This is a genomic window from Brenneria izbisi, assembly GCF_025840185.1.
Taxonomy (GTDB): Bacteria; Pseudomonadota; Gammaproteobacteria; order Enterobacterales; family Enterobacteriaceae; genus Brenneria; species Brenneria izbisi.
Window position 1 is genome coordinate 461,371 of record NZ_JAMPJU010000002.1, and the last position, 57,671, is coordinate 519,041.

The 57,671-nt window shown below is 52.0% G+C and carries 51 protein-coding genes, 1 other RNA gene and 1 other annotated feature (2 of these 53 only partly in view); of the genes, 27 read left to right on the forward strand and 25 right to left on the reverse strand.

Features of this window, described 5'->3' with window-relative positions; genetic code table 11:
• Both rcsC and gyrA read right to left on the reverse strand, forming a co-directional pair.
• Positions 1-1,382: the start of a two-component system sensor histidine kinase RcsC gene (gene rcsC / locus NC856_RS04845; protein WP_264089292.1), read on the reverse strand. Its footprint begins 1,480 nt before the window's first position; 1,382 of the gene's 2,862 nt are visible here — the first part of the coding sequence; it begins with the start codon at positions 1,380-1,382; the stop codon falls past the left edge of the window.
• Positions 1,383-1,508: 126 nt separating this feature from the next.
• The gene (gyrA, locus tag NC856_RS04850; RefSeq protein WP_264089293.1) at positions 1,509-4,148 is read right to left on the reverse strand and encodes a DNA topoisomerase (ATP-hydrolyzing) subunit A; all 2,640 of its coding nucleotides are present in this window, start codon (positions 4,146-4,148) and stop codon (positions 1,509-1,511) included.
• Positions 4,149-4,369: 221 nt separating this feature from the next.
• Here gyrA and ubiG point away from each other — a divergent pair, with 221 nt between their 5' ends.
• From ubiG to NC856_RS04885, 7 genes are all read left to right on the forward strand, one after another.
• Positions 4,370-5,089, forward strand: a complete 720-nt coding sequence (gene ubiG / locus NC856_RS04855) for a bifunctional 2-polyprenyl-6-hydroxyphenol methylase/3-demethylubiquinol 3-O-methyltransferase UbiG (protein ID WP_264089294.1) — start codon at positions 4,370-4,372, stop codon at positions 5,087-5,089.
• 464 nt (positions 5,090-5,553) lie between these two features.
• Complete coding sequence (nrdA, locus tag NC856_RS04860) at positions 5,554-7,839, forward strand: class 1a ribonucleoside-diphosphate reductase subunit alpha (protein ID WP_264089295.1); 2,286 nt, start codon at positions 5,554-5,556, stop codon at positions 7,837-7,839.
• A gap of 88 nt (positions 7,840-7,927) precedes the next feature.
• Positions 7,928-9,058, forward strand: a complete 1,131-nt coding sequence (gene nrdB / locus NC856_RS04865) for a class Ia ribonucleoside-diphosphate reductase subunit beta (RefSeq protein WP_264089296.1) — start codon at positions 7,928-7,930, stop codon at positions 9,056-9,058.
• A gap of 2 nt (positions 9,059-9,060) precedes the next feature.
• Entirely contained in the window at positions 9,061-9,321 is a 261-nt protein-coding gene (gene yfaE / locus NC856_RS04870; RefSeq protein ID WP_264089297.1) for a class I ribonucleotide reductase maintenance protein YfaE, read from the forward strand.
• A gap of 171 nt (positions 9,322-9,492) precedes the next feature.
• On the forward strand, positions 9,493-9,894 hold the full coding sequence (locus NC856_RS04875; RefSeq protein ID WP_264089298.1) for a hypothetical protein: 402 nt from the start codon (positions 9,493-9,495) through the stop codon (positions 9,892-9,894).
• Positions 9,895-10,050: 156 nt separating this feature from the next.
• Positions 10,051-10,965 carry an SPFH domain-containing protein gene (locus NC856_RS04880; protein WP_264089299.1) on the forward strand — a complete coding sequence of 305 codons (915 nt, stop codon included), beginning with the start codon at positions 10,051-10,053 and terminating at the stop codon, positions 10,963-10,965.
• A complete protein-coding gene (locus NC856_RS04885; protein WP_264089300.1) occupies positions 10,965-11,420 on the forward strand; it encodes an NfeD family protein in 456 nt (151 codons plus the stop codon). The genes NC856_RS04880 and NC856_RS04885 overlap by 1 nt, the downstream gene beginning before the upstream one ends.
• Positions 11,421-11,422: 2 nt before the next feature.
• On the opposite strand, the gene cueR is transcribed toward NC856_RS04885, so the two are convergent.
• On the reverse strand, positions 11,423-11,851 hold the full coding sequence (cueR, locus tag NC856_RS04890; RefSeq protein ID WP_264089301.1) for a Cu(I)-responsive transcriptional regulator: 429 nt from the start codon (positions 11,849-11,851) through the stop codon (positions 11,423-11,425).
• Between the two features lie 326 nt (positions 11,852-12,177).
• Between cueR and copA the strand changes: the two genes are divergently transcribed.
• From copA to ybaK, 3 genes are all read left to right on the forward strand, one after another.
• Positions 12,178-14,703 (forward strand): copper-exporting P-type ATPase CopA, encoded by a 2,526-nt coding sequence (copA, locus tag NC856_RS04895; protein ID WP_264089302.1) that lies wholly within the window; start codon positions 12,178-12,180, stop codon positions 14,701-14,703.
• A 67-nt stretch (positions 14,704-14,770) separates the two neighbouring features.
• Entirely contained in the window at positions 14,771-15,574 is an 804-nt protein-coding gene (locus tag NC856_RS04900; RefSeq protein WP_264089373.1) for a TraB/GumN family protein, read from the forward strand.
• Between the two features lie 31 nt (positions 15,575-15,605).
• Positions 15,606-16,085 (forward strand): Cys-tRNA(Pro)/Cys-tRNA(Cys) deacylase YbaK, encoded by a 480-nt coding sequence (ybaK, locus tag NC856_RS04905; RefSeq protein WP_264089303.1) that lies wholly within the window; start codon positions 15,606-15,608, stop codon positions 16,083-16,085.
• Between the two features lie 55 nt (positions 16,086-16,140).
• On the opposite strand, the gene NC856_RS04910 is transcribed toward ybaK, so the two are convergent.
• The 5 genes from NC856_RS04910 to NC856_RS04930 all read right to left on the reverse strand — a co-directional run bounded on the left by NC856_RS04910 (position 16,141) and on the right by NC856_RS04930 (position 22,368).
• The gene (locus tag NC856_RS04910; RefSeq protein ID WP_264089304.1) at positions 16,141-17,523 is read right to left on the reverse strand and encodes a glycoside hydrolase family 28 protein; all 1,383 of its coding nucleotides are present in this window, start codon (positions 17,521-17,523) and stop codon (positions 16,141-16,143) included.
• A gap of 188 nt (positions 17,524-17,711) precedes the next feature.
• Positions 17,712-18,674, reverse strand: a complete 963-nt coding sequence (yjiA, locus tag NC856_RS04915) for a GTPase (RefSeq protein WP_264089305.1) — start codon at positions 18,672-18,674, stop codon at positions 17,712-17,714.
• Between the two features lie 16 nt (positions 18,675-18,690).
• The gene (locus NC856_RS04920; RefSeq protein ID WP_109052933.1) at positions 18,691-18,894 is read right to left on the reverse strand and encodes a YbdD/YjiX family protein; all 204 of its coding nucleotides are present in this window, start codon (positions 18,892-18,894) and stop codon (positions 18,691-18,693) included.
• 146 nt (positions 18,895-19,040) lie between these two features.
• Entirely contained in the window at positions 19,041-21,194 is a 2,154-nt protein-coding gene (locus NC856_RS04925) for a carbon starvation CstA family protein (protein WP_264089306.1), read from the reverse strand.
• A gap of 259 nt (positions 21,195-21,453) precedes the next feature.
• Complete coding sequence (locus NC856_RS04930; protein WP_264089307.1) at positions 21,454-22,368, reverse strand: LysR family transcriptional regulator; 915 nt, start codon at positions 22,366-22,368, stop codon at positions 21,454-21,456.
• Positions 22,369-22,496: 128 nt separating this feature from the next.
• On the opposite strand from NC856_RS04930, the gene NC856_RS04935 reads away from it, so the two are divergent.
• The 6 genes from NC856_RS04935 to NC856_RS04960 all read left to right on the forward strand — a co-directional run bounded on the left by NC856_RS04935 (position 22,497) and on the right by NC856_RS04960 (position 27,230).
• Positions 22,497-23,282: a 5-oxoprolinase subunit PxpA gene (locus NC856_RS04935; RefSeq protein ID WP_264089308.1), complete on the forward strand. Its 786-nt coding sequence runs from the start codon at positions 22,497-22,499 to the stop codon at positions 23,280-23,282.
• A 20-nt stretch (positions 23,283-23,302) separates the two neighbouring features.
• Positions 23,303-23,551, forward strand: coding sequence for an acetyl-CoA carboxylase (locus tag NC856_RS04940; RefSeq protein WP_264089309.1), 249 nt, complete (start codon positions 23,303-23,305; stop codon positions 23,549-23,551).
• Between the two features lie 33 nt (positions 23,552-23,584).
• Positions 23,585-24,973 (forward strand): acetyl-CoA carboxylase biotin carboxylase subunit, encoded by a 1,389-nt coding sequence (locus NC856_RS04945; protein ID WP_264089310.1) that lies wholly within the window; start codon positions 23,585-23,587, stop codon positions 24,971-24,973.
• A 1-nt stretch (position 24,974) separates the two neighbouring features.
• Positions 24,975-25,856: a 5-oxoprolinase subunit B family protein gene (locus NC856_RS04950; protein ID WP_264089311.1), complete on the forward strand. Its 882-nt coding sequence runs from the start codon at positions 24,975-24,977 to the stop codon at positions 25,854-25,856.
• Positions 25,846-26,823 (forward strand): 5-oxoprolinase subunit C family protein, encoded by a 978-nt coding sequence (locus tag NC856_RS04955; RefSeq protein WP_264089312.1) that lies wholly within the window; start codon positions 25,846-25,848, stop codon positions 26,821-26,823. The genes NC856_RS04950 and NC856_RS04955 overlap by 11 nt, the downstream gene beginning before the upstream one ends.
• A gap of 149 nt (positions 26,824-26,972) precedes the next feature.
• Positions 26,973-27,230, forward strand: coding sequence for a Panacea domain-containing protein (locus NC856_RS04960; protein WP_264089313.1), 258 nt, complete (start codon positions 26,973-26,975; stop codon positions 27,228-27,230).
• Between the two features lie 366 nt (positions 27,231-27,596).
• Here NC856_RS04960 and ushA read toward each other — a convergent pair whose 3' ends face one another.
• Entirely contained in the window at positions 27,597-29,249 is a 1,653-nt protein-coding gene (gene ushA / locus NC856_RS04965; RefSeq protein ID WP_264089314.1) for a bifunctional UDP-sugar hydrolase/5'-nucleotidase UshA, read from the reverse strand.
• A gap of 667 nt (positions 29,250-29,916) precedes the next feature.
• Here ushA and ybaL point away from each other — a divergent pair.
• Entirely contained in the window at positions 29,917-31,602 is a 1,686-nt protein-coding gene (gene ybaL, locus NC856_RS04970; protein ID WP_264089315.1) for a YbaL family putative K(+) efflux transporter, read from the forward strand.
• Between the two features lie 73 nt (positions 31,603-31,675).
• Here ybaL and hemH read toward each other — a convergent pair whose 3' ends face one another.
• On the reverse strand, positions 31,676-32,638 hold the full coding sequence (gene hemH / locus NC856_RS04975; RefSeq protein WP_264089316.1) for a ferrochelatase: 963 nt from the start codon (positions 32,636-32,638) through the stop codon (positions 31,676-31,678).
• A 119-nt stretch (positions 32,639-32,757) separates the two neighbouring features.
• On the opposite strand from hemH, the gene NC856_RS04980 reads away from it, so the two are divergent.
• Positions 32,758-32,880: a hypothetical protein gene (locus tag NC856_RS04980; RefSeq protein ID WP_264089317.1), complete on the forward strand. Its 123-nt coding sequence runs from the start codon at positions 32,758-32,760 to the stop codon at positions 32,878-32,880.
• Here the strand turns inward: NC856_RS04980 and adk are convergent.
• The 7 genes from adk to NC856_RS05015 form a co-directional block, all read right to left on the reverse strand.
• Positions 32,867-33,511 carry an adenylate kinase gene (gene adk, locus NC856_RS04985; RefSeq protein ID WP_264089318.1) on the reverse strand — a complete coding sequence of 215 codons (645 nt, stop codon included), beginning with the start codon at positions 33,509-33,511 and terminating at the stop codon, positions 32,867-32,869. The two genes, NC856_RS04980 and adk, sit on opposite strands and share 14 nt — an antisense overlap.
• A 260-nt stretch (positions 33,512-33,771) precedes the next feature.
• Positions 33,772-35,655 (reverse strand): molecular chaperone HtpG, encoded by a 1,884-nt coding sequence (gene htpG, locus NC856_RS04990; protein ID WP_264089374.1) that lies wholly within the window; start codon positions 35,653-35,655, stop codon positions 33,772-33,774.
• Positions 35,656-35,826: 171 nt separating this feature from the next.
• Positions 35,827-36,432, reverse strand: a complete 606-nt coding sequence (recR, locus tag NC856_RS04995) for a recombination mediator RecR (RefSeq protein ID WP_264089319.1) — start codon at positions 36,430-36,432, stop codon at positions 35,827-35,829.
• Positions 36,432-36,761 (reverse strand): YbaB/EbfC family nucleoid-associated protein, encoded by a 330-nt coding sequence (locus NC856_RS05000; protein ID WP_048635788.1) that lies wholly within the window; start codon positions 36,759-36,761, stop codon positions 36,432-36,434. The genes recR and NC856_RS05000 overlap by 1 nt, the downstream gene beginning before the upstream one ends.
• A 40-nt stretch (positions 36,762-36,801) precedes the next feature.
• Positions 36,802-38,916, reverse strand: coding sequence for a DNA polymerase III subunit gamma/tau (dnaX, locus tag NC856_RS05005; RefSeq protein ID WP_264089320.1), 2,115 nt, complete (start codon positions 38,914-38,916; stop codon positions 36,802-36,804).
• Positions 37,408-37,472 (reverse strand) — a sequence feature (DnaX frameshifting element). It overlaps the preceding gene by 65 nt.
• Positions 38,917-38,990: 74 nt before the next feature.
• Positions 38,991-39,539 carry an adenine phosphoribosyltransferase gene (gene apt / locus NC856_RS05010; RefSeq protein WP_264089321.1) on the reverse strand — a complete coding sequence of 183 codons (549 nt, stop codon included), beginning with the start codon at positions 39,537-39,539 and terminating at the stop codon, positions 38,991-38,993.
• A 207-nt stretch (positions 39,540-39,746) separates the two neighbouring features.
• A complete protein-coding gene (locus NC856_RS05015) occupies positions 39,747-40,139 on the reverse strand; it encodes a DUF454 family protein (protein ID WP_264089375.1) in 393 nt (130 codons plus the stop codon).
• A gap of 163 nt (positions 40,140-40,302) precedes the next feature.
• Between NC856_RS05015 and priC the strand changes: the two genes are divergently transcribed.
• Together priC and rsmS are read left to right on the forward strand one after the other, a co-directional pair.
• Positions 40,303-40,839: a primosomal replication protein gene (priC, locus tag NC856_RS05020; RefSeq protein WP_264089322.1), complete on the forward strand. Its 537-nt coding sequence runs from the start codon at positions 40,303-40,305 to the stop codon at positions 40,837-40,839.
• Between the two features lie 61 nt (positions 40,840-40,900).
• The gene (gene rsmS / locus NC856_RS05025) at positions 40,901-41,065 is read left to right on the forward strand and encodes a pleiotropic regulatory protein RsmS (RefSeq protein WP_264089323.1); all 165 of its coding nucleotides are present in this window, start codon (positions 40,901-40,903) and stop codon (positions 41,063-41,065) included.
• Between the two features lie 18 nt (positions 41,066-41,083).
• Here rsmS and acrR read toward each other — a convergent pair whose 3' ends face one another.
• Positions 41,084-41,725, reverse strand: coding sequence for a multidrug efflux transporter transcriptional repressor AcrR (gene acrR / locus NC856_RS05030; protein WP_264089324.1), 642 nt, complete (start codon positions 41,723-41,725; stop codon positions 41,084-41,086).
• 141 nt (positions 41,726-41,866) lie between these two features.
• On the opposite strand from acrR, the gene NC856_RS05035 reads away from it, so the two are divergent.
• The 4 genes from NC856_RS05035 to NC856_RS05050 all read left to right on the forward strand — a co-directional run bounded on the left by NC856_RS05035 (position 41,867) and on the right by NC856_RS05050 (position 47,548).
• The gene (locus NC856_RS05035) at positions 41,867-43,063 is read left to right on the forward strand and encodes an efflux RND transporter periplasmic adaptor subunit (RefSeq protein WP_264089325.1); all 1,197 of its coding nucleotides are present in this window, start codon (positions 41,867-41,869) and stop codon (positions 43,061-43,063) included.
• A gap of 16 nt (positions 43,064-43,079) precedes the next feature.
• Positions 43,080-46,226: an efflux RND transporter permease subunit gene (locus NC856_RS05040; protein WP_264089326.1), complete on the forward strand. Its 3,147-nt coding sequence runs from the start codon at positions 43,080-43,082 to the stop codon at positions 46,224-46,226.
• Positions 46,227-46,919: 693 nt separating this feature from the next.
• Positions 46,920-47,288 (forward strand): Hha toxicity modulator TomB, encoded by a 369-nt coding sequence (tomB, locus tag NC856_RS05045; RefSeq protein WP_264089327.1) that lies wholly within the window; start codon positions 46,920-46,922, stop codon positions 47,286-47,288.
• A gap of 56 nt (positions 47,289-47,344) precedes the next feature.
• The gene (locus tag NC856_RS05050; protein ID WP_009114000.1) at positions 47,345-47,548 is read left to right on the forward strand and encodes an HHA domain-containing protein; all 204 of its coding nucleotides are present in this window, start codon (positions 47,345-47,347) and stop codon (positions 47,546-47,548) included.
• A 447-nt stretch (positions 47,549-47,995) separates the two neighbouring features.
• Here the strand turns inward: NC856_RS05050 and ffs are convergent.
• An RNA gene (ffs, locus tag NC856_RS05055) (signal recognition particle sRNA small type) lies at positions 47,996-48,092 on the reverse strand.
• 217 nt (positions 48,093-48,309) lie between these two features.
• On the opposite strand from ffs, the gene NC856_RS05060 reads away from it, so the two are divergent.
• Complete coding sequence (locus NC856_RS05060) at positions 48,310-48,630, forward strand: MGMT family protein (protein WP_264089328.1); 321 nt, start codon at positions 48,310-48,312, stop codon at positions 48,628-48,630.
• A 22-nt stretch (positions 48,631-48,652) separates the two neighbouring features.
• Here NC856_RS05060 and NC856_RS05065 read toward each other — a convergent pair whose 3' ends face one another.
• Positions 48,653-49,252: a YbaY family lipoprotein gene (locus NC856_RS05065; protein WP_264089329.1), complete on the reverse strand. Its 600-nt coding sequence runs from the start codon at positions 49,250-49,252 to the stop codon at positions 48,653-48,655.
• Between the two features lie 286 nt (positions 49,253-49,538).
• Here NC856_RS05065 and tesB point away from each other — a divergent pair, with 286 nt between their 5' ends.
• Positions 49,539-50,402 carry an acyl-CoA thioesterase II gene (tesB, locus tag NC856_RS05070; RefSeq protein ID WP_264089330.1) on the forward strand — a complete coding sequence of 288 codons (864 nt, stop codon included), beginning with the start codon at positions 49,539-49,541 and terminating at the stop codon, positions 50,400-50,402.
• A gap of 97 nt (positions 50,403-50,499) precedes the next feature.
• Here the strand turns inward: tesB and amtB are convergent, their stop codons facing one another.
• From amtB to NC856_RS05095, 5 genes are all read right to left on the reverse strand, one after another.
• The gene (gene amtB, locus NC856_RS05075) at positions 50,500-51,786 is read right to left on the reverse strand and encodes an ammonium transporter AmtB (RefSeq protein ID WP_264089331.1); all 1,287 of its coding nucleotides are present in this window, start codon (positions 51,784-51,786) and stop codon (positions 50,500-50,502) included.
• A gap of 36 nt (positions 51,787-51,822) precedes the next feature.
• Positions 51,823-52,161, reverse strand: coding sequence for a P-II family nitrogen regulator (gene glnK / locus NC856_RS05080; RefSeq protein WP_002208627.1), 339 nt, complete (start codon positions 52,159-52,161; stop codon positions 51,823-51,825).
• 361 nt (positions 52,162-52,522) lie between these two features.
• Positions 52,523-54,307: a SmdB family multidrug efflux ABC transporter permease/ATP-binding protein gene (locus NC856_RS05085; RefSeq protein ID WP_264089332.1), complete on the reverse strand. Its 1,785-nt coding sequence runs from the start codon at positions 54,305-54,307 to the stop codon at positions 52,523-52,525.
• Positions 54,300-56,069 (reverse strand): SmdA family multidrug ABC transporter permease/ATP-binding protein, encoded by a 1,770-nt coding sequence (locus tag NC856_RS05090; RefSeq protein WP_264089333.1) that lies wholly within the window; start codon positions 56,067-56,069, stop codon positions 54,300-54,302. Before NC856_RS05090 ends, NC856_RS05085 begins: the two co-directional genes overlap by 8 nt.
• Positions 56,070-56,150: 81 nt before the next feature.
• Positions 56,151-56,612: an Lrp/AsnC family transcriptional regulator gene (locus NC856_RS05095; protein ID WP_264089334.1), complete on the reverse strand. Its 462-nt coding sequence runs from the start codon at positions 56,610-56,612 to the stop codon at positions 56,151-56,153.
• Between the two features lie 117 nt (positions 56,613-56,729).
• On the opposite strand from NC856_RS05095, the gene NC856_RS05100 reads away from it, so the two are divergent.
• Positions 56,730-57,671 carry the 5' portion of a PLP-dependent cysteine synthase family protein gene (locus NC856_RS05100; protein WP_318841713.1) on the forward strand. It continues 135 nt past the right edge of the window, so only the first 942 of its 1,077 coding nucleotides appear in the window; the start codon lies at positions 56,730-56,732; its stop codon lies off the right edge, out of view.

A 57,671-nucleotide genomic window follows, 5' to 3' on the forward strand; every position in this document is an offset into this window, starting at 1 on the left:
TTGGCCATTTCCTGTAGCGACTCTTCCATTTTCACCCGCGCGCTAACGTCAAGCAGCACACAGATCGCCACATTCTCGTTACGATAGCGGGAATGTACAAAGCTGATTTGCAAATGATGATTTCTGCTGGTCATTACATCGACGAATTTCGATTGCTGCTCGCAAATAATACGGGTAATTCGCAGCCGATCTTCATGCGTCAGCAAATGCAGATAATTATGCGCCAGTTCATTACTGAGAATATTCGTGCCATCGTTAATCCGCAGAATACAGATGCCGACCGGCGCGGAAGCGACGATTTTACGGTTGAACTGCTCATTTTCCTCTAGCTGGAACGCGTTCACTTCGGCGGGCAACAGCATTTTCCGTTCAAAGATCCATGCCAGTACAAACAGTAAGATGGCTGACAGCGTATTGAGCAACGCCATATTAATGATCAGCGTACTGATATGGGACAACAATACCTTCAAAGGAAGCGAATAAATAATACTGAACGCCGTGGGCGGCAGGCTCTTTTTCAGGATGATTTCATCATACCCGTTCACATAGCCGAAATAGTTATGATCTATCGGGTTGGTGCTGGCGGAAGGAATATAACTGCCTTTTCCTTCGGAAAACTGTAGAACGGGCTGGTTATATTGGTTAATCAATTGTGCGCTGATCGGGAATTTACCGACTGAAACGAAATCATCCAGACGAATGGTCTGTTCAATTCCCATGATCACTTCAAGCTTATTCCCCACATAAATAGGCGTCAGCGCGTATAGATACCCCACATCGGCTACCTGTGCGGGCGTAATCCAGTAGACGGTTTCATCACGTGCTGGCGTCTGAATCGCATTTTTCTGTTCCTGAAAACGATTCTGGACATTTTTTAGCAGGTTATCGCGATCCAGCGACTGATTGCGAATGCCAAAATCCACCATGCACTGTTGATCGCCGCCGACAAAAAATACCCGATTAAGATCGTATACGGCTGAAAAATTTTCTCGCCAACCATTGAAGAAATCACTTAAGGATTCCAGCGGATGGTAAGTTCCCTCATCGCCGGTAAAGCAATCAGCGCCGGGCGCCAGTGAATAAATGGACAGGCCGGGATCTTCCTCTATCGGACGCGCTGATTTTTCCGGCGTCCCCACCAGACGGTTGGCGGCCAGATATTTTAACTCACGGACGATATCAGCGGCGTGGCGAATATATCCCTGCGATTGATCGAAACTCAGATTATATTCCTGACGCAGTTCTGATTCTTTTTTATTCAGTGCATTACTGATATAAAACACGGATATCAGCGCGCCAAGCACCCACAGCATAATTGCCAGCACCCGAAACAAGTAACGGGAAACTTTTAATGTCGTATGGAACGAGGCGAGATATTTCAAGTGGATACCGTTGAATTGAGAAAAAGATTAACCAGCGCCATAACCCTGCCGATACACTACCGATCCTGCATAAAAAAAGCCAGCGCATCACACGCCGGCTCAAGCTACTATCGATAAAACGGAGACTTATTCGTCGTCTTCCGCCACATCATCATCGTTGTCGATATCGTCGGCCATGCCTTCGTCTTCAGCGATTTCGCCTTCAACGTTGACCACGCCATCCAACTCTTCATCTTCTACCGGTTCGGCAACACGTTGCAGACCCACCACATTTTCGTCTTCCGCCGTGCGGATCAATGTCACACCCTGGGTGTTACGGCCCACGATACTGACTTCAGACACGCGTGTGCGAACCAGCGTTCCCGCATCGGTGATCATCATGATCTGATCGGCGGCGTCAACCTGTACGGCGCCCACCACTTTACCGTTGCGCTCGCTGACCTTGATGGAGATAACCCCTTTCGTGGCGCGTGACTTGGTTGGGTACTCATTGACGGCGGTACGTTTACCGAAACCATTCTGCGTCACGGTCAGGATATCGCCGTCGCCGCGCGGAATAATCAGGGAAACGACGCGATCTTCGCCTTGCAGATTGATGCCGCGCACCCCGGTCGCGGTGCGGCCCATAGAGCGTACCGCTTGTTCAGAGAAGCGCACCACTTTACCTTCCGCCGAGAACAACATGACCTCGTTTGTGCCGTCGGTCACATCAACGCCGATCAGTTCATCACCGTCATTCAGATTAACGGCGATAATACCAGCGCTGCGCGGACGGCTGAACTCGGTCAGCGCGGTTTTCTTCACCGTACCGCTGGCGGTGGCCATAAACACATGGCGACCTTCTTCGTATTCACGCACCGGAAGAATGGCAGTGATACGTTCATCCGCTTCGAGCGGCAGCAGGTTGACGATCGGACGGCCACGGGAACCGCGGCTGGCTTCCGGCAATTGATACACCTTCATCCAGTACAGGCGGCCACGGCTGGAGAAGCACAGGATCGTATCGTGGGTATTGGCCACCAGCAGACGATCGATGAAATCTTCTTCCTTAATGCGCGCGGCGGACTTGCCGCGCCCGCCACGACGTTGGGCTTCATAGTCAGTCAGCGGCTGATATTTCACATACCCCTGATGAGACAAGGTCACGACCACGTCTTCCTGGTTGATCAGATCTTCGATGTTGATGTCGGCGGTGTTCGCGGTAATCTCAGTACGACGCTCATCGCTGTATTGCGTTTTAATCGCTTCCAGTTCTTCACGAATGACTTCCATCAAACGTTCCGGGCTGTTGAGGATATAAAGCAATTCGGCGATCTGAGTCAGCAGATCTTTGTACTCATCCAGCAGCTTTTCATGCTCAAGGCCGGTCAGTTTCTGCAAACGCAGATCCAGAATCGCCTGCGCCTGCTGCTCGGTCAGATAATAACGGCCATCGCGGATACCGAATTCCGGCTCCAGCCACTCAGGACGCGCGGCGTCATCACCCGCACGCTCCAGCATCGCCGCCACCGTACCCAGTTCCCAGGATTGGGCAAGCAACCCGGCTTTCGCTTCCGCCGGTGACGGCGCACGACGAATCAATTCGATAATCGGATCGATATTCGCCAGCGCAATCGCCAGACCTTCCAGAATGTGAGCGCGATCACGGGCTTTACGCAGTTCAAAAATGGTGCGGCGCGTTACCACTTCGCGGCGGTGACGCACAAAGGCGGCCAGAATATCTTTCAGCGGCATGATCTTCGGCTGGCCCTGATGCAGCGCCACCATGTTGATGCCGAAAGAAGTCTGCAATTGCGTCTGGGAGTAGAGGTTATTCAGCACCACTTCGCCCACTGCGTCGCGCTTGATCTCAATAACGATACGCATACCGTCTTTGTCGGATTCATCGCGTAACGCGCTGATACCGTCAATACGCTTATCTTTTACCAGTTCGGCAATCTTCTCAATCAAGCGCGCTTTGTTCACCTGATAGGGGATTTCATGCACGATAATGGTTTCGCGCCCGGTTTTAGCATCGGCCTCCACTTCAGCGCGCGCGCGAATGTAAATCTTGCCGCGCCCGGTGCGGTACGCCTCTTCAATACCGCGTCGACCATTGATGATGGCGGCGGTCGGAAAATCCGGCCCTTTAATGTGTTCCATCAGACCTTCAAGGCTGATGTTTTCATCGTCAATATAGGCCAGACAACCGTCCACCACTTCGGTGAGGTTATGGGGCGGAATATTGGTCGCCATCCCGACCGCGATACCGGAAGATCCGTTAACCAGCAGGTTGGGGATACGGGTTGGCATGACGTCAGGGATCTGCTCTGTGCCATCATAGTTCGGCACATAGTCAACCGTATCTTTTTCCAGATCGGCCAGCAGTTCATGGGCGATTTTCGACATGCGTATTTCGGTATAACGCATGGCCGCGGCGGAGTCGCCGTCAATCGAACCAAAGTTGCCTTGTCCGTCAACCAACATGTAGCGCAATGAAAAAGGCTGCGCCATACGCACGATGGTTTCATAAACGGCAGAGTCGCCGTGCGGGTGATATTTACCGATCACATCCCCGACAACGCGGGCTGATTTTTTATAAGGCTTGTTCCAGTCGTTCCCCAATACACTCATCGCGAACAGTACGCGACGGTGTACCGGTTTTAGTCCATCACGAACATCCGGCAACGCACGTCCGACAATAACGGACATGGCATAGTCCAGATACGAGCTTTTTAGCTCTTCTTCAATGTTGACCGGTGTGATTTCTCTGGCAAGGTCGCTCATGGAGCCGCTATCCCTCTATTTATGCATCTACCCGAGTTCAAAAGGTGAAAAAGTATATCACAAACCGCCGATTCGGGGGAAACTCCCCGCACGGAAGAAACCAGCGACGCGAGCTCAGGCGTGCCGATACCCATCGCTGATCGCTACATCGAGCGCTACAACATCGTGTGCGGTATCTATATACTCGCGTGTAATCGAAGATAACAAAGGTCGTGATTGACATGAACGCTGAAAATCAACCCCAAAACGTCGACCAGCAAGAAATCGCCAAATTCGAGGCGATCGCTTCCCGCTGGTGGGATCTGGAAGGCGAATTCAAACCGTTGCACCGTATCAACCCATTGCGTCTGGGCTATATTGCTCAGCGCTCGGAAGGCTTGTTTGGCAAGAACGTGCTGGATGTCGGTTGCGGCGGCGGCATTCTGGCCGAAAGTATGGCGCGTGAAGGCGCCGAGGTAACCGGCTTGGATATGGGCGCCGAACCCTTGCAGGTCGCACGTTTACACGCGCTGGAAAGCGGTATGACGGTGAATTATATCCAGGAAACCGTGGAATCTCATGCGCAGGCGCATGAGGGCCAATACGATGTCGTCACTTGCATGGAAATGCTGGAACATGTACCCGATCCGCAGTCGGTGGTTCAGGCTTGCGCCAGACTGGTCAAACCGGGCGGTCATGTTTTCTTCTCCACCATTAACCGCAATGCCAAAGCCTGGCTGATGGCGGTGATTGGCGCGGAATACATTCTGAAGATACTGCCGCGCGGCACGCACGACATCAAAAAATTCATCCGCCCGGCGGAACTCATCGCGTGGGTTGATGGCACCCCGCTGCGTGAGAAGCATATCACCGGACTGCATTACAACCCGCTGACAGATCACTTCAAGCTCGGCCCGAATGTGGATGTTAACTATATGCTGCACACCCGGCATGAAGCCTAACCCACAGCTACCCGCAAAAACCGCTATTGCAACCTGATGATCCCTGCCTGCGCGGGGATAGTAAAATCAGGCGCGGGAACAGGAGAAATTCACACCTGCTATTCAGATAATTCCGAGTTTATTTTCCCGCTTTATGATTTGATCAATAACATCATTTTCGGCGCGAACAATAAAACGGCAGTCGATCAATTATTTCGTTTTTTCTTCCTCAGCGGTTGACAACACAAGAGGGCCAGAGCAAACAGGCAGTTAGCGATTCAATAACATTTCCTCCCTAAGTTATCCACAAATTCCCCTGCTTTTGTTCACTTGCAATCACCGCTTTTTCTCATTATCTTGTTGTCAAATCAAATCCAACCCCCTACATATAGTGTTTGCTCGTGGCAGAAAGGCACAACTGTGTCCGGCGCGCCATTTTTCGCATGCACGAATATTGGGGTAAAAATCGATAGGTGTGACTTCTCATGAACCAGAGCTTGCTCGTTACTAAACGCGATGGCACCAAAGAAAAAATCAATCTGGATAAAATCCATCGCGTCATCACCTGGGCCGCAGAAGGTTTGCACAATGTCTCCGTTTCTCAGGTCGAGCTACGTTCCCATATTCAATTTTATGACGGCATCAAAACCTCTGATATCCATGAAACCATCATCAAGGCGGCAGCCGATCTGATTTCTCGTGAAAGCCCGGATTACCAATATCTGGCGGCGCGTCTGGCGATCTTCCACCTGCGCAAAAAAGCCTACGGCCAGTTTGAGCCGCCGACACTGTTCGATCACGTCGCTAAAATGGTCGATATGGGCAAATACGACAAGCATTTGCTGGAAGACTATAGTGCGCAAGAGTTCGCCGAAATGGATGCTTTCATCGATCACTGGCGCGATATGAACTTCTCTTATGCCGCGGTTAAACAGCTCGAAGGGAAATATCTGGTTCAGAACCGCGTGACCGGCGATATCTACGAAAGCGCCCAGTTCCTGTATATTCTGGTCGCCGCCTGCCTGTTCTCCGGCTATCCCAAAGAAACACGGCTGGGTTACATCAAGCGCTTCTATGACGCGATTTCCACGTTCAAGATTTCGCTGCCGACCCCTATCATGGCGGGCGTGCGTACCCCTACCCGGCAATTCAGTTCTTGCGTACTGATCGAATGCGGCGATAGCCTGGATTCCATCAACGCCACTTCCAGCGCTATCGTAAAATACGTATCTCAGCGCGCGGGCATCGGCATCAATGCCGGCGGCATCCGGGCGCTCGGCAGCCCGATCCGCGGCGGAGAAGCGTTCCATACCGGTTGTATTCCGTTCTATAAACATTTCCAGACCGCCGTGAAGTCCTGTTCTCAGGGCGGGGTGCGCGGCGGTGCGGCAACGCTGTTCTATCCGCTGTGGCATCTGGAAGTGGAAAGCCTGCTGGTACTGAAAAACAACCGTGGCGTTGAAGGTAACCGCGTTCGCCACCTCGACTACGGCGTGCAGTTAAACAAATTGATGTATCAGCGTCTGGTCAAAGGCGGAGACATCACACTATTCAGTCCGTCCGACGTACCGGGCTTGTATGACGCTTTCTTTGCCGATCAGGATGAATTTGAACGTCTGTATGTGCAATACGAGCAGGATAACAGTATCCGCAAACAGCGGATCAAAGCGGTCGAACTGTTCTCACTGATGATGCAAGAACGCGCATCAACCGGCCGCATCTATATACAGAACGTGGACCACTGCAATACGCACAGCCCGTTTGATGCGCAAATCGCACCGGTTCGCCAATCCAACCTGTGTCTGGAGATCGCGCTGCCGACCAAGCCGTTGAATGACGTCAATGACGAAAACGGTGAAATCGCCCTGTGTACGCTGTCCGCGTTCAATCTCGGCGCTATCGACAGTCTGGACGATCTGGAAGAACTGGCGACGCTTGCCGTTCGTGCGCTTGATGCCTTGCTGGATTATCAGGACTATCCGATCCCGGCGGCCCAGCGCGGCGCAATGGGACGCCGCACACTGGGTATCGGCGTTATTAACTTCGCTTACTATCTGGCGAAGAATGGCGTGCGTTATTCCGACGGCAGCGCGAACAACCTGACTCATCGCACCTTTGAAGCTATTCAATACTATCTGTTGAAAGCCTCCAATGTGCTGGCACGCGAACAAGGCGCCTGCCCGTGGTTCAATGAAACCACCTACTCCCAGGGCATTCTGCCGATCGACACCTACAAGCGCGATCTTGACGCGATCTGTAATGAACCGCTGCATTATGACTGGGAAACGCTGCGTAAAGAGATTCAGGAATTCGGTCTGCGCAACTCGACGCTGTCGGCATTGATGCCGTCCGAAACGTCTTCGCAAATTTCCAATGCCACCAACGGCATCGAACCGCCGCGCGGTCACATCAGCGTCAAGGCGTCAAAAGACGGCATCCTGCGTCAGGTGGTGCCGGAATATGAAAGGCTGAAAGACGCATACGAATTGCTGTGGGAAATGCCAAACAACGATGGTTACCTGCAACTGGTCGGGGTGATGCAGAAATTTGTCGATCAGGCTATTTCGTCCAACACCAACTATGACCCATCCCGTTTCCCGTCAGGGAAAGTGCCGATGAAGCAGTTGCTAAAAGATTTGCTGACCGCGTATAAGTTCGGCGTAAAAACGCTCTACTACCAGAACACCCGTGATGGTGCGGAAGATGCGCAGGACGACCTGCTCGCCGAACCGCAGGATGACGGCTGCGAAGGCGGCGCGTGTAAGATTTAAGCTTTTATGGCGGGCTTATCCTTGCCCGCCCTTACGCGCCGCCGCGAGCGGCGTTAAAAAATGCTCCGGGCATTTTTTGGGAGATACCATGGCCTATACCACATTTTCACAGAATAAAAACGACCAGCTACTGGAACCGATGTTCTTCGGTCAGTCGGTTAACGTTGCCCGTTACGATCAGCAAAAATACGAAATTTTCGAAAAACTGATTGAAAAACAACTCTCCTTCTTCTGGCGCCCGGAAGAAGTTGACGTTTCCCGCGATCGTATCGACTATCAGGCGTTGCCTGAGCATGAAAAACACATTTTTATCAGTAACCTGAAATATCAGACATTGCTGGATTCCATTCAGGGCCGCAGCCCGAATGTCGCCTTGCTGCCGCTGATTTCCATTCCTGAATTGGAAACCTGGGTGGAAACCTGGGCGTTCTCCGAAACCATCCACTCACGTTCCTACACCCACATTATCCGCAACATCGTTAACGATCCGTCACTGGTGTTTGACGACATCGTGACCAATGAAGAAATTCTTAAACGCGCCAAAGATATTTCCGCCTACTATGATTCGCTCATCGAAATGACCAGCTATTATCATCTGCTGGGCGAGGGTACGCATCAGGTGAACGGCAAAACGATTACCGTTGATCTGTATGCGTTGAAAAAGAAACTGTACTTGTGCCTGATGAGCGTTAACGCCCTGGAAGCGATCCGTTTCTATGTCAGCTTTGCCTGTTCGTTCGCCTTTGCCGAACGTGAATTGATGGAAGGCAACGCGAAAATCATCAAACTGATTGCTCGCGATGAAGCACTGCACCTGACAGGCACCCAGCATATGCTCAACCTGATGCGCGCGGGACACGATGACCCGGATATGGCGAAAATCGCCGAAGAGTGCCAGCAGGAGTGCTATGACCTGTTCGTGCTCGCCGCACAACAGGAAAAAGAGTGGGCGGAATATCTGTTCCGTGATGGTTCCATGATCGGTCTGAATAAAGATATTCTGTGCCAATATGTGGAATACATCACCAACATCCGCATGCAGGCCGTCGGTCTGGCGCTGCCGTTTGAAACACGCACCAACCCGATCCCGTGGATTAACGCCTGGCTGGTTTCCGATAACGTTCAGGTCGCGCCGCAGGAAGTCGAGGTCAGTTCTTATCTGGTCGGTCAGATTGATTCTGAAATGAATGCCGACGATCTGAGTGACTTCCAGCTTTAACCATGAATAACGCCACCATCACACTGCGCACGTCAGGTGCGCAGCTTGCCTGCCCCGATAAAGGAAGCTCATTGCTGGATGTGCTGGAGTCGCATCAGGTGAGCGTCGAGTACCAGTGCCGCTCAGGTTATTGCGGCTCCTGCCGTTTGCGTCTGCTCAAAGGCCGCGTGGCTTATCGCCAGGCGCCGTTAGCCTGTATCCGGCAAGACGAAATTCTGCCCTGTTGCTGTATGCCGCTGAGCGATATCGAACTGGATATGTAACCCGCGCGCCTGTCCCCGGCGCGTATTCTTCCATCCGCTTATATACATCCTTTTTCTGTCGTGAATGAACTACTGACGCTTTTTTGCCACTCACTACCTCTTGCTATATTTATGCCTGAATGTCATTCGCATCAGGCGTTTTTCAGTTACCGATAAACAGGATAATATCCAATGAAAATTCCTCATATCAGCATAAGCTCCCTGACCTCCTCCCACGCTTCCGAAAGCGCCTCATCTTCCTCAAAGACCAAAGCCCAGGGCACTATTGATAAAATTAACAATAACCTGAATACCTTACGCGAGTTACAGCACTCACTGTCGCTACTGACGACCAAACGCGCCGCCAACTCCTCAGATCCGCTTATTCAGAAATTTGCCACCGATGCCATCGAGCTTAACAATCAAACGTTTAAGGCAACCGAAAATGCTGATGCCATTCTCAATCAGTTGAAAAAAGGCAAACTGAATCCCGAATACGCGGGTCCACACCATAATCTGCTGGCGGCAACGGATACCCTGATTACAAACTGGGAATCATTAAAAGAGGGTTACGATAATTACAGAAAAAGTTAGTTATTGAACCAACGCCTATAAAGCAACGATTATTTGACAACATACAGCAATCTAAAACTTTCTGCTTGAGCGCATAATATCAGGTAAAAATACTCTCTATAGCGTGCTTAATCCCTTAAACTAAGGTCAGCCAAGGATCAAAAAAGGAAAGTAAGCATGCTGACATTTATTCCCGTTGTCATCTTCGTGGCGCTGATTATCGTCTGGTCCGGTGTCAAGATCGTACCGCAGGGCTATCAATGGACCGTCGAGCGTTTTGGCCGTTATACCAGAACGCTGATGCCCGGACTTAATCTGGTCGTCCCTTTCATGGATCGTATTGGCCGGAAAATCAATATGATGGAACAGGTATTGGATATCCCGTCCCAGGAGGTGATTTCACGCGATAACGCCAATGTCGCCATCGATGCGGTGTGTTTTATTCAGGTTATCGATCCTGCGCGCGCGGCATATGAAGTCAGCAATCTGGAACAGGCTATCGTCAACCTGACCATGACCAACTTCCGAACCGTGCTGGGTTCGATGGAACTCGATGAGATGCTTTCTCAGCGTGACAGCATCAACAGCCGCTTGCTGCACATCGTCGATGAAGCCACCAATCCGTGGGGCGTTAAAATCACCCGCATTGAAATCCGTGACGTACGTCCGCCTGCCGAACTGATTGCGGCGATGAATGCCCAGATGAAAGCGGAGCGTAACAAACGCGCCGAGATCCTTGAAGCCGAGGGGGTGCGTCAGGCCGCAATTTTGCGGGCTGAAGGGGAAAAGCAGTCGCAAATACTGAAAGCGGAGGGCGAACGACAGTCGGCCTTTTTAGAGGCGGAAGCGCGTGAACGCGCAGCGGAAGCGGAAGCACAGGCCACTAAAATGGTGTCAGAAGCGATTGCCGCCGGTAATATTCAGGCGATTAACTATTTTGTCGCTCAGAAATATACCGATGCCCTGCAACAGATTGGTTCATCTAATAACAGTAAGATCATTATGATGCCGCTGGAAGCCAGTAATCTGATGGGCGCTATCGGCGGCATCACCGAATTGCTCAAAGACAGCAAAGATAACCGGGGCCAATAATGGAAATCGAACTGGTGATGGAAAATGCGCACTGGTTCTGGCTGTCTCTCGGCGGTCTGCTACTGGCGGCTGAGATGTTGGGAGCCAGCGGTTATCTGTTATGGAGCGGCGTATCGGCGATACTGGTTGGACTGTTGGTGTGGGCCATGCCGTTTTCGTGGCCGTGGCAAGGCATCGCCTTTGCCGTACTGACGATAATCACCGCCCTGCTCTGGTGGTACTGGTTGCGCAAGAGAACGCTTGCGCAACCCCAGAACGCGCTGAATCAACGTGGACAACAACTGATTGGTTTACGCGCAACATTGAGCGAACCCATCAAGAATGGTTTCGGTCGGGCCAGAATCGGCGACAGCACCTGGCGAGTCGCATCAAAACAGGATCTGGTCGCCGGGACGCATATTGAAGTGATTGCCGTCGAAGGCATCACGCTTTACGTTCGCGAAGTGAAACCTTAATCTCAGGCGGTATCATCGGAGGAACGCGTTCCCTCTGTGTGGCAACATCCCGCCAGATTGTTAATGATTGGGCAATCGGCGCCGCTGTTGCCCGGACATTGTTCCGCCAATGCCAGTAAACGCAGGCGCATTGCCTTCAACGCTTCAATATGCGCTTCGATTTCCCGCACCTTGTTCATCGTGCGCGCTTTCACATCCGCACTATGGCGCATCGGATCGTTAAACAGCGCCACCAGTTCACGGCATTCATCAAGATTGAATCCTACCTGCCGCGCCTGACGCAATAACGTTAACTCTTCGATATGATGGGCATTATAGCTACGATAGCCATTTTCAGAACGTAGCGGCGCCGTCATCAATGATTTCTCTTCATAGAAGCGAATCGTCTTACTGGTGAGACCGGTTTTTTTAGCCACATCGCTGATATTCATCATTTCCCCCCTTGATGGAAGAGCCTTGGTCTGACCCTGTCAGAATGCCCCAACGCGCGCGGCAATGCGATCATGTTCCCGCCCTTCATGATGAATTGAGTGGCGAAAGTGTGATGCAAAGCATACGGTGTCATTGTATGAATGCTGATTTTAATAAAACCTTGACCCTCCCCTTGATGGAAGGTTTAACCTGTTCAATAAGTCACAGACACCAAACAACAGGTCAAAGCTGCTTATTGTTTACAGCTTGCTCTTTTCTGCAACCGAAAAGAAAACAAGATGAATCCAGGCGTTAACCACGGCTGAACTCACAGGAGAAAACGATTATGTCGCACACCACCGTATTGTCATTGCAGGGACTCACCTGCGGACATTGTGTACAACGCGTAAAAACAACGCTGGAGGCGCTGCCCGCTGTCGAACAAGCCGAGGTCACGCTCGACAGCGCCACCGTCACCGGCGCGGCGGACGCTCAGACGCTTATTAACAGCATTGAGCAGGCCGGTTATCAGGCCAGCGTTGCGGAGTCCGCTCACCCAAAAACTGAGCCGCTGGCACAGGTAGCGATCACGTCGGAAGCGCTGCCAGCGGCCCAATCCCCTCTTCCGGCAAACCGCACCACGGATAACCAGAATGACGACACGGTGCAACTGCTGCTTCAGGGCATGAGTTGCGCCAGTTGCGTGAATCGCGTTCAGAATGCGTTGCAATGCGTTGCAGGCGTCACGCAGGCGCGAGTCAATCTGGCGGAACGTAGCGCGCTGGTCAGCGGACACGCTGCGCATGCTGCTTTGATTGCGGCGGTGGAACAGGCGGGCTACGGCGCGGAGATCATTCAGGATGAAGATAAACGGCGGGCGCGTCAGCAAGCAACGGCGCAGCAAACTATCCGCCGCTTCCAATGGCAAGCCGCGTTAGGACTGTTGTTAGGTATACCGCTGATGCTCTGGGGCGTGCTTGGCGGCAGCATGACCTTGACGCCGGAAAACCGCACGCCGTGGCTGGTGATTGGTCTGCTGACGCTGGCGGTGATGATTTTCGCCGGCGGCCATTTTTATCGCAATGCCTGGCGCAGCCTGAAAAACGGCGGCGCGACAATGGATACGCTGGTGGCGCTCGGCACTGGCGCAGCCTGGCTCTATTCCATTACCGTCAATCTATGGCCGGATGTGTTTCCTATGGCGGCACGGCATCTTTACTATGAAGCCAGCGCCATGATTATCGGTCTGATCAATCTCGGTCATGCGCTGGAACAGCGCGCCCGCCTGCGTTCTTCACACGCGCTGGAAAGGCTGCTGGATCTCACGCCGCCCACCGCCCGCGTGGTTACCCCGGATGGCGAAAAGATCCTTGCGCTGTCCGACGTACAAGCCGGTATGACGCTACGACTAACCACCGGCGATCGCATCCCGGTTGACGGCGAAATTCTGCAAGGGGAATTGTGGATCGATGAAGCTATGTTGACCGGCGAACCCCTCCCCCGGCAAAAAGCGCAAGGCGATGCGGTACACGCCGGTACGCTGGTACAGGATGGCAGCGCATTATTCCGGGCGGACGCTATCGGCAACCAGACCACGCTGTCACGCATTATCCGGCTGGTCAGACAGGCACAGAGCAGCAAACCCGCAATCGGCCAACTGGCGGATCGCATCTCCGCTGTGTTTGTGCCCGTGGTGGTCCTAATTGCCATCATCAGCGGCGTAATCTGGTATTTCGTCGGCCCCGCGCCGCAAATCGTTTACACATTGGTCATTGCCACCACAGTGCTGATCATTGCCTGTCCGTGCGCGCTGGGGCTGGCAACGCCGATGTCGATTATTTCCGGCGTCGGGCGCGCCGCGGAACTGGGCGTGCTGGTGCGGGATGCCGATGCGCTGCAACAGGCCAGCAAACTGGATGTTCTGGTATTCGATAAAACCGGCACGCTCACGGAAGGTCAGCCACGCGTCGTCGATATCCACACGTTTGGCGCGATAAGCGAGCAACAGGCGCTAATCTGGGCGGCATCGCTGGAACAAGGATCTAATCATCCGTTGGCTAAAGCGCTGGTCGAACGGGCCGATGGGTTGCCATTAGCCAGCGTTGAACAGTTCCGCACCTTGAGAGGACTGGGCGTCAGCGGAGAAATCGCACAGGTTCCGCTGTTGCTCGGCAATCCGGCGCTGCTGCAACAACGCCAGATTGATATAGAAACCGAAGAAGCCCTGATTAATGCGCAGGCGCGCCGCGGTATTACGCCCGTGCTGCTGGCGGCGGACGGTCATATTGTCGCGCTGTTTTCCATTCAGGATCCCATGCGTCAGGATAGCGTTACGGCGTTGCAACGTCTGCATCGGCAAGGTTACCAGTTGGTAATGCTGACGGGCGATAACCCGTTGACGGCAAACGCCATCGCCGAAGAAGCGGGGATCGATCAAGTGATCGCCGGCGTGCTGCCGGATGGTAAAGCCGATGCTATCAAACAACTGCAAGCACAGGGAAAGCGCGTTGCCATGATTGGCGACGGCATTAATGACGCCCCTGCGCTGGCGCAGGCCGACGTGGGGATCGCCATGGGCGGCGGCAGCGATATCGCTATCGAAACCGCGGCCATTACGCTGATGCGTCACAGCCTGCACGGTGTGGCCGATGCGCTGGCTCTTTCCCGCGCTACATTGAGCAACATGAAACAGAACCTGCTTGGGGCTTTTATCTATAACACGCTGGGTATTCCAATCGCGGCAGGCGTGCTCTATCCCCTTACCGGTACGCTACTAAGCCCGGTGATTGCTGGCGCGGCGATGGCATTGTCCTCCATTACCGTCGTCAGTAACGCCAACCGGTTGCTGCGCTTCAAACCCAAAGACCAGTAGATGAATCGCTTGTATTGTCTGCCGTCTGGCGTTTAGCATGGTTGCCTCACTTCTGGAGACCGGATTTATGGGGCAACTGCTGCGTAAAATAGCGACTTTTCTTGGGTTTATTTCGCCACTGACTTACGCCTATCCCGCGATTGATGTTCAACTCGCCAATCAACGCCAGTTTCATTTGGTTGGCAGTATCCATATGGGCAGCCTGGATATGGCGCCGTTACCCGACGAACTGCTGCAACAGCTACAGCATGCTACGGCCCTGATTGTCGAAGCCGATATTTCTGATATCGGCTCGCCTTTCAGACAGACTGAAACCGAGCTCCCGCTGTTACAGCGTCTGAGTCCGGCCAATTATCATCAGTTACGACAAATCTGCGCATCGCTGGCTGTCAGTGAAGACAGCATTGATATGCTTCCCGCCTGGCAGGTCGCCTTGATGTTACAGGCTTACCAGGCCCAGAAGCTGGGGCTCAGGCCTGATTACGGTATTGATTATCAACTAATTACGGCGGCAAAATCTCAGGGACTGCCCATCATTGAGCTTGAGGGGCAAGATACCCAAATCGCGTTGCTGAAACAGTTGCCGCAAGGCGGGCTGCGGTTACTGGAAGATACGATTAAGCACTGGCACATCAATGCCCGTCTGTTGCAAACCATGATTGGCTGGTGGCTGGAGCGCAAGCCCGGCAAACTTCCGCCTGACATGCCCGCCGCTTTCAGCAATGAGATGACCGATTTATTGATGAACCAGCGCAACCGTCGCTGGCAGCAGCAGCTTCAGGCGCTACCGCCCGGTAACTATGTGGTTGCCGTAGGCGCGCTGCATTTATATGGTGATGACAACCTACCAACATTACTACAGGCAAATTGAGCGCAATGTCGCCCGTAAGGACACTTAAACCATGACACCGGCAGTAAAACTACTTGAGAAAAACAACATCGCTTTTACATTGCACAGCTATCACCACGACAGTGAAGAAACCAACTTCGGTGAAGAAGCCGCCAAAAAACTGGGGCTAAATAAAGAGCAGGTTTATAAGACGCTACTGGTTTCACTAAATGGCGACGCTAAAAATCTGGCGGTGGCGGTAACGCCCGTCGCCGGCATGCTGGATTTAAAGAAAGTCGCCCGTGCGCTGTCGGCGAAAAAAGCGGATATGGCCGATCCGGTCATTGCACAGCGGGTTACAGGTTATCTCGTAGGCGGCATCAGTCCGTTGGGACAGAAAAAACGGTTGCCGACAGTGATTGATGAACCGGCCCGCCAGTTCCGCACTATTTATATTTCCGGCGGTAAACGCGGGCTGGATATCGAGTTGGCTGCCGATGATTTAGCACGGTTGCTGCGCGCCACCTTTGCCGATATCGCCAAACACGATTAAACCATCGAAAACAAGCGAATAGCAGAGCCGCGCCCTGCTATCGCGCCATTATCGATTATTGATCGACCTTCGCCCCTTTATCCAGCAGCATCGCCGGTCCTTGTTTCACATTCAGCGTCAACCCTTTGGTTTGCAATTCCGCGTTTCTCACGCGGATGCCTTTATCGGCATCAATACGCACATTATCAAAATGGAAACCGCTGAGCGGCGCTTCCGGTACGCCAATAATATAAGCGGCGGCTTTGCTTTTTCCGGTTGACGTCAGATTCTCGATCGTCACGTTACTGAAATGCGGCGTCTTATATTTATTAAAAGGTTGCTCAGGATCGCTATCCGGCGGATAAATTTGCTCACCCAGCGTGAAACCGCCCGCAGCCAGCATTTTATCTACCTCGGCCTGCACAATCGGCGCGGCTTTGTAATAACCGGCGAACACCAACGGCACCTCGACATCCACCATTTTGGTATTGCGGTAAGTGATGTTTTTCACTTCGCCGCCTTTGCCGCGCAAGGTTTTGATGCGAATACCGTACATCGAACCTTCAAATTGATTGTTTTCAACCAGCACGTTATTCACGCCGCCGGAAGTTTCGCTGCCGATGGAAATACCACGTCCCTGACGTAAAATGTTATTGGCGATATAAATATTATCCACCACCCCATCCGGGAAACGGCTGTCAGGTTTTTCTGCTTTGATCGCGATATGATCGTCGTTACAGTCGATGTAGTTATTGGTGATACGGATATTCTGGCTATCAATCGGATCGATAGCGTCGGTATTAGGCGCATGCCACGGCGACAGAATGCGGGTGCCGTTCACATCCACATCTCGCGCATAACGCATGACGACATGGAAGCTCGGCGAATTGGTCAGCGTAACGCCTTCCACCAGCACATTATTCGCGCGCGTAATATAAATCAGACGCGGACGATCGGTACCGCCCTTTTTTCCGGTCGCCCGGATATTGGCGCGCCAGCGTTCCCACCAAACGGCGCCCTGCCCATCAATGGTGCCTTCACCTGTGATAGCTACATTTTCAGCATCGGCGATACTGATAAAAGGAAGCCAGCCATTTTCCGCTTCAGCGTATCGGTTTTTTTCCGTCGCGCGGTAGGCGGCTTCTTCGGTAGAAGCGACGATGGTCGCATTTTTCGCCAGATCCAGCCGGATATTACTTTTCAGAAATAATGGATCGACCAGATAGTTCCCAGCAGGCACATACACCGTCCCGCCCCCCGCCGCCGCGCAATCATCAATGGCTTGTTGGAAAGACGCCGTATTCAATGCGATCTGTAAACGGTGACCTTGCGCGCCATACTGCGTAACGTCACACACTTTATCGGGAAATTTGACGGCACTAGCCGCCGTAGCGGAACCAGACTGGATACCAAGCGTGATACAGGAAGCCATTAATGACAATGCAACACTGCGGCGCATACTTAACCTCAATAAAAATGAAATTTTGTTTTAATAAAATAACACCATCATTCCATTAAAAAACAAAGGTCGATCACGCTTTAGCTGCATTCGCAATTATTACACTAAGGTAGCATTTTTATTATACGGTTAAATCAGGGAGAAAAATGAAAATCAGGCCGACCTGAAGGCAAGCCTGAGAAGATGATTCATGCCGTCAGCCGGGCAAAGGCTTCGCGGATCTCCTGCTCAGGCAGATCCAGTCCGATGAAAACCAATACGCTTTGCCGGACCTCATCAGCTTGCCATTCTCTGTCCCAGTCGGCGCTATACAAACGCTGAACCCCCTGAAACAATAGACGACGGGTATCATCCTTAATCGCCAGAATGCCTTTATAACGCAACAGATTATCGGAAAACTGTAGCAACAGGTTTTCCATCACATCCGATACCGCAGACAATTCAACCGGTTGATCCAGGCTGACCACAATTGATTGAACGTTGTTTTGAGCAGGCGCGATAAAGCGAAACACCGGCGTTTTTACCGCCAGCCTGTCGTTGAGGATAAAACCGTCGATATTGAACAGCACGCTCAAATCAATTTCGCCGTGTATCACCGGGTAAATCGGCGCTCTGGCGTTGATACGCTGAAGACGCTGCATCAACGCGTCGTCTTCGCCCGCCACATCGGTTTTGGTTAACAGTATACGATCGGCATAGCCAATCTGCGACTGAGCGATAGTGAATTGATCAAGCTGTTGCTGAGCATGTACCGCATCCACCAGCGTGATGATGCCGTCCAGCACAAAGCGCTCGCAGATCACCTCATGGGAGAAGAATGTCTGCGCCACCGGGCCGGGATCGGCCATGCCGGTACATTCAATAATGACGTGATCGAAATTCAAGGTGCCATTATCCACGCCATCGAGCAAATCAAGCAGCGCATCCGCCAATTCATTGGATTGCGTACAACAAATACAGCCGTTGCTCAGCGTCGTGATCTGACTCGCCCGTTCGCCAATCAGCACGTTGTCGATCGGCACTTCGCCGAATTCATTTTCAATCACCGCAATGTTATAGCCGTGATCGGCGTTCAGAATGTGTCGTAATAAAGTAGTTTTGCCCGCGCCCAGAAAGCCGGTCAGAATGGTGACATAAAGTGGTTGAGTCATAACAGGTTCCGATTCCTTAACAGCAACGCATACCGCCTTTGCCATCGCCGCCGTAACGCGCCTGCTGGCGCTCGCGGAAAAATTCTTCGTAAGTCATCATCGGTTTATCAGGATGATTGGTCTGCATATGCTGAACATAGGTGTCATAGTCCGGCATACCCACCAGCATTCGCGCCGCCTGGCCCAAATACTTTCCCGCCTTTCCCAGATTACCAAACATCATTACCTCCGAACGGCCACCCGCGACGGCCACGATATAAAAATACCCCGTATAACGTTTATACATTATACAGGGTAGGCATACCCGTCATCTTTTGCGATCCGGCCATGTTAGCCGTCTCGCAAAATCCGACGGGTCGGCAACGCTTAGTGGCCGGAAGAAACCTTCACGCCGCCTTCAGGAACCGGGACATACGGTGTTTCCTGATCGGTGCGCTTATCGATCTTACGGGCTTCCAGCGCCGCTTTGATGCCGTAAGCAATAATGCTGTATACCACAATCAGGAACAGGATGCTCAAACCGGCGTTGGTATAGTTGTTGGTGACAATATGGTTCATGTTGGCAATCTGCTGCGCGCTCAAGTCCGCGCCGCCTTCGGCAATCTTGCCTTTGAACATGTTGGCCATATAGAAGAAGCCTTCCAACTGCGGATTATCGCTGAACAGTTTCAGACCCAGCGCCCAGGTGGTGCAAATCAGCAACCAGATAGCCGGCAGCAGCGTCACCCAGATGTACTGCGTGCGTTTCATCTTGATCAGGATCACCGTTCCCAGCACCAGCGCCACCGCAGCCAGCATCTGGTTGGAGATACCGAACAGCGGCCACAGACTCTTCACGCCGCCCAGCGGATCCACGACGCCCTGATACAGCAAGTAACCCCACAGTCCGACGCAGCCCGCCGTACCGATCATACCCGCCACCAGAGAATCGGTTTTCTTCAGGAACGGCACGAAGTTGCCCAGCAGATCCTGCAACATAAAGCGACCGGCGCGCGTTCCCGCATCCAGCGCGGTCAGGATGAACAGCGCCTCAAACAGAATACCGAAGTGATACCAGAAGCCCATGTCCGCGCCAGGAATGATCTGGTGGAATACGTAAGCGATGCCTACCGCCAACGTCGGTGCGCCGCCTGCACGGTTGAGGACGGAAGGTTCCCCGATATCTTTCGCCGTTTGCAGGATCTGATCAGGTGAGATCACGAAGCCCCAGGAACTCACTACCGCTGCGGCCTGTGCCGATACGTCCTGCAACTGGGCCAGGATCATCGGCGCGTCAGCCGTACCCAGTCTGTGCAGATCAGGCATGGTAATACCCAGCGCCGCAGGCGGGGTATTCATCGCAAAATACAGGCCGGGTTCGATAATGGAAGCCGCAACCAGCGCCATTACCGCCACGAACGATTCCATCAGCATCGCGCCGTAACCAATGAAACGCGCATCCATTTCGTTAGCCAGCAATTTAGGGGTGGTGCCGGAAGAGATCAGCGCGTGGAAGCCGGATACCGCACCACAGGCAATCGTAATAAACAGGAACGGGAACAGCGTACCTTTCCATACCGGACCGGTGCCATCCACAAATTGCGTCACCGCGGGCATTTTCAGATCTGGGTTCAGGATCACGATGCCGATCGCCAGACCGACAATCACGCCGATTTTCAGGAACGTCGCCAGGTAGTCACGCGGCGCCAGAATCAACCATACCGGCAGCAATGCGGAGATAAATGCATAGCCGATCAGCGTGAAGGTGATAGTGGTGTCTTTAAAGGTCAACGCCGGCCCCCAGAACGGGTCGTGCGCCACAATACCGCCAAACCAGATGGACAATACCAGCAACACGATACCGATCACCGATACCTCGCCCACGCGACCGGGGCGGATATAACGCATGTAGATCCCCATAAACAGGGCAATCGGCACGGTAGAACAGACGGTGAACACGCCCCACGGACTTTCCGCCAGCGCTTTTACCACAATCAACGCCAGCACCGCCAAAATGATAATCATGATCAGGAAACAGCCGAACAAGGCGATGGTGCCTGGCACCGGTCCCAGTTCTTTCTTAACCATTTCACCCAGCGACGCGCCGTTACGACGCGTGGACAGGAACAGCACCATGAAATCCTGTACCGCGCCCGCCAGCACCACGCCGCCCAGCAACCAAAGCGTACCCGGCAGGTAGCCGATCTGCGCCGCCAGAACCGGCCCAACCAGCGGACCGGCGCCGGCGATAGCCGCGAAGTGGTGCCCAAACAACACATTACGGTTGGTCGGCACATAGTTGAGGCCGTCGTTATTCACCACCGCCGGCGTCGCCCTGGTCGCATCCAGCCTCATGACCTTCTGCGCGATATACAGACTGTAGTATCGATAGGCCACCAGATAAACGGCGACGGAAGCGACAATAATCCATAATGCACTGACATGCTCGCCGCGGCGCAGTGCGACCACGCCGAGGCAGGCAGCCCCGATGATCCCCAGGATCATCCAGGGGATGTGTTTAAGAAAGGTACTGCTCTTCATAAGACATCCTTCAATTTCAAATTGTAATTGTTTGATTTTGCTAACGATAGAAAAGTAAACCCTGGTAACGCTTTAATACGGCAATGCAGGTTGCCGCGGACTTCGGATAAGGAAAATAATGACGGCACATTACGGTATCGCGCGTGCGTGCGCGGCGGGTATTTGGTTAGGCGGCAGAATAACGCGCTAAGCGGTTGGAATCGCCCGGTGAGTGGTTAGCGGAAAATGTCATGCAAACGCGGTGACGGCAATACCGGCGTCAGCGCCGTGAAATGTTCAGTTGGGGAGTCAGAAACGCATTGCGGAAATACTCACGGAAGGCCTGCATTGCCGGGGTAAACGCCGCATCACGGTGCCAGGCCAGCCCGACGCACATCGGATGTACGACATCTTTCAAGGCGCGGGTTTCGATACGCCGTCCTTCCAGTGACCACGGCCGGTAAACCAGATCCGATAAAATCGCCACGCCCAGTCCGTTCGCCACCATGCTGCGCACCGCCTCCACCGAACTGGTGCGTAGCATGGCGCGAGGCCGATGTCCGCTCAAATCCCAATAGCGCATGGCGCTGTGATCCGCTTCATCAACCGTGAGCATAATAAAGGGCTCTTTCTCAACATCCGCCAGACTCACTTCCGACTTTTCGCACAGCGGATGACGGCTCGGCAGCCATAAACGTCGTTCGGAATTAAACAGCTTCTCTGCGACAATTTCCGGGTGAGTCAGGTTGTCCGTCAATACCAGCGAGATATCAAAGGCGCGATCGATCAGCCCTTGTTCAATATCGCTACGCTCACGTTCATTGAGATTGATGGTGATGTGCGGAAAACCGTAGGACAGGCGTTGCAGGTGAAACGGCAGAAAATAGCCCATTACCGTGTAACTCGCCGCCACATTCAATGCGCCGTTGATCCGGTTATCCGTGAGCGGCATCATCATCGCATCATCAACGCTGCGCAGAATGGAATAGGCGTGATTGAGAAAATAGCTGCCGTTTTCGGTCAACGTCATACCGTGAACCGAACGCAGAAACAACGGTTTCCCCAACATGTTTTCCAGTTCCTGAATCGCCGTGGTCACCGCCGATTGTGAAATATTCAAATGAATGGCGGCCTGAGATATTTGCCCCATTTCAGCGGTGGCCACGAAATACCGGACTTGACGTAATGTAATCATATCTTTCTCTTATTTGTTGCAACGTTCTGTTTTTCAGATATTCAGCTATCTAAAAATACGTCTTTCCGAATGGAAAAAACTCACTCTATATTATTTTTAAACAAAGCCATCACAAATAAGAAATAATTATGAAATATGAAATCGATCTGAATTCCGATATGGGTGAGAATTTCGGGCCATGGGCGATAGGCGATAACATCGATAAAGAAATGATGTCTTATATAAGTTCCGCGAATATCGCCACCGGTTTTCATGCCGGCGATCCCAATACCATGAACCAGACTATTGAATGGGCGAAATATCATGGCGTAGCGATTGGCGCGCACCCTGGTTTTCGTGATTTAGTGGGGTTCGGCAGGCGGCACATTAATATTCAGCCGCAAGAGATCATCAATGACATTATTTATCAATTAGGCGCATTGCGTGAATTCGCCACCCTGCATCAATTACCGCTGCAACATATCAAACCGCACGGCGCGTTGTATATGCATCTGGCACGGGATCAGTCCGCCGCGCAGTTATTTGTACAAACGCTACATACGCTGGCCCCCGATTTATTGCTGTACTGCATGCATGGCTCCCACGTCTGGCAAGCGGCGCAAAAACTACAACATCCGGTGGTTTGCGAGTTTTATGGCGACCGGGATTATGACCGCAGCGGATCGATTGTGTTTGTTCGCCAGGTTGGTCAACTCGACCCCGAAAAAGTGGCGCAGAAAGTATTACGCGCTTGTCGGGAGGGAAAAGTCCGCACCGTTGAAGGCGACGACATTACCGTGGCGTTTGATTCGGTCTGTATACACAGCGATACGCCAGGGGCGCTGGCATTAATTAAAGCCACACGCGAACAACTTGATGATGCGGATATTAATGTTATCCCGCCTGCCAGAATAATTTCTTATCCCAAAGATTAATTACTCAAGGAGCGTTTTAGATGAAAGACTATGAGGTATGTTCTCCTTTACCCGGTATTTTTTATCGGCAACCCGCACCGGATGCAGCCGCGTTTATTGAGGAAAACGATATTGTTACTGAAAATACCGTTATTGGGTTAATTGAAGTCATGAAGCAATTCACCGAAGTTTATGCGGAACAGGCCGGACAATTAATTTCTTTTCACATCAATAACGGCGATGCTGTCGAACCAGGGCAAGTCATCGCCATCATAAAAGCGCCGACATAAATACAACAATAACGTTTTTCTGAGGAGGGAGAGATGAAAAGAGCAATAACAAAACTACTTATCGCCAATCGTGGTGAAATCGCCGTTCGTATCATCCATGCAGCCAAAAGTCTGGGGATCCCGACGGTTGCGGCATGCAGTGAGGCGGATACGGATTCTCTGCCCGCCCGTCTTGCTGATGAAATCTCTATTCTTGGTCCGGCCCGCGCCGATCAAAGTTATCTGAATGTTGATGCGCTACTCCAGGGAGCCAAATACTGCGGCGCCGACGCGATTCATCCGGGATACGGTTTTCTGTCTGAAAATGCCGACTTTGCACAGGCGGTCGAGCAGGCCGGCTTGATGTTTATCGGCCCGACGGCGCAAACCATCCGCATGATGGGAGACAAAGCGGTTGCCAGACGCACCGCGCGAGCGGCTGGCGTTCCCGTGGTGCCGGGCTCCGCCGCCGCGCTGAGTAATATTGATGAGGCTCGGCGTTGCGCCGAAGAGATTGGTTATCCACTGTTGATTAAAGCGACGGCTGGCGGCGGTGGCCGCGGCATCCGCGTTGTCGCCAATGAAACGGAACTGGCGCGTGATTTCCCCATCGCGCAAAACGAGTCCAACGCCGCATTTGGTTGCGGCGATGTCTATCTGGAACGTTTTATTCAACATGCCCGCCACATTGAGGTACAAATACTGGGCGACGGCGAGCAGGTCGTACATCTGTATGAGCGCGAGTGCTCGCTGCAACGTCGGCGTCAGAAGATATTTGAGGAAGCGCCATCGCCAGCCCTTTCTCCCACGCAGCGCGACGCCATTTGCCAGAGCGCGCTGCAACTGGCGCAGCAGCTAGGCTATCGCGGGGCGGGTACGCTGGAATACCTGTTTGACGCGGATACCGGCCAATTCTACTTTATTGAAATGAATACCCGCATTCAGGTCGAGCATCCGGTAACGGAGATGGTCACCGGCGTCGATTTGGTGCAATGGATGCTGCGCATCGCACAAGGCGAAAAGCTCACGCTGCGTCAGCAAGATATTGCGCTCAGCGGCAACGCCTGCGAGATGCGCATCAATGCCGAAGATCCGGCGCGTAACTTTTTCCCTTGTCCCGGCGTGGTCGACAAACTGGTGTGGCCGCAGGGCGAGGGGATCCGTATTGATAGCCATCTGTTCAGCGGCTATCGTATCCCGCCCTATTACGATTCCCTGCTGGCGAAACTGGTGGTGCACGGCCACGATCGCCAACACATGCTGGCGCGAGCCGAGCAAGCCTTACACCAGTTGCGTCTGACCGGCATCACCACCACCCAATCGCTACATCAGTGGCTAATCGCGGACCCGCGACTGCAAGCTGGCGAGTTTGATACCACGACGCTGGAAAATTGGCTGCAAGAACGCACGCAAACCAAAACACCGCTTTGTCGGGAGGCCTGATATGGAAAACTCTGCCATTCGTTACAGTTTTGGCGGTGATGAACATCTTTTCGCCGAAATTGATGAAGCTATGTCGCTGACCGCCTTCTTTCGCGGCCTGGCCATTACCCACGCGGTTGAGCAACAAGCGATCCCCGGCATTCTGGACATCTGCCTGGCTAATGCATCGTTTCAGATCCGCTTTAATCCCGATATCGTTGCGCCGCAAGCTCTGCTCGCAGCCGTGCAACTGGCGGAAAGCCAGGCGCAGAGCGTCAATCGACTTGAGACGCGCATCATTGAAATCCCGGTGCTATACAACGATCCGTGGACGCGGGAAACGCTGATGCGCTTTCGTGATCGCCATCAGGATCCCGATGCGACCGATCTGGAATACGCCGCCAGCATCAATGGGTATCAGGATATCGCCGAATTTATTGCGGCGCACAGCGGAACGCCGTGGTTTGTATCAATGGTCGGCTTTGTCGCCGGTTTACCGTTCATGTTCCAGATGGCCGGGCAGGAAAAACAGATTCAGGTTCCCAAATATCTGCGCCCGCGCACCGATACGCCGCGCCTGTCGCTGGGGCATGGCGGGTGTTTCGGCTGTATCTATTCGGTGCGCGGCGCGGGCGGTTACCAGCTATTTGGCGTCACGCCCGCCCCTATCTATGATCCGCAACAGCGTCTGGACTATCTTCAGGAATCGCTGGTGTTTTTCCGTACCGGCGACATCGTGCAGTTTAAACCCATCGATCAGCAACGCTATGAGCGCGATATCCAGGCGGTTGAGGCTGGAACCTTTGATCTGCGTATCCGGCCCGTGACATTCGAACTGGATAAATTTGTCGCCGATCCCAACGGTTATAAACACTATCTACAGGAGGTGCTCTATGCGGATTAATGTCCTCAAACCCGGACTGGCGACCTCCGTGCAGGATACGGGACGCGAAGGCTATTACCATCTCGGCATCCCCCCTTCCGGCGGCCTGGATCAATATTCTTTGCGTATGGCGAATCTGCTGGTAGGCAACCCTCAATCAGCCGCGGTGCTTGAAATTACATTACTGGGGCCGGAACTGGAATTCACGGATGAAGGATGGGTAGCGCTCTGCGGCGCGAGCATGAAACCGCAACTGGATGGGATGGAAATGCCCATGCATACCGCTTTCAGCGTCAAGGCCGGACAGGTTCTGCGTTTTGGTTATGCCGCTGCGGGTTGCCGCAGTTATCTGGCCGTGGCCGGCGGTATTGACGTACCTGCCGCATTGGGCAGCCGTTCCACTTATACCTTGGGCGCGCTGGGCGGCCATCAGGGGCGGCGGCTGGAAGCGAATGATGTGCTGCCGATCGGGATACCGGGCGCGACGGTTAAACCGGGGATCAGCATCCCTGCTGATTATCTGCCGACGCTCGGCAAGGCGGTGTCGTTGCGCATGGTGCCTGGCTTGTACATTCATCGTCTGACCCCGGACGCAATGGAACAATTTTTTGCCGATAGCTGGTCAGTGGGAACGGAGGCGGACCGTATCGGCTACCGGCTGAAAGGCGGCCATCCGCTGGCTTTCCAGCCGCGCACGCCGCCGTTTGGCGCGGGCTCAGACCCCTCCAATATCGTGGATGCCTGCTATCCGATTGGTTCGATACAGGTTCCCGGCGGACTGGAACCGATTGTCCTGTTGCGGGATGCGGTATCCGGCGGCGGTTATATGACGTTGGGAACGGTGATCAGCGCCGATTTGGATATCATCGGGCAGTTGCAGCCCAATTATCGCGTGCGTTTTATGCCAATCTCACTGGAAGAAGCGCTGGAAGCGCGACGGCAATATCGTCAACGGCTGGAGGGGCTTGAACAACTGTTTGCGAATTAAATCCGCACATGCTGAACGCCTGTACCCGTAGACGATTCTGCCCTTTATTTGCATAAAGCCTATCGCACACAGGGTTAATTCACTACAACATTGCGTCTACTCATAATGTATACACAATGACCTGTTTGGTTATTGTTTGAAGGTTGAATATGTTCAGCGAAAATAAAACAGCGCAAATGGCTGGTTACCTGCTGCTCAAGCGCGGTGGGCGTATGGCATACATCAATCTCATGAAATTGTTGTACTTGGCTGATCGTGAGTACTTGCTGACATACGGCGACTCAATGACTGGCGAGCGTGCGGTGTCCATGGATAATGGGCCTATACTCTCGCACTCATTGAAAGAATGCGTGAACGCCAAACTATTCAGGAAGTTAGTAAAAAATTATCATGATCCTATGGGATAAACGGATGTGATTGCATCTTAGTCGTCAATATAACGACGATATACCCGCCCCCCGTTCACCATGATCCCGCATGCATTTTACGGTCTGGAGATCATGATTTTATTCGACATGATCGTTACGTTTATTATGCAGATGCAATTATTTGGAAAGTTCCAAATGTCATTTCTCGGCAACAAAGTGGTGAGCTAATACCACGAGCAGACATGTCAGAAGCCACCTTCCGGCGCGTACTTGACGGCTTTGCTCTATCGGATTTCACCCAACCCAGACTATTAAAGTTTTACAGAAATTATTGTATTTAATCCAGCCACGACGAACAGCGGTTTTCGCCATCATCACAGAGGCAAAAACCGCTATTCCTATCAGTTACTTATAAACAATCTCACCTTTCGGCGCATACGCGGCGGCATCCAGCGGGGAATGCTTCTCGATGTACTGTTTCAAAACTTCGGCATCGACAAAACCGGTATTGACATAGCTGGGTAAGCGATCAATACGCGGATAGCCATCCCCGCCCATCGCGTAAAAATTCAGCGTAGCCATGCGATAGACTTTATCCGCCCGCAACGGTTCGCCTTTAATTTTAACATCCTGTACGCCTGTGCCGTCGGCAATCAGGCTAACGTTAAGGAACTGCGCATAGGCGCCGGAATCGACCTGTTTATTAGCGACCACAGCCAGATATTTTTCGACTTCGCTGCCCTGCATATCCACATAAACCAGCGTGTTGGCAAAAGGCTGCACTTTCAGCACATTTTTATAGGTGATATCACCGGACTCAATGGAATCACGCACGCCGCCGCCGCTCATGATCGCAAAGTCCGCGTTGGCGCGTTCAAGCTGCGCCGACAACAATACCCGCGCCAGATTGGTCTGGTGGAAACGAACCTGATTGCGATCGCCTTCCAGTTTTCCTTTAACGTTGCCGATTTTCACGTCCAGCTGCGTCTGGCCTTTCTCCTGGAACGGCGTCAGCATTTTCAACATCGCAGGGTCCTGCTTGATTTCCTGCGTGTAGAAAACCCGCTCGGTTTTGCCGTCCGCCGTCTCAACTTTTTTCTTCAGGTTGATCGGAACAAGCTGGTAATGCTCCAGTTTCAATTCACCATTACGGAACGTAAAATCCGCGCGGCCGACATATTTACCCCATTCATGCGCCTGAACAATCCAGGTGCCGTTTTGACGATCCGGGACACACGGCGTGCCTGGCACATAATTCGCCTGTTTTTTATTTTCGCCAGCCATACAAACCGGGTCCTGCGAATGGCCGCCGACGATCATGTCCAGATAGCCCGCAGGCAGGCTGCGCGCCATTTCGACATCACCCGGCGCGTTGGAACCGTGATTACCGTCGTCATAATGTCCCATGTGCGTCGCGGCAATGATCACATCCGGTTTTTCCGCCCGACGCAATTGCTCCACGACCTGTCGGGCCTCGATCGCTGGCTGACGAAATTCGATATCCGTGAAATACTCAGGATTGCCCAGTTTGGCGGTATCGTCGGTTGTCAGACCGATAACGGCAATTTTCACCCCTTGTTTATCAAACAAGGCATAAGGCTCGAACAGACGCTTATTGGTGCTCTTTTGATAAATGTTGGCGGAAAGCAACGGGAAATTGGCCCATTTCTGCTGCTGACGCAGCACGGAAAGCGGGTTATCAAATTCGTGATTACCTAGCGCCATCGCATCATAGCCAACCATGCTCATACCACGAAAATCAGGTTCCGCATCCTGTAAATCCGATTCAGGCACCCCGGTATTAATATCGCCGCCGGAGAGCAACAGGACACTGCCGCCCTTGCCGGCGACCTCCTGACGAATTTGCTCCACCAGGGTTTTCTGCGCCGCCAGCCCATACTCGCCATACTCATTCTGCCAGAAATGACCGTGGTGATCGTTGGTATGCAATATCGTGATGGCATAGGTTTTATCTTTTTCCCAGGCCATTGCCCCCACGGAGGTGAGCGCCAGCGATACCGCAACCGCGCAGCCCAGGGCTTTTATTGAAAGACGCATGATAAATCTCCCTTTATTTTTTAAATACCCAACAGAAATGGATAAAAGAATCCGGCCCAGAAGACTAGCACAGACAGCCCCAGTCCGTCGGGAAGCGGCGAACAGGCCATGATAACGGTATTTCTCAACCGAATCTCAGATCAGATTTCGATGATCCCCAATCGTACTGTCTTTCTGTTGTCATGAATTCTTCCTAATATGGCTGGTTCATCAAAATAATCCATTTTCATGACGGTTATTCGTCATTTTCTCTGACTTTCGGCTCATTGATGACGCGATTTTATCGAGAAAGCGAAAAAACAGTGGCGGATCTTCACCAAGATATGCGCTTTATGGTAATAATTACGCATGTTTATCAACGCCTATCAGCAGAAACTGTGTCTAAATCTGTGTTACACTATGAATATACTGGTAAGCTAACATTTTTCACAAAAAACCATTTTTTACCAAGCAAGATTTCTCCATATACAATAGAATTTGTATATTGCCGCTGTTGCTGGCCTTGACGTCAGACAAAACTTACGAATTTATCTGCCTTGGCACAAGCAGGGAATTCCGATGGATGGGAAGTCATTCAATCTGTTCTCATCATGTTTCGGTTGTGACGTCAGAGAAAAAAGAAGAAATCCGCTCATTCACGTTTCACCTCATGGCACAAGGAGTCGGGATGCATGCTGCAACACCTCTAATTTCAACTATTTCAGCAGGGCTGGTACTTGCCTTCCTTCTTGGTCTTCTGGCAAACCGCCTGCGCATCTCTCCTCTTGTTGGCTATCTGGTTGCCGGTGTGCTGGTCGGGCCGTTTACACCAGGATTTGTCGCTGATACCTCGCTGGCGCCGGAGTTGGCCGAGCTAGGCGTTATTCTTTTGATGTTTGGCGTCGGTTTACACTTCTCGCTGAAAGATCTTATGGCGGTAAAATCCATCGCCATCCCCGGCGCCGTCGCGCAGATCGTCGTCGCCACGCTCCTGGGCATGGGGCTTTCCGCCATGCTGGGCTGGAGTCTGGCAAACGGTCTGGTGTTCGGTCTCTGTCTTTCCACCGCCAGTACCGTTGTCCTGTTGCGGGCGTTGGAAGAGCGACAGTTAATTGACAGCCAGCGCGGTCAAATCGCCATCGGCTGGCTGATTGTCGAAGATCTGGCCATGGTGCTTACGCTGGTTCTGTTGCCGGCATTTGGCGACATGGTCGGTTCGGAAAATGCGGATACCGGTAAACTACTGCGCGATCTGGGCTGGACCATCGGTAAAGTCGTTGCCTTTATTACCCTGATGATTGTTGTCGGACGTCGTCTGGTTCCCTGGGTACTGGCGAGAAGCGCCAGTACCGGTTCCCGCGAACTGTTTACGCTGGCAGTGCTTGCCATGGCGCTGGGTATCGCTTTCGGCGCGGTGAAATTGTTTGATGTCTCCTTTGCGTTGGGCGCATTCTTCGCCGGCGTGGTGCTGAATGAATCGGAACTCAGTCAGCGGGCGGCGCACGATACGCTGCCCCTGCGTGATGCTTTCGCGGTGCTGTTCTTTGTCTCCGTCGGTATGCTGTTCGACCCGATGATCCTGATCAACGATCCGATTGCGGTATTGATTACGCTGGCGATCATTGTATTCGGCAAGTCGGCGGCGGCCTTTATGCTGGTACGGCTATTTGGTCACTCCAAACGCACCGCGTTGACGATTTCCGCAAGTCTGGCGCAAATCGGCGAGTTTGCTTTTATTCTCGCCGGTCTAGGCATCACGCTTGGCCTGCTGTCAGAGGAAGGACGCAGTCTGGTGCTGGCCGGAGCAATCCTCTCCATCATGCTCAACCCGTTGATTTTTGCGCTGCTTGAACGCTATCTGGAAAAAAATGAAACCATTGAAGAACAGATTGTGGAAGAAGCGATTGAGGAAGAAAAACAGATCCCTGTCGATTTATGCAACCATGCGCTGCTGGTCGGCTATGGCCGCGTCGGCAGTCTGATTGGCGCCAAACTGCATCAGGCCGGCTTTCCGGTCGTGGTGATTGAGAATTCCAGGGCGCGTGTCGATGCGCTGCGTGAGCAAGGCATCAAGGCCGTTCTCGGTAATGCGACCAAACCTGAAATCATGGAAATCGCCCGACTGGACTGCGCTCGCTGGCTGCTGCTCACCATTCCCAACGGATATGAAGCGGGAGAGATAGTGGCTGCCGCCAGGGAAAAAAGGCCGGATCTGGAGATTATTGCGCGTGCGCACTACGACGATGAAGTCAGCTATATTACAGAGCACGGCGCCGATCAGGTTGTGATGGGCGAACGTGAAATCGCCAATAGCATGATCACATTGCTGAAACTGGATGAACAATCGGCAACGCCACAGGAATGCCCGATCTGATTATCGATAAACGCGATTTCCAGTCAATTTTTACCAAAAACAAGGCGGGATTGTCCCCGCCTTGTTTTTGGGCTTAATCTGCTTTGGTGACCAATTGCTCAAGCATATCAATGTGTAACGGATCATCGTTTAGCGCGGGAATGTAGTGAAATGCTTCACCGCCCGCATGCAGAAATATCTCCCGGTTCTGTTCCTGAATCTCTTCCAGCGTTTCCAGACAATCCGCGGCAAAACCGGGACACATGACCTGAATGTGTTTAATGCCTTGCGCCGGTAATCCTTGCAAGGTTTCATCCGTATAAGGCGTCAGCCACGGCTCGCGCCCAAAACGTGACTGGAAAGTCATCATCACTTTTTCTTCAGGCAAGCCTAACGCGGCGATCAACGCATCGGTAGTCGCGCGACAACGCAGCGGATAATCATCCCCTTCAGCAGCATAACGCTGTGGAATACCGTGGTAGGAGAGCACCAGTCGATCTGGCTCGCCATGCTCGGCAAAGGACTGTTTCACCCGATGCTGTAACGCGGCAATATAGGCGGGGTACTCAGCATAGTCGCGAATGAAACGAATCGCGGGTAATTGTCGATAACGGCGCAACAGTGTCGCCAGACCATCCCAAACCGCGGCTGTGGTCGAGCAGGAATACTGGGGATACATCGGTATCACCACCAGTTGCGTAACGCCCTGCGATAGCAGTTTATCCAGCGCCGAATGCAGGCTGGGCGAACCATAGCTCATCCCCAGTTCAACAGGAATTTCAGGCAGACGCGCCGCCAGCGCCTGTTGCTGGCGGCGGCTTATCACCAGCAACGGCGATCCCCCCTCCATCCAGACGGACTGGTAGAGTTTTGCCACACGCGGAGAACGGAACGGCAGAATGACGCCACGCAGCAACGGCCACCACAACAAACGAGGAGTATCCACCACACGTCTGTCGCTCAGGAACTCGGCCAGATAGCGCTTTACCGCCTGCGGCGTTGGTGCATCCGGCGTACCTAAATTCACCATCAGAACGCCGGGTTTCTCTAATCTCATACTTTCCCCTTAAGGCCAGCCGACTATCTATACGTTCAGGCCGTTATGCGACATATCAGAATCTTTATTGTAGCGAAAAAAAACCAAACAAATACGGGTAGATAGCATGGTTAAAACCAATGTCATCAATAGAGGAAAGCGAACAAGGCGGGCGGCTGACGGACTTGTCCGCCATAAAAAATGCCAGACGTTGTCTGGCATCGGAAATATTGAGTATTGTGGCGGAAATCAGCCCAGGATAGTTTCCAGTTCAGCGCGGACTTCATCAACTTTGCGCGTGCCTTCCACTTTAAAATAACGGGTATTGCCCGCTTCAGCTTCTTTCTGGTAGTAAGCCACCAACGGCGCGGTTTGCTGATGATATTCCACCAGACGTTTACGCACGGTTTCTTCCTGATCATCTTTACGCGTCGTCAGGTCTTCACCGGTGACGTCGTCTTTGCCTTCAACCTTCGGCGGATTGAATTTCACATGATAAACACGGCCTGATGCCGCGTGAACGCGACGACCAACAATACGATCGACAATCAGTTCATCAGGAACAGCAAATTCGATCACATAATCCACATTGATGCCAGCCTCTTTCATGGCATCAGCCTGCGGAATGGTTCGCGGAAAGCCATCCAGCAGAAAACCGTTACGGCAATCATCCTGGGCGATACGTTCTTTAACCAGCGCAATGACTAATTCATCGGTAACCAGTTTACCGGCATCCATGATTTCTTTAGCTTGCTTACCCAGTTCAGAACCTGCTTTCACCGCGGCACGCAACATATCACCGGTGGAAATCTGCGGGATCCCGTATTTTTCCATGATGAATTGAGCCTGAGTACCTTTGCCTGCGCCCGGAGCGCCCAGCAGAATAATACGCATTGCGTAAATCCCCTTGCTATATAGTATTTATAAAATAAATTTGAAAAGCGCTAAACCATACCATTCCAGGCGGTTATCCTCAAGGAACGGGCTCGCTTCAGCTTGTCGTCAACAGGTGAAAAAGTTGGCAAATCTTAATCGCGTGATGGCGATACCGATGAGTGTAGACGAATAAAGCCTGTTCGGTGAGGTGACGCGAGAGAAGACAAGTAGCCGCAAGCGGCGTGTTAAGACCCCGGTAACCCGGGGTCCGGGGAGCATCAAGCCGTCAGCAACTGGTTCATGCGACGGATGAATTGGTTAGGATCGTCAAGCGCACCGCGTTCTGCCAATAAAGCCTGATCAAGCAGCAGTTCCACCCATTCGGCGAATCCGGCTTCATCACTGACATCGGCAGCACGCTTAACCAGCGGATGTTCCGGGTTAAGTTCAAAAATGTATTTTACTTCCGGCGCCTGTTGACCAGCAGCGGCAAACAGTTTCGCCATCTGGGTACTCATCTCATTGGCGTCAGTAACCACAATCGCCGGCGTATCCGTCAGACGATGCGTCAGACGAACGTCTTTCACCCGCTCACCCAACAGGGTTTTCACGCGGTCGACAAAAGGCTCCAGCGCTTTTTCGGCTTCTTTCTGCGCATCGTTTTCTTCATCCGCCAGCTTATCCAGCGCTTCATCCGCCTTACTGACAGACTGGAATGACTTGCCATCGAACTCGGTCAGATAGCTCATCATCCACTCGTCGATACGATCAGACAGCAGCAGTACCTCAATGCCTTTCTTGCGGAACAGTTCCAGATGCGGGCTGCTCTTCGCGGCGGCATAGCTATCCGCCGTGATGTAATAAATTTTTTCCTGACCTTCAACCATACGACCAACATACTCTTCCAGCGACACCGTCTGTGCCGAGCTATCGGATTGTGTTGTCGCGAAGCGCAACAGTTTCGCTATCGCTTCACGGTTGCCGCCATCTTCAGCCGGGCCTTCTTTCAGTACCAGGCCGAACTGCTGCCAGAAGGTCTGATATTTTTCGGCATCCTCTTTCGCCAGTTTTTCCAGCATCTGCAACACGCGTTTGGTCAGGGCATTACGCAGATTCTGGGTGACACGGCTATCCTGCAAAATTTCACGGGATACATTGAGCGGTAAATCATTGGAATCAATCAGACCGCGCACAAAACGCAGATAGTTCGGCATGAACTGCTCGGCGTCATCCATGATAAATACACGCTGCACATATAATTTCAAACCGTGTTTATGGTCGCGGTTCCACATGTCCCACGGCGCACGGGAAGGAATATACAGCAGGCTGGTATACTCCTGCTTGCCTTCGACACGGTTGTGGCTCCAGCTTAGCGGATCGGTAAAATCGTGAGCAATGTGCTTGTAGAACTCGTTATATTCTTCGTCGCTGACTTCAGATTTGCTGCGCGTCCACAGGGCTTGCGCCTTGTTGATCTTCTCCCAACTGACGGTTGCCTCGCCGCCTTCCTCTTCACTTTCCGTGCGCGTCTCGATCTCCACCGGCAACGCAATGTGGTCGGAGTATTTGCTGATGATGGATCGCACGCGCCAGTCATCAAGAAACTCATCTTCCCCTTCACGCAAGTGCAACGTAATTTCAGTACCGCGATCGTCTTTAGCGATCTCGGCGATGGTATAGTCCCCCTCGCCCGCCGATTCCCAGAACACGCCCTGATCGGCAGCCGCGCCAGCCGCACGCGTGCGAACCGTCACTTTATCCGCCACGATAAAGGCGGAATAAAAGCCGACGCCAAACTGACCGATCAGTTGACTGTCTTTAACCTGATCGGAACCCATTGATTCCAAAAAGGCTTTAGTACCGGATTTGGCGATGGTGCCCAGATTGTCAATCACCTCATCACGGCTCATACCAATGCCGTTATCGGAAATTGTCAGAGTCCGTTTTTCTTTATCGGTCGAAACGCGCACGCGCAAGTCACCGTCGCCGGCATACAGTTCGGGGGCTGACAGCGCGCGAAAACGTAATTTATCTGCGGCATCGGAAGCGTTGGAGATCAATTCACGCAGGAAGATTTCTTTGTTGGAATACAGCGAATGGATCATCAAATGCAGCAGTTGCTTTACTTCGGACTGGAATCCACGGGTTTCTTGGCCTTTCATACTCATTGTTGCTTACCTCAATCCTAATATTATTCAGGCTGATGACGATGAGCATAGAGATGGGGATAAGCCATGATAATTTCAAGGGCAGAAGAAGCGAGACAATGCCAACGCGCGGCGAAATGGCGTATTCAACCGGCGATCAGCCGCAACGCTGGCCGCCGGCAGGCTTTAAAACCGGAAAGGCTGACGCCCGGCAAGCGAATGGGAAAGCGTGGTGCCATCCACCATTTCCAACTCGCCCCCGACAGGCACGCCGTGCGCGATGCGGCTTGCCATCACTCCATGCTGCGCGCACAGTTCGGCAATGTAGTTGGCCGTTGCATCGCCTTCCACCGTCGGATTGGTGGCCAGAATGACTTCATTGATCGATTCGCTTTGCAGCCGCTCTTCCAGTCGGCCCAGACCAATATCATCCGGCCCAATCCCATCAAGCGGCGACAAATGTCCCATCAGCACAAAATAACGTCCGGCGAACTGCCCGGTCTGTTCGACGGCATGAATATCCGCCGGACTTTCCACAACGCAAATCTGACCATTTTGCCGGCGTCGCGGATTTGCACAAATGGTGCACACCTCCTGTTCGGTGAAGGTGCGGCAATCGGCGCAATGACCAATTTCAGACATCGCGCGGGTCAGCGACTGCGCCAGACGCATCCCCCCGCTTCGGTTACGCTGTAATAGATGAAAAGCCATGCGTTGCGCCGATTTCGGCCCGACGCCCGGTAAACAGCGCAATGCCTCCATCAGCGCTTCAAGCAGCGGACTGGTTTGCATCAGAACGGCATCTTAAAGCCTGGCGGCAACTGCATGCCGCTGGAAACAGAGGCCATTTTTTCTTTCTGCGTTTCAGCAATACGACGAGCCGCATCGTTGAATGCCGCAGCGATAAGATCTTCGAGCATTTCTTTGTCGTCTTCCAACAGACTTGGATCGATCTCAACGCGACGGCAGTTGTGCGCGCCGTTGATCGTAATCTTCACCAGACCCGCGCCCGATTCTCCCGTGACTTCCAGATTGGCAATCTCTTCCTGCATCTGCTGCATTTTTTCCTGCATCTGCTGGGCTTGCTTCATCAGATTGCCAATTCCACCTTTACCAAACATAGTTTTCTCTCTATCACTTCGGGCTGCGCACTCGCAGCGGTTAAACAGGGCGGATACTCTCTTCGTCCAGTTCCGCATCAAAGAAACGCCGCAGCGTTTGAATCGTATTATCAGCCAGAATCGACTGGCGCGCCTGCGCCAGCTTTTCTTCATAAATAACCTGACGCCACTCCAACGGCGTCAGCACCGCCGGATTATCGTCTTCGGTCACCAACAGTTCTATCGGATGTCCGTAGTGTGCGCTCAAGGCATCGGCCAGCGTTTGCTGCGCCGCCGATGAGTTCAGATGACGCTGGGAAGAACGCAGATGCAGATGTATTTTACCTGTCTGCGGGATTTCCCTAAATGCATTTAACGCCAGTTGTTGTACCAGTTTTGGTAACGTCAGGCGATGAATTTCCGCCGCCCACTCATCACGTTGCAACGATTCTTCCGCCAGACGAGCCGCCAGCTCCGGCGTTTTTTCATGCTCCAACGCCGAACGCAGCGCTTTCGGTGTGGTGACATCCGCTTTTACATCCTCAGTTTTATTCTGCGCGCGCCAGCGATAAGCTTCCGGCTTTTTAGGCGCGGCAGAAACCGAATCTTTCTCATTTTGTCGTTGCGTGCTGCGCTCGGTCACCGAGGCTAAACGCTCAAGGGCCGAGGTTGCCGGCCGCGTTTTATCAGACGCTGCCGGTTCAGCCTTTTTTGGTGGCGTCGCCCTCTGCTTGCGCAATAGCTGGCTACGCGCCAGCAACAGTTGCGAAGTCGCGTCAGACAGACTGCCATCAGCAGGGTTTTCTGAGTCCGGGGGGGCAGAGACATGCTCCGCCAGCGCTGGCGGGATGAAAACCGCATCGTCAGGGCCGGAATCTGACGGATAAGGCGGCGGCGCAAACCCATTATCCTGCGGCACAGGGGCGTGCAACGGATTACTTTGCAACGCATTGCCTTGAAAAGAATTATGCTGAGGCTGACTGTTGTGAGACAGATCGTTTTGAGACAGATTCTTCTCAGACTGATTACCCGGCGGCGCGGCGTTTGCTGGCTTTACCGTGGCCGGTAAAGCTGGCGCCTCGATTATCTGCTGCGGATGAAACGCCAGCGCTCGCAGTAACGCCATTTCCACCCCCATGCGAGGATCCGGCGCATAAGGCAATTCTTTGCGGCCAATCAGCAACGTTTGGTAGTAAAGCTGCACATCCGCTGGCGGCAGCGTGCGGGCCAAATCTCGCAAGCGTGCTTCAACCTGCGCGTAATCCTGACTCAATGCGGTCGGCAGCAGTTGCACCATCGCAATACGATGCAGCAACGTCAGGGTTTCCACCAGCAACGCTTCCCAGTCAACCCCGCGCGCCGCTGCCTGATCGAGCAAGAATATCACGTGCGCGCCATCGGCTTTCACCAACGCTTCGATAATCGCCAGCGGTTGCTCATCATCCAATGTACCCAGCATCTGGCTGACCGACTCGGTCGTCACCTGCCCTTGCCCCATGGCGATCGCCTGATCGGTCAGGCTCAGCGCGTCACGTAGGCTGCCGTCGGCGGCACGCGCCAGCAATTGTAATGCTCTGGGTTCGCTTGCCAGCTGTTCCGCTTCCAGCACCTGTTCCAGATGCGCCCGAATCTGTTCGACATCCAGCGCTTTCAGATGGAATTGCAGGCAGCGCGACAAAATCGTCACGGGCAGCTTTTGCGGATCGGTGGTTGCCAGCAGGAATTTGACATGCGGCGGCGGTTCTTCCAGCGTTTTCAGCAATGCATTGAAGCTGTGCCGCGACAACATGTGCACTTCATCGATCAGGTAAACCTTGAAGCGCCCGCGAGCCGGCGCATATTGCACGTTGTCCAATAGTTCGCGGGTATCTTCGACCTTAGTGCGTGAAGCCGCGTCAATCTCGATTAAATCGACAAAACGGCCCTGCTCGATTTCACGGCAATTATCGCATTGTCCACAAGGGGTCGCCGTGACGCCCTGCTCGCAATTCAGCCCCTTTGCCAGCAAACGCGCGATGGTGGTTTTCCCCACGCCGCGCGTGCCGGAAAACAAATAGGCATGATGAATTCTGCCTAAAGAAAGGCCATTGGCCAGCGCGGTCAGGACATGCTCCTGACCAACGACATTGGCAAAGGTTTGAGGGCGCCACTTACGGGCAAGAACCTGATAGCTCATCAATACCGCAGCAGTTGAGTTATTGAGGCGATCATGCTAACACAGCCGCGCCGCTATCGGCGAGGCTGTTATGATTAATGTCCGGGGAAGTCAACCAGGCTATAGCAGTTTACGCCCATCTCTTCCAAACGCTGCGCGCCCCCCAGATCGAACAGATTAATGACGAAAGCGGCGTCGGTAACCTTGCCGCCTAACCGACGAATCAGTTTAACCGTCGCTTCAATCGTTCCGCCGGTTGCCAGCAGATCATCAATAACCAGTACATTATCCGTGGAATTAATGGCATCACAGTGAATTTCCAGCTTGTCAGTGCCGTATTCCAGTTCGTAGCTCTCGTTGATGGTCGGACGCGGCAATTTGCCCGGTTTGCGAACAGGCACGAACCCAACACCCAACGCGAGCGCCACAGGCGCGCCAAACAGAAACCCGCGCGCTTCCGTTCCCACGACTTTTGTAATCCCCGCTGCACGGTAGCGATTAGTCAGCATCTCAATGCTGGCGGCATACGCGGTGGGATCTTCCAGCAGGCTGGTTACATCACGGAACAGAATTCCCGGTTTTGGATAGTCGGGAATGCTTTTGATACTGTTTTTAATCAATTCGGGCTGCTGCGCTGTCATCATCTCGGTGCCTGATAAAACGTTCCAATCATACTGTGCCTGCCCCACCCCGCCTTCCTGCGCTTCATCTTCAAACGACCCATGAAATGGCAAAGAAAGGAAATGGCGGCCTGCGCACGAAAACGGTCAAATCTAGTCAAACTGGCAGATAAAAGCAACCATATGGCGCTGAACCAGCGTGTTTTTGTGACGGGCTGACGCTACGCGCTATTAAAAATTTCTTTCGGAAATTTTTTGTTGTTTCGGATCAATAACCGGTAGACGAAGCATAAAAGTCAGTAAAATTACCAGAATAACCAGGAGCAAAACTCTTACCCAGTTCATTTTAACCAGCCAGAGCGAGAGCGAAAACGTGAATAAAATGACGGTAATCGCCTTCCATTTCGCCCCCGGCGGTAATGCCCGGTATTGCTGCCAATGACGTAAATAACCGCCGAACCACGAACGGTAAAGCAGCCAATAATGAAAACGCGGCGACGAACGGGCAAAGCACCACGCCGCCAACAATAGAAACGGCGTTGTCGGCAGCAAGGGCAGTGCAACGCCAAACGTTGCCAGCACGACAGCAATCCACCCCACTATTATCAACGCCACACGATACATATTCACCCTTGCGCTCTACAAACATCGGCTACGACAATCACACTTTATCACTAACTTTTCCGGCGGGTTAGTTAAGATATACTCACACGGAATAATCACAATAACTTGTACCAGCCGATCATTGCAGGCAAGCTGGGCTATCTGCACGGCGTAGGGAAATCACGTGAACACTCACCAACTGCTGCTGGCTCTTGAACAGCAGATAGCGACGCTAGCAAAAGACATTGAGCCGCTGGCTGACAAATCCGTTTCTCAGTCGCGTTTCGATCGCCAGTTATTCAGCAGCTATGGTACACGCCTGAAAGATTACTTTGCGGAAGTCAGTGAGAATTTGCATCTGATCCGACATCTGGCGGCGGAGCAACGCACGGAGCGAGTCGCGTTCATGGCCGAAAAACTGGTCAGGCAAATTACCGCGCTGCAACGCGAATTGGCGACACAATCCTTACGGCGCCGGGAACAACCGACGACAACCGCAACAGAGGATCATTATCACAAACTGGCGGAACATCAGGGTTATGAACGCCGCCTGCTCGCCATGATCCAGGACAGGGAAAGTCTGTTAAGTCGACAAACGCGGCTCAATGAACAACAACGGTTGCAAAAAGAACTGGCGGCGCTGGAAGGCCGGCTATCGCGCTGCCGTCAGGCCCTCACCCGTTTGGAACGCTTAATCGAGCGCCATGAGCAAGGCCTGTAAAACCCGCGTCCTTTCTGCTATATCTGAAAACCCATGCAGAATACGATTGAGGGAAATTCGCATGTCACTGGAAAATGCGCCGCCAGAGGTCAAACTGGCTGTCGATCTGATCATGTTATTGGAATATAACCAAATCGAACCGCAAATTGCGTTAGCCGCACTGGAAATTGTACGGGCGGATTTTCAAAAAAAAGTAAGGCGGGAAGAAAAAACTACCGGGAAGTAGCGCTTATCAGATCGACGCTCAGACAGCGGTTTTACGCAGCGCCATGCTCGAACGGAGCATCTCAATAAATGCATCGGTCAACGCAGGCGCTTCCTGCTCAAGATTGAAACTCTCAGGCATGAACAACCAGTTTTCCATAATACCTGAGAAATAAGCGCGTAATGCGATGGCGGCGCGGCGGGGATGAATATCCTCTGGCAACATGCCCATACGGATGCACCGTATCAGGTTGTTTTCAATATCGATATAGCAGGAAAGATACAATGCCTTGCGCGCGTTATAAGATTGCAACATTTCGCCAACAAACTCGCATTTATGAAAGATGATTTCCATCATCGAGCGCCACTTGGGGTCACTGACGGTCAAACGAAGCATAAAAATCATTAATTCACGCATCACATGGAGTGGATCATCTGGAAATTTTGTCTGATAATCTATTTCAAAATCATTGATTTTTGATTCTGCCAGTGTCCAAATTTCATCGAATAATTCAGCTTTGTTTTTGAAGTGCCAGTAAATCGCACCACGGGTAACCCCAGCAGCGGCGGCGATGTCAGCCAGTGACGTGGCAGAAACACCGTGCTCTGAGAATATTCTCAACGCTGCATCAATGATTTGCTGTCGGGTTTCCTGAGCTTGTTGTTTGGTTTTTCGTGCCATATCGCTGTCTTTGAAAGAAAGTGTGATTTACATACATTCGAGTATGTATGTAACATAGCATCAACAGAAAATTATCGCAGCAATGGGTTTTAAGCTTGTGATCCATTGGTCAATTTCAAATCGGACACTTGAGGTTTATCTATGAACAAAAACAGAGGGCTGAAGCCTCTGGCAGCAGTTCTGATGCTTTCTGGCGGCTTAATTCTCGCAGGATGTGATGATAGTGGAAATCAACAAGCGGAAGGGAGTCAACAGCAGGCGCCGGAAGTCGGTATTGTGACACTGAAAACCCAACCTTTGAATGTCACGACTGATTTGCCCGGCCGCACCAATGCTTACCGCATTGCGGAAGTTCGTCCTCAGGTTGGTGGAATTATCCTGAAACGTAACTTTGTCGAAGGAAGTGACGTGCAAGCTGGCGATTCGTTGTATCAGATCGATCCCGCGACTTATCAAGCCAATTATAATAGCGCCAAAGGCTCATTGGCCCAGGCGCAGGCCAGCGCCGAAATCGCCCGTCTGACCGTTAATCGCTATAAGCCGTTGCTGGGAACGAATTACATCAGCAAGCAAGACTACGATCAGGCGGTTGCAACCTCCCGTCAGGCTGATGCCGCCGTGCAAGCGGCAAAGGCGGCGGTAGATACGGCGCAGATCAATCTCGCTTATACCAAAGTCATTTCGCCGATATCAGGCCGGATTGGTAAATCCACGGTTACTGAGGGCGCGCTGGTTTCCACCGGTCAAACCACCGCATTAACCACCGTACAGCAGCTTGATCCGATTTATGTGGATGTTACGCAATCCAGTAATGATTTTCTGCAACTGAAAAAAGATCTGGAAAGCGGCGCGTTGAAACAGAGCGAAGGTAAAGCGGCCATTCGCCTGCTGCTGGAGGATGGTTCAGAATACAGCCTGCCGGGTACGCTGGAATTTTCTGATGTTACCGTTGATGAAACCACAGGCTCCATCACCTTGCGAGCTATCTTCCCTAACCCGCAACATAACCTGCTGCCTGGCATGTTTGTCCGTGCACGGCTTGAAGCCGGCGTAAACGCCAATGCGCTATTGGTTCCGCAACAAGGGGTTACCCGCGATCCCCGTGGTCAAGCGACGGCGATGGTGGTCGGAGAAGGCGATAAAGTCGAATTGCGCGAGCTTAAAACCAGCAAAGCGATTGGTGACAAATGGCTGGTGGATGAAGGCCTGAAAGAAGGCGATCGCGTGATTGTCACTGGTCTGCAAAAAATCAAACAAGGCGTGCAAGTGCAGGCAAAAGAAGTAGCTCAAGACAGTGAGCAGACGCAGCAAGCAGCAACTGAACCCGCGAAGTCTTAACAGGAGCCGGTAATTCATGGCTAAGTTTTTTATTGATCGACCCATTTTTGCATGGGTTCTCGCCATTATGGTGATGCTGACGGGGATGCTGGCAATTGTAAAATTGCCTATTGCCCAATATCCGACGATCGCGCCGCCAGCGATTGAAGTGACTGCAACTTATCCTGGAGCCGACGCATCGACGCTGCAAGACTCCGTGACACAGGTTATCGAACAAAACATGAACGGTATCGATAATCTGATGTACATGTCGTCAAGCAGCGACTCGTCAGGCACCGTCCAGATTACTCTGACCTTTGATGCCGGCACCAATGCCGATATTGCGCAGGTGCAGGTACAGAATAAATTGCAATTGGCGATGCCTTTGCTGCCGCAGGAAGTTCAACAACAAGGGGTGAACGTCCAGAAATCCAGCAGCAGCTTCCTGATGGTTGCCGCCTTTATCAGTGAAGACGGCAAATTATCCCAGGAGGATATCGCCGACTATGTCGCTGCCAATGTCAAAGATCCAATCAGCCGAACCTCCGGCGTGGGCGACGCTCAATTGTTTGGGGCGCAGTACGCGATGCGCATCTGGCTGGACCCGAATAAACTGAACAACTATCAACTGACAACGCTCGATGTGACTTCGGCAATCACGGTACAGAACAACCAGATTGCCGCTGGTCAGTTAGGTGGCGCGCCGCCGGTGCCAGGTCAGCAACTGAACTCATCAATCATTGCACAGACCCGCCTGAGCTCGCCGGAAGAATTCGCCAAAATTCTACTAAAGGTGAATCCTGATGGTTCGCAGGTTCGGCTAAGTGATGTAGCGCGAGTCGAACTCGGCGCCGAAAGCTATGACACTATCGCCCGTTTCAACGGTCAACCGGCCGCGGGGATTGGTATCAAACTGGCCACCGGCGCGAATGCGCTGGATACGTCGACCGCGGTAAAAAATGAACTGTCCAAGCTGGAGGAGTTCTTCCCTGACGGACTGAGAGTAGTTTATCCCTACGATACCACCCCCTTCGTAAAAATCTCGATTAGCGAAGTGGTAAAAACGCTGATAGAAGCTATCGTTCTGGTATTCCTGGTGATGTATCTGTTCTTGCAGAACTTCCGCTCCACGCTGATCCCAACGATAGCCGTGCCGGTTGTTTTGTTGGGGACTTTCGCCATCCTTTCGGCCTTTGGTTACTCCATTAACACCTTAACCATGTTTGCGATGGTTCTGGCGATCGGGCTTCTGGTGGATGACGCCATCGTCGTGGTTGAAAACGTTGAGCGCGTCATGGCGGAGGAAGGGTTGCCGCCGAAAGAAGCGACTAAACGCTCCATGGAACAGATTCAGGGCGCGCTGGTGGGTATCGCCCTGGTGCTCTCCGCCGTGTTCGTGCCAATGGCGTTCACCGGCGGTTCCACCGGGGCAATCTACCGGCAGTTCTCGATAACCATCGTATCTGCAATGGTGCTGTCAGTATTAGTGGCGATTATTTTGACCCCGGCTCTGTGCGCGACCTTGTTGAAACCAATCGCCAAAGGCGACCACGGGGAGAAGAAAGGCTTCTTCGGTTGGTTTAATAATCTGTTTGAAAAGAGCACGAACCACTACACCGATAGCGTGGCGAACATTCTGCGCAGCACGGGGCGCTATCTGGTCATTTATCTGCTGATTGTGGTGGGACTGGCCTTCCTGTTCCTGCGCCTGCCCAGTTCGTTCCTGCCGGATGAGGATCAAGGCGTTCTGCTTAACCTCGTACAATTGCCCGCAGGCTCGACACAGGAAAACACGCAGAAAGTGCTCGATACCATGACCCAGTACTATATGGAAAATGAGGAAAGCACCGTTAACTCCGTCTTTGCCATCAACGGGTTTGGCTTCTCAGGTCGGGGACAAAATGTGGGTCTGGCGTTCGTTAGCCTGAAAGACTGGAGCGAGCGCAGCGGGACGGAAAATAAAGTCAACGCCATCGCTCAACGTGCAAACGCCGCGTTCAGTCAGATTAAAGAAGCGGTTGTGGTGGCCACCAACGTACCGGCGATTGTCGAACTGGGCACCGCCACCGGCTTTGATTTCCAGTTGATCGATCAGGCCAACCTCGGACACCAAAAACTGACCGAGGCTCGTAACCAACTGCTGGGCATGGCCGCACAACGCCCTGATGTGTTGGTGAAGGTGCGTCCTAACGGCATGGAAGATACGCCACAATTCCGTCTTGATGTTGATCAGGAAAAAGCGCAGGCGCTTGGCGTTTCTCTGTCGGACATAAACTCGACGCTGGCGACAGCGCTCGGCGGCAGCTATGTGAATGACTTCGTCGATCGTGGCCGCGTGAAAAAAGTGTATGTGCAGGCGGATGCGCCTTTCCGTATGCTGCCGGATGATATCAAGAACTGGTACATACGCGGCGGTAGCGGGCAGATGGTGCCCTTCTCGGCCTTCACCAATAGTCATTGGGAATATGGCTCGCCACGTCTGGAACGCTACAACGGCCAACCTTCAATGCAGATTCAAGGTGAAGCCGCGCCAGGAAAAAGTACTGGTGAGGCAATGGTGCTGATGGAAGAATTCGTTACCAAGCTACCAGAAGGCATCGGTTACGAATGGACGGGAATGTCCTATCAGGAACGGCTATCGGGTAATCAGGCTCCGGCAATCTACGCGATCTCGCTGATTGTGGTCTTCCTGTGTCTGGCCGCACTTTATGAAAGCTGGTCCATTCCGTTCTCCGTCATGCTGGTCGTACCTCTGGGGATCATCGGCGCATTGATTGCAGCCAACATGCGCGGTCTTGAAAATGACGTCTACTTCAAAGTGGGGCTGCTGACCACCATCGGGCTATCGGCGAAGAACGCCATATTGATAGTCGAATTCGCCAAAGACCTGATGGAAAAAGAAGGCAAAGGGCTTATCGAAGCGACACTTGATGCGGTACGGATGCGTTTACGTCCTATCCTGATGACGTCACTGGCCTTTATCCTCGGCGTGGTTCCCCTGGTCATCAGTTCCGGCGCGGGCTCCGGCGCGCAGAACGCGGTGGGTACAGGCGTGATGGGCGGCATGATCACGGCTACCATTCTGGCGATATTCTTCGTTCCGGTATTCTTTGTGGTGGTACGCCGCCGCTTCGGAAAGAAGATTGATGATTCAGAACAACCTCCCAAGGTAGAGCATCAATAGTTCTATTCGCTTATATCAAAGGGCCGCTCAAATGCGGCCTTTTTAATTGCTCTCATCTCCACTGCGTTAGACACTTCTTTAAGTAAAAGAAAAATTATTTACATGCAATCACATTGCAATACAAAGCGAAAAAAGAAAAGCGACTAACCCTTTCCTATCGAGTCATCATCGTTCTGTTATGCACGTTATGAATATTTTTTATAACTAATCAGATAAAAACTGCTAAAACAATAGGATAAGCAAATTCCACCCCGTAAGGGCTCTCCTTATCATCTTGCGTTTATAATAGAATTAATTTAATTATCTAATATGAGTATTATTATCTGACTATTTACATATCAATATGCTGAACAGGTAAACTTAGGAAATAGCGGCGAAAAGCTTAGCTATTAACCGCGAATCTTGCTGACTCTTTTGCTATAGTCATAAGAGAATGACGCCATTTGTATCAACATGGCATGGTTTAAACGCCATATGTTAGTATTTGAATGGAAAGTGAACTTGTTGATATCAGGAGGTACAGTAACCGTTGTTGCCCAATTTATGACTGCCAGAATCATAGACCAAACGATTTTGATCTCAACATCATGAATACAGAAACATGGCTAAAATCTTCTATGAATTTCGTCAGTCTACCTGTTTACCAGGTGTTAACCGCAGTAACACTGAATAACGGCTTAACGGAGGATTGATATGGATGAGTACACACCGAAACATTATGATATTGCCCAACTCAGATTCTTATGTGAGAATCTATGCGACGAAAGTATCGCAACGTTAGGTGATAGCAGTCACGGTTGGGTCAATGACCCTACATCTGCGATCAATCTCCAATTAAATGAACTTATTGAGCATATAGCTACATTTATTCTCACATTTAAAATAAAATACCCTAACGAAAGCGAGCTTTCTCAGCAGGTTGAAAAGTATTTAGACGACACCTACGTTTTGTTTAGCAACTATGGAATCAATGATGCTGAACTACGTCGCTGGCAAAAATCTAAAGCTGAGCTATTCGGAATGTTCTCAGAAGTGGATATCTGTACGCCTGCTAAAACTTAAGCAATAATTTGTTTTATATTTATTAACCACCAGGCATTGTTTGCATAAAGGGCATTATGAAAAAAATCGATTATTTGATGCGTTTACGTAAATGCACGACCATTGATACGCTTGAACGCGTTATTGAGAAAAACAAGTATGAACTCTCCAATGATGAACTGGAGATGTTCTATTCCGCGGCGGATCATCGTCTGGCAGAACTGACGATGAACAAACTTTATGACAAAGTCCCCACCGCTGTATGGAAATACGTCCGTTAATTCTCAGCCGCAAAGTTTACAAATATTGATATAAAAACATAGGCCGATAACATTTATCGGCCAGTGTATTCTTTTGTTTTTTTATGTATTAAGAAAGGAAGAGTTGTAACAAAGTGTACACCCTGCGAAAGAAATAATTCAAATCGTATGTTTTTATAAACAATATTAACTTTTATCCTGTATGACTTTTATCAATCACATTGATAGTTTCCGACAATAACGAAAATTATTCTTTATATAGGGTCACAGGATATAAACCGGTTCAGGTTTACATCGGCTAATGGTTTACGTCATTGGCAATTCATCTGGTGTGGATTGAAACACGACTCGCTGCGGCACAAAGAAAGCCAGCTCATGTATCAGTACCCTTAAACATTTAATCGAGGATGTGTAGACAACAATCTATTATGCAAGATGATATTGGAGAGGGAGATAAATGGGTGGAGGCCCTGCCAGCTACATCCCGGCACACACGTCTCCTGCTGCGGCTGCTTCCTTCCAGACCTGACCGAGTCCACAGGTTAATGTTGCGGGAGAACCGACAGGGCCTCCATTGACGACTCAATGACGAGATAGTTGCTATCTCACTAAAGAGCGGAGGGCATTATCGGTGATGGGATGGTCAATTGCAAGCTAACACCTTCCAACCGTTGTTTTCTTGCCCAGACCGCTATGTCACTATACATTTTTCTGCACTTATACATTTTCCACACTATACATTTTCCGCACTACAGCGAACTCAGCAAGACAGGAACACCTTGATGACAGGAGAAAATGATAATTTTCGCCAACGTATTTTCCAGATTGTAGCGGCTATACCTTATGGCAAAGTCACAACGTATGGCGAAGTCGCGCTGCTGGCAGGCTCTCCACGCGCCTCCAGACAAGTTGGCGGCGTGTTAAAACGGTTACCGAATGGCAGCAAACTTCCCTGGCACCGAGTGATCAATCGTAAAGGTGAAATATCGCTTATCGGCGACGACTATCAGCGCCAGAAATCCGCGCTGTTAGCCGAAGGAATTGTTTTTGACCGCTACGGCAGGATCGATCTGCAACGCTTCAGATGGCAGTACGCACGGTAGCGCAGTGCGTACTGCGGGCAGATTACCAGTTGGTTTGTACTGATGATGGCGCAGACATCTCTGGCGATGTCGTGACAGATGGCTGTAGCCCTACCGAAGGTTGGGATTGTTGCGTTGGGGCGGGCGTCGACTCGGAATGTTTGGTTGGTAATGGAACCGAAGCGACCGGAACCAGGATGAGATCGGCATTACTCACACCGTTGGAGATAACTGGCAACACATTCTCTGTCATCATGACGATTCTGTTATCTATCGCAACCGCCGCACTCAGCAGGATTCGCGCATTAGGCTGGATATCAGCCGGTTGGTACGGTAAAGAAAACTGGAAAGGCGCCTGCTTGCCACCTGTACGCATTACATGCTGGGCAATGACTTTTGAAGGCGCATCAGCGAGTGAAGCATCGGATACCGTTACCGTTAAAACCGCATTGGGCGGCAAAGCAATACGCTGACGGATATTCACCGTGCCGCTGACAGCTGGCATGGAAATGGCGGGGTATTGGGACGAAGCGCTGGTGACTGGCGCGCCGGTTTGTGGAGAAATGCCATAATCTCCCCTTTCGGCGCACGCTGACAGCGCCATGGATAACGTGATGCAGCCTAAGGTATGCCATAATTTCATTCGGACAGTCTCCTCTTATTCTTGTCAGACTGCTGGCATCAGAAAAAACCAGCGTTCATAAAAGTATGGTTCACTTAACACATCAATTATGGTGCAAGATTCTGATATTTTCATAAAAGGTGATTTTAATAACCACACAAAAACCATAAAACATCAATATCATGATAAATTGTTGGATAATGCCAGATTTTATAAACCCTAACCATTTCAACCTGTTGAAAGAAAGAAATGTCATAAATTCCTGACATTCAGGCTGGATGATCAATAACTAATGAGGCCGAATAATATGAGCCAGGCACTACGAAATCTTCTCGACCTCCTGAATCTGGAGAAAATTGAGGAAGGATTATTCCGAGGACAGAGTGATGATTTAGGGCTGCGCCAGGTGTTTGGCGGTCAGGTCGTCGGTCAGGCGCTTTGTGCGGCGAAACAAACCGTATCCATTGAGCGCGCCATCCACTCATTCCACAGTTATTTTCTCCTGCCTGGCGATAGCCAAAAACCTATAATCTATGATGTAGAGAATCTGCGGGATGGCAACAGCTTTAGCGCCCGGCGGGTGAACGCCATTCAAAATGGCAAACCGATTTTCTCCATGACCGCCTCATTCCAGAGTCCTGAAGAGGGCTTTGAACATCAAAACGTGATGCCTGTCGTCACTCCCCCGGAAGAACTTAAATCCGAGCAGGAGATCACAGAAAGCATGGCGCACTTATTATCCCCCCAATTTCGGGATAAATTTACTCGACCGCGGCCAATTGAGATGCGCCCGGTGAAATTTCATAATCCGCTAAAAGGAGAAGTCGAAGAACCAGTACGGCATGTTTGGTGCAAAGCCAATGGCCCGTTACCAGACGATGCGCGAATCCATCAGTATCTGCTCGGTTACACGTCTGACTGCAATTTTCTGTTAACGGCCCTGCAACCCCACGGCGTGGGATTTCTCGAGCCCGGAATGCAGGTTGCGACTATTGATCACTCTATGTGGTTCCATCGTCCTTTCCGGCTGGATGACTGGTTGTTGTATACCGTGGAAAGCACTTCGGCGTCGGGCGCAAGAGGTTTTGTGCGTGGACAGTTTTATACACGTGAAGGCGTACTGGTCGCGTCGAGTGTGCAGGAAGGCGTGATCCGCCGTGACACCGATTAAAAAACCATTGGTGACAGAACAAAAAAACAGGGCGCGAGATCATTCTCGCGCCCTATTCCATTTATATCAGCAGGACTGATCAGCCTGACGGCATAACTTACTGGTTGTAAGCATTTTCGCCATGGCTGTTGACATCCAGACCTTCGCGCTCTTGTTCTTCCGGTACACGCAGACCAACAACCATATCTGCAATCTTGAACGCGATAAACGCGGCAGCGCCAGACCACACGAACGTAACAATAATGCTGAACAGCTGTACCCAAACCTGCTGAGCCATCGTGACGCCTTCAGCGTAGCCTGTGCCACCCAGTGAAGCGGAGGTGAATACACCGGTCAGGATACAGCCAACAATGCCGCACACGCCGTGAACACCGAACACATCGCATGGGTCATCAACCCGCAGCCATCTTTTCAGTACGGTACATCCCCATAGACCAGCAATACCACCCGCCAGACCAATGATCATTGCGCCGCCGACGCCAACGGTACCCGCTGCCGGCGTAATGGCAACCAGACCGGCGATACAACCAGAACACGCCCCCAGCAGAGAAGGCTTGCCACGCACCATCCACTCGCCGGCAACCCATGCCAAAATCGCCGCTGCGGTGGCAACCACCGTGTTCAGGAAAGCCAGCGCCGCAATACCGTTGGCCGCACCAGCAGAACCGGCGTTAAAGCCGAACCAGCCGATGTACAGGATCGCCGTACCAATAAAGACCATCGGCAGACTGTGCGGTTTAAACGCTTCTTTACCGAAACCAGCGCGTTTGCCCAACAGATAAGCGCCAACCAGACCAGCAACCGCAGCGTTGATATGCACAACAGTACCGCCCGCGAAGTCCAGCGCGCCATCAGCGGCCAGATAACCACCGCCCCAAACCATATGGGTCATCGGCAGATAGGAGAACGTCAGCCACAGTGCAACGAAAATCAACACGGCGGAGAAACGGATACGTTCAGCAATCGCCCCGACAATCAGCGCAACAGTAATGCAGGCAAAAGACGCCTGATAAGCTACATGCACAAACTGATAGAAGGTTCCTGTTACCGATTCAACACCGATACCTTTAAGCATAAACGCGGAGAAATCGCCAAAGAACGCGTTACCTTCGCTGAATGCCAGGCTATAGCCGTACACCACCCACAGGATACATACCATGGCAAAGGCGACTGCAACCTGAGTCATCATGGAAAGTACGTTCTTCGAACGAATCAGACCACCATAAAACAGGGCGATGCCAGGTATAGTCATAAAAAGTACCAGAGCGGTACAAATCATAATAAATGCATTATCTGCTTTATCGATCGTTGGAGCGGCTGCCATCGCCCAGGACGGGAGCAAAGTCGCTACACCAAGACCTAATGAGGAGACAAGTTTTTTCATTTTCATCCATCCCTATTTACAAATCTAAGTCAGGTGTTAAAGTGCGGCTTCGTCGGTTTCACCAGTACGAATACGAATAACCCTTTGTAATTCAGCAACAAAAATCTTGCCGTCGCCAATTTTTCCGGTATAAGCCGCTTTGCTGATCACATCAATGACTTCGTCCAGTTGATCATCAGCAATAGCGATATCGATTTTTACTTTTGGTAGAAAGTTAACGCTGTACTCCGCGCCACGATACAGTTCAGCATGTCCTTTCTGACGTCCAAATCCCTTCACCTCGGTGACAGTGAGCCCCTGGATGCCGACAGAAGACAATGCTTCACGCACATCCTCCAGCTTGAATGGTTTTATCACCACAGTAACCAGTTTCATTCATCTTCCCCCTAACCATTAAGTTCAGACTTACGCCCGCCACTATTTAGAATTACGTTGTTTTTGGATTACGATCATCGCAAATGATCTACACGTGATTATTAAAGCAAAGGATGTGCCATAAATGATTTATCTGATTCAGTTCAATGAGACAACGCTGATAAGGTCTACTACAGGCTGAAAAAAGCGTCGACTGGAGAAAAAAACCCCAAAAAGCGGCGCAACAAGCGCACCAAAAAAGTGCATTACGCCAGATTTTGGTGCATATCGGCAAAAAACAGAAGGGATATGCCTAGTGATGGTGCGAAGTCATGGAAAGGCGGTCATTCCGCCCCACATATTCAGGTGCATTGGATGCTTATTAAGCCAGGAGCGATTGCTTATTCCCTTCCGCCGTTGCCAGCGCTTCGCCAACCAATTGCAACTGGTACATTTGATAATACCGTCCTTGCTGGCGCAGCAACTGTTGATGGGTTCCCTGCTCAACAGTTTGTCCGCGATGAAGCACCAGGATGGTATCCGCATCGACAATGGTTGAGAGTCGATGTGCGATGACAATCAGCGTCGTTTGTTCACGAATGACCTTAAGCGCTTTCTGAATCGCCTGCTCCGTGCCTGAATCGATATTCGCTGTTGCTTCATCAAGGATCAAAATCCTGGGGGGGCGCACCAGCACACGGGCGATAGCCAGCAATTGCTTCTGCCCGGTGGACAGGTTATTCCCCTGCTCACCGATACGCGTATGCAATCCTTCTGGAAACGATCGTACCAATTCAGACAGTTGCACGATATCCAGCACTCGCCAGACGTTGTCCTCGCTGATATCGCGTCCCAGCGTCACATTCATATACATCGACTCCGCCAGCACCACCGGATCCTGCTGCACCATAGCCACATTTTGCCGCAATACCTGATGTGACAACGTTTGCAGTGGGCGGCCATCCAGACGGATTTCTCCCTCACTGGGCGAATAATAGCCCATCAGCAAATTCGCCAGTGTGCTTTTGCCGCTGCCCGTATGCCCCACCAGCGCGACAAATCCCCGTTCGGGGATCGTCAGCGAAATATGCTGCAAGACGCGTGTCTGGCCCGTGTCATAAGAGAACGAAACATTATCGATCTCGACGCTGCCGCCAGCCAGCGCACGCGTGTCCTGACCGTAATCCTGTTTCACGCCATCCATCAGTTCGAAGATACGCTCGCCCGCGACAACGGCCTGTTGCAGCATAGACTGTTGCGTGGTCAGTTCAATGAGCGGTTCATTCAGACGGCCAAGATAGTTAATGAATGCATACAGAACCCCGACGCCGACCGAACCCACGGAACTGAAACCGAATTGCAGCAGCAAACCGCACAACACCATGGCAGAAAACAGGCTGAGCAGCGGACGTAAAAGAAAACCATCCAGCCGTAGCGTCTGCATGCGCGCCCGATAATGTTCACGGCTGGCAGCCCCCAGCCTTGCGCCAAAACGCGCCTGCTGACTGAATTGCTGTATTACGCTCATACCGCTGATGACTTCGTTAAAGCCGTCATTGATATCCGCCAGATAACTGCGCACCCGCCGCACAATCGGCGTACTGTATCGCTGATAAATCATCATAACGATGATGACCGCCGGGAAAATTGTCAACGCGACCAGCGCCATGCGCCAGTCCAGACTGAACATCGCCACCATCATGGCGCCGATAAGCGCCGCGCTGCGCAATACCGTCGAAACAACCATGACATATAGATCTTTCACGACTTCGGTATCGTTCGTGACACGCGAAATCAATTGTCCCACCGGTTGAGTGTCAAATGTGCTGAGCGGTTGACGTAACGCAGCCTCCATCACGTCAGTTCGCAACTGCTGTACCACGCCCACGGCGATCCGGTTGAACAGCAATGCCTGAAAATAGTGCAGGGCGGCGGCCAAAATCTGCAGCAGGATATACGCCATAGCGAGTCCGGCAGCCATCGCCAGCGGAAATTCGCCCTTGGCCACCAGATGGTCAATGAAATAACTGACTAATACCGGGCCGGAAACTTCTGCCGCCGCCGCGATCCAAAGCATCAACACGCCAAACGCCAGCGGCTTACGCCACGGAGAGCCATAAGCCAGCAGTCGTTTTAGCGTCGGCCAAAGCTGTTTAGGGCTATTCATCCTTTGCTCCTTCCGCCTGTGGCGCGTCATCCAGCGCAGCCTCCAATTGTTGATAGCGATACATATCGCGATACCAACCCGCTTGCGTCACCAGATCACGATGATGACCACGCTGAGCTACATGCCCTTGTTGCAGAACCAGAATTTCATTGGCGTCAGTCAGCGCCGACAGACGGTGCGCACTGATAATCAACGTGCGCTGCTCACCCCATTGCTTCAGATTCTGCAAAATCTGGTGCTCTGTCCGTCCGTCGACCGCTGACAGCGCATCATCCAGCACCAGAATCTCAGCTTCCAGCAACAGGGCGCGGGCAATGGCAATCCGCTGCTTCTGACCACCGGACAGCATCACGCCCCGCTCCCCCACTTCCGTTTTATATCCCTGGGGAAGCCGCAGAATATCTTCATGCACGCTGGCGAGTCGTGCCGCCTGTTCTATCTGCGACTGCGTCGCATCAGGTCGCCCTAACGCAATATTGTTCGCCACGGTATCGGAAAACAGAAAAGGCGTTTGTCCGACAACGGCAAAACGATGACGCCATTCATTCAGCCGGATATCGGACAGCGGCAGATTGTGATACTGGATATCGCCTGATTTGATATCAAAATGTCGAAGAATCAATGCCAGCACCGTGCTTTTCCCCGAACCGGTCGGACCGCAGAACCCAAGCATGTTGCCAGGCGCCAACGTAAAGCGGATATGGTCCAAAACAGGACGTGAGCTTTCAGGATAGTGAAATTCATCAATATTGACGCTCAGCGTTCCCCGACCATCAGGCAGCGAGGCAGAGCCTTCAGCGACTACCTGTTCTTCCGACAAAAGCTGCCGAATACGGCTATAGGCGGCGCTTCCCCGTTCAACGATATTGAACATCCATGCCAACGCCAGCATCGGCCAAATCATCAGACCAAGATACATCACGAAGCTGGTCAACAACCCCAGCGTCAACGAACCGTTGATAACCATCCAACTGCCGCCACCGATGGCCAACAGGTGCGACAAACCCACGGCGATATAAATGGTGGGATCAAAGCGCGCGTCAACCCGTGCGACGCGCATATTTTTGGCGCCGGCATCCGCCGCAACATCGGCAAAACGCCGGGATTGATAATCTTCCAGCCCAAATGATTTAATCATGCGGATACTGGTCAGGCTTTCCTGCGCCTGATCATTGAGAGATGAAAACGCCGCCTGAGCCGCTTTGAACCGTTGATGCAACTGCGTGCCGTAATGTTTGATCACCATCGCCATCACCGGCATGGGCAATAACGCCAGCAGTGTCAGTTGCCAGCTAATCTGGGTACACATCACAATCAGAACCGCACACCCCATCACCATGGAGTCGACTAACGTGAGCACGCCTTCACCCGCAGCAAAGACCACACGATCGACATCATTGGTGGCGCGCGCCATCAAATCGCCCGTGCGATGACGAAGGTAAAAAGCGGGATGCTGGCGGCTCAACTGGCGGTAAAAATCTTCCCGTAGTTCAACAGCCAACTGATAGGACGCACCGAATAGCAATACGCGCCAGACATAGCGCAGCAGATAAACCATGACAGCGGTCAGCAGCATCACGCCGATCCACTGCATCACCTCAGCCGTCGACATACCATGCTGAGTTACCCCGTCAACAATGACCCCGACCAATTTTGGCGGCAGCAGTTGCAGGATAGCGATCACAATCAGCAACGCCACCGCCCCGACATAACGTCGCCATTCACGACGAAAATACCAGCCTAGTTGAGCAAACAGTCTCACGCAGTTTTAATTCCAATATCCAGAGGAGTCGTTACGAACTCAGAAGAACAATTATACCAAAAGCTTATGAATGATAATGAATCATAATGATAAAGGCAGTGCGGTCGTGTGCTTAATACGCTCCATGGCAAAACTGGATGTGACATCAACCAGGCCAGGAATACCATTCACCAAACGTTTATAGAAATCATCATAACTTTTCATATCAGCGACCTGTACCTGCATCAGATAATCATACTCTCCCGTCATGCGATAGAAAGACAAGACTTCGGGCATTTCTGATACCACACGGGTAAACGTCTGATACCATTCACTGTTATGCTGTTGCGTCTTCAACAGAACAAACGCGGTAAGTCCCAGGCCCAATAGTTCGTTATCCAACAAGGCGACGCGCGCCCGGATGTAGCCCTCTTCCTCCAGACGCTTCAACCGTTTCCAGCATGGGGTTGACGTAAGGTTGACCGAATCCGCCAGCGACTGAAGCGACAACGTGCAATCCTGTTGCAGCAAACTCAGCAAAGTGCGATCTATTTTATCTAGCATGAGCTTATTCCGTAGAAAAACTTTCTCCAATTTCACGATTCAGAAGATAAAAAAGCAATCTTTTTTTCCGGGAAACTCGTTAAGCTAACGCTATCACCGCTTAAACGGGCTTACATCATGAACACGAACTGGGTAAAACAGGCCATCAGCGCCATAGAAGCTGACTTCCAACGCTCCGCCGATACGCATCTCATCCGTCTGACATTACCGAATTACCCCGGTATCTATTTCTATTTAAAAGATGAAAGCACGCACCCCAGCGGCAGCCTGAAACACCGTCTGGCGCGTTCTTTATTTCTATACGGCCTGTGCAACGGTTGGATCACCGAAGGCACGCCGATTATCGAGGCATCCTCCGGCAGCACCGCCGTCTCCGAAGCCTATTTCGCACGTCTGCTGGGATTACCCTTTATCGCCGTTATGCCAGCCTGCACAGCCAAACGGAAAATAGAGCAAATCACCTTTTATGGTGGCCGCTGTCACTTTGTCGAACAAGCCGGGCAGATCTATGCCGCCTCAGAGCAATTGGCCAAAGAACTGAACGGCCATTATATGGATCAGTTTACCTACGCAGAGCGAGCCACCGACTGGCGCGGTAACAATAACATCGCCGATAGCATCTACCGCCAGATGTCTCGCGAGCCCAATCCAGTGCCAGACTATATTGTCATGAGTGCTGGCACCGGCGGCACATCCGCAACTTTGGGGCGTTATATCCGCTATCAAGGCTTTAACACACAACTGGTGGTCGTGGACCCGGAAAATTCGGTTTTCTACGACTGCTATCAGCAACGTGATCGTTCGCTTACCAGCGCATGCGGCAGCCGAATCGAAGGGATCGGTCGTCCAAGAGCGGAACCGTCGTTCATTCCTGAGGTCATCGACAGCATGATCAAAGTCCCCGACGCCGCCAGCATCGCCACACTCTACTGGCTGGAAGGTATTCTGGGCCGCAAAGCCGGCGCATCTACCGGCACCAATGTCTGGGGAATGCTGCAACTGGCAAGACAGATGATCGCTCAAGGCAAACAAGGCGCGATTGTCACCCTGTTGTGCGAT

What these genes read in the sequence shown, in the direction of transcription:
- NC856_RS04900 (WP_264089373.1), top strand. Translation starts at nt 14,771, where the DNA reads ATGGGGCAACTGCTGCGTAAAATAGCGACTTTTCTTGGGTTTATTTCG.
- NC856_RS04885 (WP_264089300.1), top strand. Translation starts at nt 10,965, where the DNA reads ATGGAAATCGAACTGGTGATGGAAAATGCGCACTGGTTCTGGCTGTCT.
- NC856_RS04945 (WP_264089310.1), top strand. Translation starts at nt 23,585, where the DNA reads ATGAAAAGAGCAATAACAAAACTACTTATCGCCAATCGTGGTGAAATC.
- ubiG (WP_264089294.1), top strand. Translation starts at nt 4,370, where the DNA reads ATGAACGCTGAAAATCAACCCCAAAACGTCGACCAGCAAGAAATCGCC.
- NC856_RS04940 (WP_264089309.1), top strand. Translation starts at nt 23,303, where the DNA reads ATGAAAGACTATGAGGTATGTTCTCCTTTACCCGGTATTTTTTATCGG.
- rsmS (WP_264089323.1), top strand. Translation starts at nt 40,901, where the DNA reads ATGTCACTGGAAAATGCGCCGCCAGAGGTCAAACTGGCTGTCGATCTG.
- NC856_RS05035 (WP_264089325.1), top strand. Translation starts at nt 41,867, where the DNA reads ATGAACAAAAACAGAGGGCTGAAGCCTCTGGCAGCAGTTCTGATGCTT.
- NC856_RS04950 (WP_264089311.1), top strand. Translation starts at nt 24,975, where the DNA reads ATGGAAAACTCTGCCATTCGTTACAGTTTTGGCGGTGATGAACATCTT.
- NC856_RS04935 (WP_264089308.1), top strand. Translation starts at nt 22,497, where the DNA reads ATGAAATATGAAATCGATCTGAATTCCGATATGGGTGAGAATTTCGGG.
- dnaX (WP_264089320.1), bottom strand. Translation starts at nt 38,916, where the DNA reads ATGAGCTATCAGGTTCTTGCCCGTAAGTGGCGCCCTCAAACCTTTGCC.
- NC856_RS04880 (WP_264089299.1), top strand. Translation starts at nt 10,051, where the DNA reads ATGCTGACATTTATTCCCGTTGTCATCTTCGTGGCGCTGATTATCGTC.
- cueR (WP_264089301.1), bottom strand. Translation starts at nt 11,851, where the DNA reads ATGAATATCAGCGATGTGGCTAAAAAAACCGGTCTCACCAGTAAGACG.
- ybaL (WP_264089315.1), top strand. Translation starts at nt 29,917, where the DNA reads ATGCATGCTGCAACACCTCTAATTTCAACTATTTCAGCAGGGCTGGTA.
- glnK (WP_002208627.1), bottom strand. Translation starts at nt 52,161, where the DNA reads ATGAAACTGGTTACTGTGGTGATAAAACCATTCAAGCTGGAGGATGTG.
- NC856_RS04980 (WP_264089317.1), top strand. Translation starts at nt 32,758, where the DNA reads ATGTCATCAATAGAGGAAAGCGAACAAGGCGGGCGGCTGACGGACTTG.
- recR (WP_264089319.1), bottom strand. Translation starts at nt 36,432, where the DNA reads ATGCAAACCAGTCCGCTGCTTGAAGCGCTGATGGAGGCATTGCGCTGT.
- tomB (WP_264089327.1), top strand. Translation starts at nt 46,920, where the DNA reads ATGGATGAGTACACACCGAAACATTATGATATTGCCCAACTCAGATTC.
- NC856_RS05000 (WP_048635788.1), bottom strand. Translation starts at nt 36,761, where the DNA reads ATGTTTGGTAAAGGTGGAATTGGCAATCTGATGAAGCAAGCCCAGCAG.
- nrdA (WP_264089295.1), top strand. Translation starts at nt 5,554, where the DNA reads ATGAACCAGAGCTTGCTCGTTACTAAACGCGATGGCACCAAAGAAAAA.
- yjiA (WP_264089305.1), bottom strand. Translation starts at nt 18,674, where the DNA reads ATGACTCAACCACTTTATGTCACCATTCTGACCGGCTTTCTGGGCGCG.
- NC856_RS04925 (WP_264089306.1), bottom strand. Translation starts at nt 21,194, where the DNA reads ATGAAGAGCAGTACCTTTCTTAAACACATCCCCTGGATGATCCTGGGG.
- NC856_RS04930 (WP_264089307.1), bottom strand. Translation starts at nt 22,368, where the DNA reads ATGATTACATTACGTCAAGTCCGGTATTTCGTGGCCACCGCTGAAATG.
- htpG (WP_264089374.1), bottom strand. Translation starts at nt 35,655, where the DNA reads ATGAAAGGCCAAGAAACCCGTGGATTCCAGTCCGAAGTAAAGCAACTG.
- ushA (WP_264089314.1), bottom strand. Translation starts at nt 29,249, where the DNA reads ATGCGTCTTTCAATAAAAGCCCTGGGCTGCGCGGTTGCGGTATCGCTG.
- NC856_RS04875 (WP_264089298.1), top strand. Translation starts at nt 9,493, where the DNA reads ATGAAAATTCCTCATATCAGCATAAGCTCCCTGACCTCCTCCCACGCT.
- nrdB (WP_264089296.1), top strand. Translation starts at nt 7,928, where the DNA reads ATGGCCTATACCACATTTTCACAGAATAAAAACGACCAGCTACTGGAA.
- hemH (WP_264089316.1), bottom strand. Translation starts at nt 32,638, where the DNA reads ATGAGATTAGAGAAACCCGGCGTTCTGATGGTGAATTTAGGTACGCCG.
- yfaE (WP_264089297.1), top strand. Translation starts at nt 9,061, where the DNA reads ATGAATAACGCCACCATCACACTGCGCACGTCAGGTGCGCAGCTTGCC.
- acrR (WP_264089324.1), bottom strand. Translation starts at nt 41,725, where the DNA reads ATGGCACGAAAAACCAAACAACAAGCTCAGGAAACCCGACAGCAAATC.
- NC856_RS04960 (WP_264089313.1), top strand. Translation starts at nt 26,973, where the DNA reads ATGTTCAGCGAAAATAAAACAGCGCAAATGGCTGGTTACCTGCTGCTC.
- ybaK (WP_264089303.1), top strand. Translation starts at nt 15,606, where the DNA reads ATGACACCGGCAGTAAAACTACTTGAGAAAAACAACATCGCTTTTACA.
- NC856_RS05095 (WP_264089334.1), bottom strand. Translation starts at nt 56,612, where the DNA reads ATGCTAGATAAAATAGATCGCACTTTGCTGAGTTTGCTGCAACAGGAT.
- NC856_RS05065 (WP_264089329.1), bottom strand. Translation starts at nt 49,252, where the DNA reads ATGAAATTATGGCATACCTTAGGCTGCATCACGTTATCCATGGCGCTG.
- NC856_RS05050 (WP_009114000.1), top strand. Translation starts at nt 47,345, where the DNA reads ATGAAAAAAATCGATTATTTGATGCGTTTACGTAAATGCACGACCATT.
- NC856_RS05040 (WP_264089326.1), top strand. Translation starts at nt 43,080, where the DNA reads ATGGCTAAGTTTTTTATTGATCGACCCATTTTTGCATGGGTTCTCGCC.
- NC856_RS04955 (WP_264089312.1), top strand. Translation starts at nt 25,846, where the DNA reads ATGCGGATTAATGTCCTCAAACCCGGACTGGCGACCTCCGTGCAGGAT.
- NC856_RS04920 (WP_109052933.1), bottom strand. Translation starts at nt 18,894, where the DNA reads ATGTTTGGTAATCTGGGAAAGGCGGGAAAGTATTTGGGCCAGGCGGCG.
- apt (WP_264089321.1), bottom strand. Translation starts at nt 39,539, where the DNA reads ATGATGACAGCGCAGCAGCCCGAATTGATTAAAAACAGTATCAAAAGC.
- NC856_RS05060 (WP_264089328.1), top strand. Translation starts at nt 48,310, where the DNA reads ATGACAGGAGAAAATGATAATTTTCGCCAACGTATTTTCCAGATTGTA.
- NC856_RS05015 (WP_264089375.1), bottom strand. Translation starts at nt 40,139, where the DNA reads ATGTATCGTGTGGCGTTGATAATAGTGGGGTGGATTGCTGTCGTGCTG.
- gyrA (WP_264089293.1), bottom strand. Translation starts at nt 4,148, where the DNA reads ATGAGCGACCTTGCCAGAGAAATCACACCGGTCAACATTGAAGAAGAG.
- amtB (WP_264089331.1), bottom strand. Translation starts at nt 51,786, where the DNA reads ATGAAAAAACTTGTCTCCTCATTAGGTCTTGGTGTAGCGACTTTGCTC.
- copA (WP_264089302.1), top strand. Translation starts at nt 12,178, where the DNA reads ATGTCGCACACCACCGTATTGTCATTGCAGGGACTCACCTGCGGACAT.
- NC856_RS04910 (WP_264089304.1), bottom strand. Translation starts at nt 17,523, where the DNA reads ATGCGCCGCAGTGTTGCATTGTCATTAATGGCTTCCTGTATCACGCTT.
- adk (WP_264089318.1), bottom strand. Translation starts at nt 33,511, where the DNA reads ATGCGTATTATTCTGCTGGGCGCTCCGGGCGCAGGCAAAGGTACTCAG.
- NC856_RS05085 (WP_264089332.1), bottom strand. Translation starts at nt 54,307, where the DNA reads ATGAATAGCCCTAAACAGCTTTGGCCGACGCTAAAACGACTGCTGGCT.
- tesB (WP_264089330.1), top strand. Translation starts at nt 49,539, where the DNA reads ATGAGCCAGGCACTACGAAATCTTCTCGACCTCCTGAATCTGGAGAAA.